Source organism: Leeia sp. (assembly GCF_041909055.1).
Lineage (GTDB): Bacteria > Pseudomonadota > Gammaproteobacteria > Burkholderiales > Leeiaceae > Leeia > Leeia aquatica.
On sequence record NZ_JAYREC010000005.1, the window covers coordinates 227228 to 283125 of the forward strand.

Below are 55898 nucleotides of genomic sequence, written 5' to 3' on the forward strand. Positions count from 1 at the left end.
CGCCAGCTCAGCCGCCATGCCAGCATGGCTGTCCAGCGAGCCGTAGACATACCCCCCGCCGTGCAGGAACAGCATGACCCGTGACGGATCATGCGAAGGCGGGTACAACCAGCGCGCAGGCACCCCGGCCAGAACGCCATCCTCAGCCCGGATATCATTTGGCACCGGCGGCCCCATCTGGTCATACAGCACGCGGGCGGGCGCAATGTCATCCGGCCAGGGATGGGCATCCAGATCGTCAAACACATCCTGCAGTTCGCGCGCGCGCTGGGCAGCAGGAATCGCTGCGTCCATCCAGGCTGCCGGGTCGGTCATCACCAAAGGCGGGCGCATCATGCCGCCTTGCTGACGGTGGCGCGCAAATCCGCTTCGTCCAGCGGGAATTTCTGGTCTGCCATGCGCTTGAAGCGCAAAAATGCTTCATCCAGCTCCCGGTCTGAGCTGAACTCGAAACCAAGCTGACGCATATACTCCCGATAACCATTGCGTCCCGAGTGCTTGCTCAGCACCAGCATGTGCGGGGCATTGGTCCAGCCCACATCGGCTGCGGTCATGATCTGGTAGGTATTCGGGTTCTTCAGCATGCCATCCTGATGAATGCCGGACTGATGCGAGAAGGCGTTACGTCCGACAATGGCCTTGTTCGGCTGCACCTGGAAGCCAGTAATACCCGACACCAGCTGCGAAGCCGGTACCAGATACTGCGGCTGGATACGGGTTTGCAAGCCGAAATGGTTTTGCCGAGTCCGCAAGGCCATGACGATTTCTTCCAGCGCCGCATTGCCCGCCCGCTCACCAATGCCATTGATGGTGCATTCCACCTGACGCGCACCGGCCTTGATGGCAGACAGTGAATTGGCCACCGCCATGCCGAGGTCGTTGTGGCAGTGCGCCGACAGCACCACCTTGTCGGCACCCGGCACATGATTGAGCAGGTGGCTGATCAGGTTGCCGTATTCCTGTGGCAACGCATAGCCGACCGTATCCGGCAGGCTGACGGTGCTGGCCCCTGCTGCAATCACCGCTTCGACAAAGCGGCAAAGGAAATCCAAGTCTGAGCGACTGGCATCTTCGCAGGAGAATTCCACGTTATCCGAGTAACGGCGGGCGCGCTTGACCGCCAGCACCCCTTGCTCGAGCACCTGCTCTGGCGCCATGCGCAATTTGTGCTGCATGTGGATCGGTGAGGTGGAGAGCACGATATGGATACGACTCATCGCGGCTACCCCTACCGCCTCGGCGGTCAGGTCGATATCCCGTTCCACCGCACGGCTCAGGCTGCAGATGGTGCTGTCCTTCACCGCGCGCCCCACGGCCTGGATGGCGGCAAAATCGCCCTCACTGGCTGCAGCAAACCCGGCCTCGATCACGTCCACCCCCAGCTTTTCCAGCATGAGGGCAATTTCGACTTTTTCGTTCAGACTCATGCTGACGCCGGGGCTTTGCTCGCCGTCCCGCATGGTGGTATCCAGAATGATGACTTGATTGCTGCTCACGGGTGTCTCCTCTTGATGGAACACCGGCCACCCTCCTCCCGGCAAGGAGGAGCATGCCGTTTGCAAACGCGCCGGCCGATCGGGCTCAGCGCTGATAGAGGCTCAGCATGCGCTTGGCCTTGGCAATAAAGGGCGGTGCAATCACTTCACCGTCCTTGATCACAAAACCAGTGGTGGAGCTCATGTAGGCCTCGATGCAGGACTGATACTTGCTGACCATCTCCGGTGAGACGGCAAATACCCGGTTGATCCCGGCCAGCTGGTCCGGATGGATGGCGGCTTTTCCGGTAAAGCCATAGCCTTTGGCGGTCACACACTCGGCCTCGAACTTCTCCATGTCCTTGATCTCAAATGAATTGGTATCAATGGCTTGCAGGTTATGGCGGGCGGCGGCTACGCAGAGGCGAGCACGGGCGTAGTCAATAAAGGCGGCATTCGGGCTGTACATTTCCGACACCAGGTCGGCCTGACCAAAGCACAGTGCATCGCTGACACTAGCAATGCCATCAGCGTTATCCACCGCCTCCACCGTCTCGATGAACGTGCACAGCCTGGGCGCGCAGGAGAGGCCGGAGAGCAAGGCACGGTAAATCTTCACCTCGTTCGGGTGGTTCACCTTTGGCAGAAAAATGGTCTGCAGGTCGTGCTTGCCTGCCGCGTACAGGGTCTTCAGCAGCTGCAGATCGGCCAGACCATCATGGCTGGCGATGGTGTTGATACGCAGCCCCAGCTTGATGCCGCGGGAGCGGATCGGTGAAAAATCAAAGTTCTGGATCTTGTGCCGGGCATCTTGCTTGGCTTGAACATGGGTGGAGTCTTCCAGGTCGACCACCACCATGTCGGTCGAGAGACTGTCCAGGTGCGCCACAACGGAATCCACCCGCAGCGCTGGGGTATACAGGTAGCTGACATCCATCTGAAACCTCCTTCAACAACACCACCAAATTGCCGGGGGTACCGGCCTCCAGTCACATCTGCCGCCGGGGTCAGGCAGCCATGTTCTCGCGCCCGAACAGGGCATCCATCTGTTTGTTGCCGCTTTGCACCAGCTCGTCTTCATTGGTCAGCTTGAAGAACACAATGGATTGGCGCTCCTGGCTACCAAGCACCACCCGGTGCTCGGTCGAGACGTATTCATGATTGGACCAGTGCGCCATCAGGTCACCGATGTTGACGATGATGTGGTCTACATCCGCCGTCACCGGCGCCACCCATTCGCCTTCATTGATGCGGACCTGGATGCCGGGAGCAGTCTGCGTCAGCAGGGTCAGCACCGTGCCATCGGTATGGGCGCCCATGCCCTGATCATTGAGCAACTCCGCACTTAACCCGGGGTAGAGCTGGGAGCGCATGGAGTCATTGGCGCGGTCCATCCGTTCGGAAAAATAGGTGCGATGCACGCCGAGAGGAATGGTGAACAGCTCAGTGAGGTTCAAGGCAATGGCGTCACAAGCCTGGTAATAGCGCTTGAGCTTTTGCCGCAGGTCCCGGCCCAGATCGGAGTCCGGGAACGGCAAGGACTCGTTGTCATTCAGGATCAACCGACCGGCACTGATCTTTTCCACATAGTCGCTGGGCTTGCCCTGCTGCCCCATATAGGCAAAAGCGTTTTCCTCCAGCAAGCCGCTATAGCCATACGGGGTGTACGGGTCTTGCGGCAAGGTCGCTCCGGTGGAGAGCCTGCACTGGTTCTTGGTGGTCAGCGGCAGCTGGAAAAAGGCCTTGGAGGCCGCATGCGCCTCAGCAAAGATCTCGCGGGCATAGCCGTGCCCCTTGACCACAAAGAAGCCGGACTCGCGGCAAGCCCGGTCAATGTCGGCCGCCACACGCTGCATGCCTGCTTCGCCCTCCAGTCGGGCCGGGGTCAGGTCGATTACCGGAATGGTGGTCATATGTCTCTCCAGTCACAACAATCAGAGGTCAGCCGGTTCAAGCTGCCATGTTGCCAAACGGGTCATCAATTGACAGCGCCGGCTGGGTAAACCAGCGCGGGCCCTGCTCTGTCATGTAAATGTGATCTTCATGGCGAATGCCGAACTCGCCCGGCACACAGATCATCGGCTCGACGCTGAAGCACATGCCCGGCGCCAGCGGGGTCGGGTCATTGCCCACCAGATTGGGGGACTCATGGATATCGAGGCCAATGCCGTGCCCGGTGCGGTGCGGTACGCCAGGCAGCGCATACGCCGGGCCATAGCCTGCTGCAGTGACCCAGGCCCGCATGGCGTCATCCACCGCACCACAAGGCGTGCCCAGCTGTGCAGCCTCATACGCCACCCGCTGAGCCGTTTGCTCATGCCCCCAGACCTCTCGTTGCCGGGCGTTCGCTTCGCCAAACACATAGGTGCGGGTGATGTCTGAGCGGTAGCCATACAGGTTGCAGCCGGTGTCGATCAGCACCATCTCGCCTACCTCCAGCTTTTTCGGGTATTTCACGCCGTGTGGGAAGGCGGTATCGGCCCCAAACAGCACAATGCAGAAGTCCGAACCGGAAGCCCCTACCGCCTGATGGGCCTGGTCGATAAAGGTCTTGACCTCCTGGGTGGAAATCCCTTCACGCAGGATGCTGGCCGCTGCGCGCTGCACGTGTAGCGTCATGTCGTTGGCGCGCTGCATCAACGCCAGTTCCGTGGCGGACTTGCGGCTGCGGCAAGCGTTGCTGACCGACTTGCCATTGACCAGTTGCATGCCATGCAGCGCCTGGCTCATGCCATCAAGGCGGAAGAACGGCGTGGCTTCATCCACCGCCAGTCGGCTGCGGACCACGCCCATGCCTTCCAGCACGTGATGCAGCAGCCGGTAGGGATCTTCATGTTCATGCCAGCAATGCACCGGACCATCGACCAGCATCATGCCGCGGAAAGTTCCTTCCTCGAAGGCCGGCACGATGTAGTGCAGGTCGCCCACAGCAGGCAGGATGGCTCCGACCATGCGCTCGCTGGGATACCAGACCACCCCGGTGAAATAGTTCAGGTTGCTGCCAGCGTCGATATAGAGGGCGGCAATGCCTTGCTGCTGCATCAGTGCTTGCGCCTTGCTCAGCCGCTCCCGGTATTCTGACGTCGGTACCGGGCTCAGCCCTTCCGTCATGTTCCGCAGGGTTGCCAGCGCCTCTGCTGCCGTTTTGCCACCGATACCTTTGCTCATGTCTTGTTCCCGTGTTGTCATTAACCAGATGCTTTGCTACGCCACAGCGCTGCGCATGGGCACCAGAAACGTCCGTTTGTAGGTGATCACCGTCTTGCCATCCTGATTGCTTCCCGTGGTGCGCGCCGTGACAATGCCTTGCTGCGGGCGGGATTTGGAGGGGCGCCTTTCCAGAATCTCGGACTCGGCAAACAGGGTGTCACCGACAAAAACCGGATGGGTCAGTCGCACTTCGTCCCAGCCCAGGTTGGCGATCGCTTTCTGACTGAGGCTATGCACGGTCATGCCGTTGATGACGTTGAACGTTACCAAGCTCGACATCAGCAGTTCCTTGAATTCAGTCTGCCGGGCAAACTCAGCCTCGATGTGCAGCGGATGCTGGTTCATGGCAATCAGCGATTGCCAGATGTTGTCGGTGGTGGTCAGCGTCCGCCCCGGGCGATGCTCGATCACCATGCCCACTTCGAAGTCGTCGTAGTAAAACCCCTTGTCCTCACGGTAGCGGCCATCGGCCAGCTTGATGTAGCCAAAACGGTCAGTCATCTGCGTCTACACTCCGGGTCGTTGAACATTGTCAGGGGGCTACAGTCGCCGTGAGTACGACAGACTCGTTCCGGCGCTGCGCACGCAGCAAGCCCATCTGGAACAGCGCCGCATTGGCGGCCAGGGTAACGATCAGCCCCACCCAATACCCCTGCGGCACCCAATCACTGCCACCCTGCCCCAGCCCACGCGCCAGCACGTAGCCCAGCGGCAGTCCAATCAACCAGTTGGTCACCAGCACCGCCTTGAACAACACACCGGTCGCCTTGTAGGCGCGCAGGCTGCCGCCGATGACATCGCGCAGGGAGTCCGGAATCTGGTAGAGCGCGCACAGCGCCAGTAGCTGCGCGGCCAGGGCCAGTGTGGCAGGCTCGGTGACAAACAGCCCGGCCAACTGATCACGGAACAGCCAGGTAGCAGCCGCCGTCACACTGGCGATACCCAGACCAAACCAGGCTCCCATGCGGCAGACCAGTCGTGCGGCCTCCTGATCCCCCTCCCCCAGCTTGCGGCTGGCACGAATGGCCACCGCACAGCCAATGCTGAAGGGCAACAGGTAAAACACCCCGACCAGGGAATACGCCACCTGATGCGCCGACATCACGCGCGCACCTTCGGTGACGATCAAGGCCGCAATCACGGTGAACACCAGCATTTCGGAGAGCAGGCCAAACGCCACGGGCAAGCCATTCACCACAAACTGCTTTTGCAGTGCGGCTTGCGGTCGCAGGCTCTCACGGTCCAGTTGGACATGCTGCAGGCGCACCACCCGCCATGCAGAAAGCAAGGCCACAGCAGCCATGGCCCAGTAGACAAACACCGCAGCCAGCCCGCAGCCTGCACCGCCCATGGCGGGGATAGCCCCATAACCAAATACACACAGGTAGTTGAGCGGAACCTTGACCAACAGCCCTGTGGCGCCATACCAGATAGAAGGAAACGTGCTGTGCAGGGCTTCCACCAGATTGCGGCTGATCTGGAACACGATGTGCGCCGGAATGGCCCAGACAAAGTAGACCAGATACTGATGCGCTACCCGGTACACCTCGTTACTGATCCCCAGCTGCCGCATGATCCAGGGGGCCAGCAGCAAGTGATACGAGACCGACAGCAACAGCCAGCCCGCGCCCAGCCAGATGGCTTGACCCAGCCACTGCGGGATGCGTGCCATCTGGCCACTGCCGAGATCATGGGACAGCAAGGGCGTCAGCGCCGAGAAAAAGCCCGACTGCATGGACAAGGCAATCATCGACATGCTCAGCGCCATCGCTACACCGGCCAGATCATTGGCCCCGGCCCGCCCAGCCATCACGGTATCGCTGGCAAACATCAGTGCCATGAAAATCTGGGTGACGAACACCGGCATGGCAAGCCGGAACAGCTGCCCGGCTTCAGCACGCCAGCTCATTGGCAGGGCTCCGCCGCTGCCTCGCTGGGCAAACCAGCCAGCATGGCCAGCTGACGATCCCGCTCCTCGACGGTCATCGGTACCGCCCAGCCCACCCTGGCCGAACCCTGCGAGACGTTGACAATCTGGCTGTGGCGGCTGGCACGGACCCACAAGCCACCCGGCTGGGTATCCATCATGAACAGCCCCAGTACCAGCTGGTGCGGCACGGACTCGAAAGCCTCATCTGCCGGCATGGTCAGGCTGCTCACCTGCACCCGCTGCTGCACCGTCCATTGCGCCAACGGCACAGCCTGCAGCCGTGTTAATAAATCCTCTGCAGAATGTTCATCGCCCATCAGCACGCCAGCCCCACCGTAGGACTGGTTCAGCTTGAACACATAATGCGCACGCTCCTCCACCACCGCATGCAGCTTGCTTTCCGTCAGGGCGAAGGTATAGGGTACAAAGCGGCGGATGGCGGACTGTTCTGCCGGGCTCAACAAGGTGTGCCATCTGGGTTGGTGGAACAGGGAAAACCACGATTTATCCATGCGGATTTCGGATTCCATCGCATTGATGATGGTGGCACCGCTGGCCAGCATGCGTGCAAACTGCTGGCGGCAAAATGGGGTCATGTCTTCATACACCCCGATCCGGTAGATCAGCACATGCTTGCCCGCGCCCGGCTGCAACAGCTCGTCCGGAAACGTGTATTCATCGACCACATCTACCTGCACGCCCGGCAGCAGGGCTGAAAACTGTTCCTGTTCCAGGTCAAAGGACGGGAAATCATCACCGTCGTACATCTGCAGGCCGAACACCACCACCCGTGTCAGCTGCCGCTGCTGCACCCAGTGCTGCACTAGCCTGGCGCGAGACAGACAAGGCGAGACCTGACTGTTCATCGCATCCAGCCCCAGCGCTTCCAGCGCCATCTGCCCACACTCGAACAACTCGGCGCCGCCCACCGAAGGGTCCACATTCATTTCACAGAACACATAGCCATCCGCATGCGGCAGGATGTCGAAACGGGACACCAGATGCTCGCCTTTGACCAGCTCGTCCCAATTCATCAGTGCGGCCATCTCTTCACTAATCTGGAAACGATGCATGATGCCGCTCCGACCTTCGGTCGCCATCATGTGTCGCAGCAAACGGGTCTGCGCAGACAGCAAGGCTTTGGCGGCCTCACTCAGCACCTGATAGTCCGACTCCGGCATCACAAGCTGCAAAGGCAGCAGTTGCCAGGCATCACCCTGATAGCGGTCCAGAAACGCGCGGGCCTTTGCAACCCCACCCGAAGCCAGCACTTGTGACTTGTTCGCTGTCAGCGTCTGGATCCAGGGCTGGTTGAAAGTGGAAAAATTCATGGTCTGTGCCCTTCGGCGCTCAGGGGGTGAGTGGAGGGATAAAGCCGGATGTCTTCCAGCAATTCCGCGAGTACCGACGTCCTGCCGGCTGGAGCCGAGAACATCCCGCCCCGATGCTGGTTGGCCGCACGGTATGCCGGGTCTGCCAGCAGGATGCGATGCACCTTGCCCAGGTTCCAGTACGGCACACCGGCAAACAGATGATGCGTCAGGTGGTAGTTCTCACCATGCAGGCCATAAAACAGGTGCTCCCACCAGCTGGGAAAACGGTTGCGAGTCACCTCCAGCACGGTCTGGCCACGCTCGAACAGACGGTAGTGTTCGGACAGCAGGTTGAACCAGCCCAGTAATTGCGAAATCGTGATGAAGGGCAGCACCCAGAACAGGAGATAGCCCCAAGACCCGGCCAACCACCACATTCCGGCAAACAGTAACCCCTGGGTCACCAGCAAACCGACACAGAGGCGCGGCGTCTTCAGCATGGTGTAGATACGTGCCGTCACCAGATATTTCACATACTCCGGCACACCCAACAGCAAGCCTTGCTTGAGTACGAAGCGCAGCAGGAAATCCAGCCGGTCCTTGACCTGCAGCAGCCCGGTATCGACATACTCCTGCCGATCCGGGTCACGTGCCGGATCGCCCAGGAAGGCGTGGTGCTGCGGCACATGAATTTCGCGGTAATAGTCAAAATCAATAAAAATCGCAAAACCGGCCGGCCATGCCCCCAGGAACCGATTCCACCGCCGGTTTCGCGCAAGCGAGTAGTGCACTGCATCATGCAGCAGCGCACCCAGTGCCCGCTGTCGGGAGCCAATCAGCAATACCGAAAAGGGATAGCACCACGGTGACCACTGGCTCAGCAGCACCGCAGCCACGACCAGACTGTAATCGGTCAGCACGCCCAGCAGCCCCCGCCAGTTGCTGGACTGTTGCAAGGGCATCACCGCCGCCCGGAGCTCGGGTGAAAACTCGTGCTTCAGATAGGTCACACGCCCTCCTGAGAAATGCAGGCTCCCCTCCTTGCCGAGGCTTTCCCGGCAAGGCGTTGGATGACAACGGCAGGATCAGTTAGTTGGTGTATTCAACGACGTGGCGAACCTGACCACCGGTCTTGTAGTAGTCAATGCCGAGCGGCACCGAACCGTCATAGTCGGTCACATTGGACAAAGGCAGGCTGTAGTACGCCAGCCACTCGTCGTAATGGGATTCTTCGGAATACTGGTACTCGTAGTGACGGATGGGACGATAGGACTCCACACCTGGCACCCTGGGCATCGGGTCGGTCGCGCCATGCGCCACACCAAACTCGATCTCGTTGGAGAGCATGACCATGACCATGTCCCGCTCGAAATCCATCTTCAGGCAGAAGGAATAGTCATTGAGCAACTCGGCGTAGTGTTCCGGCTTGATGGCCATGTTGTAGTTTTGCGGGATGTTGGTGACGATCTCGCGGGCCGGAATGCCTTTGTCTGCACAGTATTGCTGAATCTCGGTGACCACCGGGTAGCCCCCTGCAATATTGCGGTTCGGGCCGTAGACGTTGGCCACAAACGGGGTAGCGGTATCAAAGTGGATGCACTTGGTGGTGACATACTCACGCCCCGCCACCTTGCCATCGTGCGAGAACTGCTTGTTCACCCCATAACCATCCACATCCATATAGTTCAGGTCGATCGGACGATGGGTGATGTTGTAGCGGTCGAGGTCAATACAGGACATGGCCTTGCGGAACAGGGTCTCATACAGGGCAAACACCGCGCCCTTGTTCTCCTCCAGGCTCATGCCATGACGCTCCAGCAGCGCGCGTGCACCGCATACCACCGCAAAGCCGCGACCTTTTTCCACCAACTGTGCCAGGCGCTGGGTCAGTGCTTCTGCCGGATAAAATGCGCCATTGTCCAAAACGATGTCTTCCTTGCTGACATCCACAATGGCCTTGCGTACATGCTCGTCATTCTGGTATTTCATAACGCCCCCAATCCAGGATATTGATTTTCAGGACACTGCAAAATTACTCAGTTCAAGCCAAAATCCAGCAACAGCTGGCTCAAGCGCAAAATTTCCGATTCTTCCACCCCCGCCCGCAGCATCACCCGCAGGCCCGCCTGGTCACGCGGCACGATGGGGAAAAACACCGGAGAGACGTAGAAACCGTTCTCATACAGGTGCTGGCCCGCTGCCATCACCTTGTCGTTGCTGGCGCTGACCAGCTTGATCGGGAAGCCATTACCCTGCTGCTCCGACGCCACGCGCGCGTCAAACAGATCAATGTGCCGCTTCAGCTTGTCTTGCCGGCGTTTCAGCTCCGGGCTGTCGTGAATGTCGGCTGCCGCCAGCGACGCCCCGATGGCCGCCACATTCATCGGTTGCGACCAAGCCAATGGCCCGCCAAAACGCTCCAGCAGCAAAGCCACATCCCGCCCTTTGGGGCCAAACATGATGCAGCCACCGCTGCTGCCATAGGCCTTGTTCAGCGTCGCCACGATGATGGTCAATTCATTGAGGTCACCCGGGATGCTGGAGCGGATATAGCCTTCGCCCTTTTCGCCCATGATGGACAGCGAATGCGAATCATCGAAGTAGATGAACATGCCGTACTTGTCCTGCAGCATCAGCAGGTCTTCCACCGGCGCATGTCCACCCATGCTGTAGGTGCCATCGCACACGTAGGCTACGTGCTCATACTTGCGGCAAACATCTTCCAGATAGTTCATGTCGTTATGCGGCGAGGTCAGCACCTCGGTTTCGTCACCGCACACCGGCTTGTACAGGTTCATGGAGAAGTGGGCGTTCTTGTCGAACACCATCACGGGCTTGCGGTTACCCGAGAAGTGACCGGAGGCCAGCAGCGGCAATACCCCAGCGGTCGCGGCACTGGCCGAGATGGCGGTAATGACATTCGCGCGGAACAGGCTGGAGAGCCGGTTCTCCAGCTCCAGCAGCGCGGGAATCTGGATGCGGATGCGTGAAATGCAATGGTCCATCACCCCATACTTTTCCAGCGCACGGATCGCGCCCTGAATGATGCCTGGGTGGGTGTCAAAGTCGAGATAGGAACAGCAACTGAAATTCAGAAAGCGGTGGCCTTCCTGCGTTTGCAGGTAGCCTCCTTCGGCCAGGTTGGCCACGATGCCGGACAAACCGTTGCGAGCGGTTTCTTCCCAGAAGGTATTGCCGATGGCAATCGCCTTGTCGTTATTACGGAACCGGTGCAAACCGGCAGGACGCTCCAGCTGACCCATGTTGCCACTCCTCTGACAGCGCGCGGGCAGGTGTTACCGCGCACTGTGGAATTAATGACACTTACATTCCAACGGACTGGCAGCAATTTACGGCAAACTTAAATTTTAGTCAAACGGATATTTTTGTCACACTAAAAGTTAAAGAAAACCTTAAGTAATATCAATGGCTACTTGCCATAATCTGCTAAAATGTGTACACAATATTCAGGCAATATCTAGGTTTGCAGGGCATATGCTTCACCAGAATAAAATCGGTGTAACCTGTCCTTTTGAACACCTTGCCCGAGCCACACTGAACATCGCCAGGACCCGCCCATGAACCTTGCCCAAATAGGTCTACGCATTCGCCGCCGTCGGCGCGAGATCAAAAAAACCCTGCAAACCGTTGCTGATGAGTCGGGGCTCTCCGTAGGCTTCCTGTCGCAGGTAGAGCGCAATCTGACCGGCATCTCGCTGTCCTCGCTGGTCAACGTTGCAAAGAGTCTGGGCATGCCGCTGCGCAGTCTGCTGGACCAGCCCGCACAGACCGAGCCCGACTCGCATGAAGGTCAACGCCAGGTCTACTCGGTCGGCAATTCGGCCCAGCGCTATGAGCGCCTGTCGTCCACCTTTCCCGGCAGCGCGCTGAATGCCACCCGGCTGCACTACCCGGCGGGCTACCGCTCGGAAACGGTGTCACATGATGGGGATGAGTTTGTGTATGTGCTGTCTGGCAGCCTGCAGTATTCGGTCGCCGGTCAAACCTACCTGCTGCAGGCGGGGGACTCCTTGCATTTCGACGCCCACAAGCCGCATGACATCGCCAATGTGGGCAGCGTAGAGGCTGAAGCCATCATCATCGGCACCCTGGCCCTGTTTGACGATGCACAAGCGGATTAAAGCCCTACTCACCAAACCGCAAGGCATTGAGGATGACCAGCCAGAGTAGTGCGGCGGCCATCAGACGCAGGGCGGTCTGAACATCAAAGGTCAGTGGCACATGCTGCAGCAGACGCCGTACCGGAAGGTCGCCCCGGCCGACATGCGCATCAGCGCTGCGTGCTGACTCGGTCATCACGCACAGCACCCCGCCCAGTACAAATAGTCCGAACGCCATGTTGCGCGCCATGAGCCAGGCTTCGCCGGGGTCGGGCAGACCAGCCAGCAAGAGCACGGTCACCGCACCCTGTGCCAACAATAAAGCCAGCAGCCCACTCATCCAGGTTCGCATGTCATGCCCCCGTTACAGATGGGGTGATTATGACAAAAGAATGGTCCACCGCAAGATGCGGGCTTCAGATTCGCCCCCTGCCACACATGGGCTGTTGCAGGAATACGACCCGCGTCCTGCTTGCAGGTGTCCACCGCCTGTAGCACCATACCTGACATCCGCTAACTGGCCCCTGCCATGCCCTATACCCGACTGCACCAATTGCTGACCGAGCGCCAGGCTCATCCCGAGCTGCAGCCAGCCATCGAGCAACAAATCTGGGCGGAGTTTGGTTGCATACAGGCCATCCTGTATACCGACCTGGCGGGTTTTTCGCGGGGCGTGGCTGATTTTGGCATCGTGCATTTCCTGCAGCTGATTCTCGAATCCCGCCAACTATTCCTGCCACTGGTCCATGCCCATCAGGGCCGCTTCCTCAAGGAAGAAGGCGACAGCCTGCTGCTGTTGTTCGATGACCCTATCCAGGCGGTCTGCTGCGCTCAGGCCATGCAGCATGCCAGTCGCCGCCACAATGTGGATCGCCCACCGGAGCAACGCATCGACCTGTGCCTGGGGCTGGGCTATGGTCAGGTCTTGCGCATCGGCCAGCACGATGTCTTTGGGGAGGAAGTGAACGCAGCCTGCAAGCTGGGCGAGGATGTCGCAGGGTCGGGAGAGATCTTGCTGACGGCCGCAACGCGCACCGCACTGCTTGCCAGCATGCCCGCTGACGCGCTCCCTCCCTTGCCCGAACGAGCGGGCTGGCCATCCGTCTACCGCCTCCGTTGGCAATAAGCTAGGGCGTGCTGCACACCACCTGCTGTTGCCGCCTCTGGGCGTGGTCAATGATCAGGCAGCGCCACGGCTGATATCGAGATTGTTGATATCGCCACTCCGTGCGAAACACCTCAGCCCCCGCGGCCGAGAAGTTCTCCTGCTGCAGTACCCGCCATCCCTCTACCGCCGGCAACAGTCGCAGGCTGTCCATCCGGTCCTGATACACCAGCCGGGGGGATTTGCCGCCCAGCACCGCCCAGGCGGCAGCAATATGCGCGCCATATAGCTCGCCACAGTAGGGCTTGGTGGAGGGCAGTACGATATAGTCAGGTGCCGCATCCGCATTCAGTCGCACCGGAAAGAACCGGAAATAGCGCATCCACGCTCGGCTGGGCTGCTGGTCAGCTTGCAAGCAGTGCTGGACCCCTTGCCGGTCATCAGCTGCCAGCCCTTGCCACAAAGCCAGCATGACGGCCCGTGGTGGGGGGCTGCCCCGCCCCGGCATCTCGGCACTGAAGTCGCGTACCTCGGCCTGTGCCGAGTGCAGCAGCAGGCTGGCGAACAGCCCACAAACAAGTTGCGTGTTTTTCATGACAACAGGGTAGCAAAGGCCAGAGCGTTACCACAAGCTCATCTGCAGCGGCGCATCCGGCTCATCGTGAAAGCGCACGCCAACACCCAACAGGCGCACTGCCTGCTGCCCACGCGGAAAGGCCTCGTGCAACAGACGGGAAAAGGTATCCAGCGTGGGCGCAAAGCTGAGGCACTCCATGGTGGTCTGGCTGAAATCGGCGTATTTGATCTTGACGAAGGCCTTGTGTGGCACATAGCCCTCTGCGCGCGACATGCGTCGCTGCCAGTCCTCATACAGCTCCGGCAACTCCGCCAGACAGGCCGCCAGATCTGGCAGATCCTGCGCATAGGTGTTTTCCACCGACAGTGACTTGCGCCGCTCATCCGGTGCCACCGCCCGATGGTCCAGCCCCCGGCACTGTTCGTACAATTGCTCACCAAAGCGGCCAAACTCCTGCACCAGCCGCGAGAGCGGCCAGCGCTGCAAATCGGCACAGCTTTCTACCCCCAACCGCTTGAGTTTCTCCGCCGTCACCTTACCCACCCCCCACAAGCGGGCAGCGGGCAGGGTCAGCATGAAAGCCTCCACATCCTCGGGGCGGATCAGGAATTGGCCATTGGGCTTGTTCCAGTCGCTGGCAATCTTGGCCAGCAGCTTGTTGGGTGCAATACCCGCCGATGCCGTAATGCCAACCTCGGCTTCGATCCGCGCCCGGATCGCTTCAGCCATGCGGGTGGCACTACCCTGGCAGTGCGGCAAACCGGTGACATCCAGATAGGCTTCATCCAGCGACAAGGGCTCAATCATGCTGGTAAAGTCGGCAAAAATGCGGCGAATGTGCTGGGAAGCCTCGCGGTAGCGGGCAAAATCAGCAGGTAGCAAAACCAGCGTCGGGCACAGTTGCTGCGCCCGGAAGGTGGACATGGCCGAGCGCACCCCATATTTGCGCGCCACGTAGTTGCACGTGGCGATCACGCCACGCCGGTCTGCCGCGCCACCGATCGCGAGCGGCACCTCACGCAAAGCCGGGTTATCCCGCATCTCTACGGAGGCGTAGAAGCAGTCGCAGTCGATGTGAATGATCTTGCGGGTCACGGCAATACACAGCGTTGTAGCACTTGCCGTTATTGTACGTTTGTTCTACATGAATGCAAAGGGCTGTGGGTTAACCCCCTTCCGTAGTCAGCCGGATGGCTTGCAACAAGGCAGAGGTATCGACCAGTGTGCTGCTGTCAAAATCACGCTTCAGACGCTTGTTCTGCAGCAGGAACTGCCGCACCTCATCCAGATAGCCCTGCATGCCGCCACCTTCTTCATTGCGGCGCTGCATTTCGCTCCGACTATGGAACCGCACCGCATTGAGCATGCCCAATAGATCAAACGAGGCATAAGGCTTCTCACCGGCGAAGGTGCGCTGGTTGAGGATGGCCTGAAACTCCTGCCAGCTGGACCCGCCCTTGATCCACTGCACCGCGCGTATCCAGCCGACAAAGAATTTAACCAGCTCGCCTTCCGGCAAGGCCCGCAAACTCTCCGGGTGGATCACCACCCCTTCCGGGATGATGCCGGGGAACTGGCTGCTGTCTGCCACCACCCGACCATCCCCCTTGCGCCGGGCATCCAGCGCGGGAGGATCGTAATGCAGGATCATCGGAAACTTGTTGTGGATGAATGCCTGGGTCAAGGGCTCAGCTTCCAGCTCCACTACTTTGACGTCGCCCAACTGCAGCCGATACTGCCGCAGATAGCGGTCCAGCAACAGCAATACCGGCGTACGGTTGAGGTAGACACCGATGGTCTGACCCTTCAGCTTCTGCATGTCGGTGAGGCTGTTCTTGGCGATCAGCTTGTCGCCACCATTGGACCAGTCCATCTCACCCAGGATGATCAGCGGTACGCCCTGTTGGTAGAGGTCTACCCAGGTGCCGGTCATGTCATACATCAAATCGATCTTGCGCGCCTGATAGGCTGCAAACAACGCTTTGTACTCCTCAAACTTCACAATCCGGACATCCAGCCCCTGCTCACGCCAGTAGCCTTTGGCATCGGCCACATTGATCGGCGCAGTCCCCACCCATGAGGTTACCCCGATCACCAATGGGCGCGCCTGCACCATCAGCGCATACGGTAGCAACAGCAGCAGGCACAGCAAACGTTGACAGCGCATCACACACACCTCGCAGCAAGCGGGTTGACCGGGGAAGAGACGGCAAAGACTGGCCGCGAGAATACGCTTTATGATCAGTGCTTTACAGCTAAAACCCCGCAATACGTCATTGCACTTCCCGCAACACTGCACGCCAGAATGAGAGATGCCCGAAGCCACCTCAGACGCAGTGGTCGTGCTAAAATGCCCCGCTCTCGATGACACACGCTCTTTTGCCATGACCGCCGCCCAGACCGACCTGCGCGCCTTGCGCGCCCAACTTGCCGAATGCCTGGCCAAGGACCGCGACAGTCTGGGCAAAAAGCTGCACCAGCTGACGGAACGCCAGCGCAAAAACCAGCCGCATGACAAGCTGCTCAGCGACGTGCAGCAGGCCATCGAACGCTCTGTCCGGCAGCGTCAGGCCCGTCTGGCCAGCACGCCCACGGTTCACTTCGCCAACGACCTGCCCTTTCATGACAAGCTGGACGACATTGCCGCCGCGCTGCAGCAGCATCAGGTGGTGATCGTCTGCGGTGAAACCGGCTCCGGCAAAACCACCCAGCTCCCCAAATTGTGTCTGGCGCTGGGGCGGGGGGTGGATGGCCTGATCGGCCACACCCAGCCACGTCGGCTGGCCGCCCGCTCGGTGGCCTCGCGCATCGCGCAGGAGCTGAAATCCCCGCTCGGCCAGCTGGTGGGCTATCAGGTCCGCTTTGCCGACCACGTCTCGCCTGATAGCCGTATCAAACTGATGACCGATGGCATTTTGCTGGCGGAAACCCAGGGCGATCGCCAGCTGCTGGGCTACGACACGCTGATCATTGATGAGGCGCACGAGCGCAGCCTGAACATCGACTTCCTGCTCGGTTACCTGAAGCAGCTGTTGCCACGCCGCCCCGACCTCAAGATCATCATCACCTCAGCCACCATCGACGCCGATCGCTTCTCCAGGCACTTTGGCGGCGCCCCGGTGATCGAAGTCTCCGGGCGCACCTACCCGGTCGAGATGCGCTACCGTCCGCTACTCAGCGAAGATGAGGACGACCGTGAAACCGATATGGAGCAATCCATCGTCGAGGCCTGTGATGAGCTGTCCCGCCTGGGACCGGGCGACATTCTGGTGTTCCTGCCTGGTGAACGGGAAATTCGCGACACCGCCGAAGCGCTGCGCAAGCATCATCGTGCCGGTACAGAAATCCTGCCGCTGTTCGCCCGCCTGTCGCACGAGGACCAGCAAAAGGTGTTTGCCCCGCATGGCGGGCGCCGCATCGTGCTGGCCACCAATGTGGCGGAGACCTCGCTCACCGTACCGGGTATCCGCTATGTGGTGGATACCGGGCTGGCCCGCATCAACCGCTACAGCACGCGCGCCAAGGTCACCCAACTGCTGATCGAGCCGATCAGCCAGGCCGCAGCACGACAACGTGCCGGTCGCTGCGGTCGGGTCAGTGCCGGGGTGTGTATCCGTCTGTACAGTGAGACCGACTTTCAGCAGCGTCCGGCATTTACCGACCCGGAAATCCTGCGCTCCAGCCTCGCCAGCGTCATCCTGCGCATGACCGCCTTGCGACTGGGCGCGGTGGAAGACTTCCCCTTTCTGGAAGCCCCCACCTCGCGCGCCATCCATGATGGTTACCAGTTGCTGCACGAGCTAGGTGCGGTGGACGAGCAACGCCAGCTGACCCGGCTGGGTGAACGGCTGGCCAAACTGCCACTGGACCCGAAGATTGGCCGACTACTGCTGGCCGGGGAGGCCCAGCATTGCCTGCAGGAAATGCTGATCATCGCCACCGGTCTGTCGATGCAGGACCCGCGCGAGCGCCCGGTAGAGGCTCGCGAGGCAGCCACGCAAAAGCATGCGGTGTTTGCCGATGACAAATCCGATTTTCTCAGCTACCTGAAGCTGTGGGACTGGTTTGCCGATGCGCTGAAACACAAAGAATCCAACCGCAAGCTGGTGCAGCGTTGCCACGATCATTTCCTCTCCCACTTGCGTCTGCGCGAGTGGCGTGAGCTGCATGGACAACTCGCCTCGATTGCCGCCGAGATTGGCCTGCGCAGCAATGATACGCCAGCCACCTTTGAGCAAATCCATAAAGCACTGCTGTGTGGCCTGCTGGGCAATACCGGCTTCCTCACCGAACAGGGCGACTATCTGGGCGCACGCGGTAGCCGCTTTTGGGTGTCGCCGGGTTCCGGGCTGAAGAAAAGCCGCCCGAAATGGCTACTGGCAGCGGAGCTGACCGATACCGGCAAACTGTATGCCCGCTGCGTAGCGCGGATTGAGCCGGAATGGGTGGAGCAGGTAGCGCGCCATCTGGTGAAGTCCCACTATTTCGACCCACGTTGGGATCGTAGCAGCAAGCAGGTGATTGCCTTCGAGAAAGTCACGCTATTTGGTTTGACGCTGGTACCGCGTCGCCGGGTGAGCTACAGCCAGATCAACCCCAGCGAAGCCCGCGAGTTGTTCATTCGCGAAGCGCTGGTGCATTTTGATTACGACAGCAAAGCCCCCTTCTTCCGCCATAATCAGCAGTTGATTGCGGAAGTGGAGGAGCTGGAGCACCGCAGCCGCCGGCAAGACGTGCTGGTCAACGCTGACCGCATGGTGACCTTCTTTGATGCCTTGCTGCCGCCCGACATTTGCAGTGGCGCCAGTTTTGAGCACTGGCGCAAGGAAGCCGAGCAGAAGCAGCCTCGCCTGCTGTTCCTTAGCAAGGAACAGCTGATGCAACGGGATGCCACCCATGTTACCGAAGCCCTGTTTCCGGACCAGATGACAGTCAAAGGCCATACCTTGCCGCTCAGCTACCGCTTTGAGCCGGGGCACCCGCTGGATGGGGTCAGCGTGACAGTGCCATTGGCGCTGCTCAATACCCTGCAGCCGCTGGATTTTGATGCGCTGGTCCCCGGCATGTTGCGGGAAAAAGTGGGCTGGCTGGTCAAAGCCCTGCCCAAGCCGGTCCGCCGCCTGTGCGTGCCGGTGCCGGATACCGTCACCGAACTGCTGGAAAAACTGCGCCCGGGCCAGCCCTTGCTGCCGGAGCTGGTCCGCCTGTTGCAATTGAAAACCCAGCAGCCGCTGCGGGTTGAAGACTGGCCGCTTGCAGAGCTGCCACCGCACTTGCAGATGAATTACCGGGTGGTGGATGAAGCCTTGCAAGAACTGGCCAGTGGGCGGGACCTGCTGGCGCTGCAGCGCGAGCTGGGCGGAGCCGCCCAGCTGACCTTCCGCCAGTCAGCCGCCGCGCCACTGGAGCAGAGCGGACTGACCGAATGGACCTGCGGCGACCTGCCCGAGTCGCTGCACTTCACCCGCAATGGCGCCAGCCTTACTGGCTACCCGGCGCTGGTCGACATGGATGACTCGGTCGCGGTGATGCTGCTGGACACCGCCGAGGAAGCCGGAGCAGCTCACCGCGCCGGGGTACGCCGCCTGCTGCGATTGGTGCTGAAGGACCATCTCAAGCAATGGCAGAAAAGCCTGCCCAACTGGACACAGCTTGCCATGCAGCTGCGCACCTTGGGTAATAGTGATGTGCTGCTGGAAGACTTCATGACGGCGGTAGCCGACCGCGCCTTTATTGGTGAGGATGCACTGCCACGCAGCAGCAAGGCCTTTGACGAGCAGCGCGCCCGCGCCCGTACCCGCTTGCCCGCCGTGACTCAGGGGCTGCTGAAGACCCTGGGCGAAATCGCTGCTCTGTGGCAACCGCTGCTGCACAAGCTGGAGAAGCCTGATGCACAAACCCGGCCACTCGCAGCCACGCTCAAAGCCCAGTTGCAACAGCTGGTCTTCCCGGGCTTCCTGCAGCAGACGCCGTGGGCGCAGCTGGCACACCTGCCACGCTATCTGAAGGGCATACAGCTGCGGCTGGAGAAATACCCGACCGCACGCGACCGTGACCAGCGGCATGCGCAAGCGCTTCATGTTCTGTGGCAGCGCTACCAGGCGCGCGCCAGCCTTAATCAGCAGTTGAAGCGGCACGAGCCCAAGCTGGACGACTTTCGCTGGATGCTGGAGGAGCTGCACATTTCGCTGTTTGCCCAGGAGCTGCGCACCCCTTACCCGGTCTCGGTCAAGCGGCTGGAGAAATACTGGCAGGACGCAGGCTTTTGACCGCGGGTCGGAGTCGAGCTGGCAGGAAAAGCGCTGAGGCCACAGTGGGGCCATGGCTCGCTATGGGGTATTTTACCCAGCACACTGATTTGTTGCCTGCAGCGACCTGATCTGGCGGCTGCCATTCTGGTGGATACGCTGTTACGGCTGTAACACTGCGCCACGGCTAGGGCAGACAGACAAGCCCATGAAAAAAGGCAGCCTGATGGCTGCCTTTTTTGACATCGATAAACGCTTAGAGCTTGAAGGTCTGCACCGAAGCGGCCATCTGCAAAGCGGCTTGCTCCATTTGCTGGGCCTTCTCTGCTGCCGCATCCACCGTGGCAGAGCTTTGGTCCGCCATCTGCGTCACCTGCTCCATATTGCGGGCAATTTCGCTAGACGCCACTTTTTGCTCGCGAACCGAGTTGGCGATATCATCTACCCCACGGTTGGCTTGTTCCACAGCAGAGCGGGACTCTTCCAAGGCCTCGGAGACACTGGTCACGGCCTGCTCGCTGGCCGCCAGCGATACCTTGCCGCGTTCGATCACCTGCACCACCGCCGCCGACTGGGAGGAGAGGCTTTGCGTGATCTCGTCAATCTTGACCGCAGATTGAGAGGATTTCTCCGCCAGCTTGCGCACCTCATCGGCCACCACGGCAAAACCACGCCCTTGTTCCCCCGCACGGGCAGCCTCAATGGCAGCATTCAGTGCCAGCAGGTTGGTCTGGTCCGCAATGTCCCGCACTTGCTTGGTCATACTGGTAATGCTCTGGGTGCTGCCTACAAAAGCCTGCACCGACGAAGCAATTTCACGCACTGCATTCTGCACGCTGTTCATCTGATTCACCAAGTGCGCCAGCTTGTCGCTCCCCCGGTGGGTCGCCTCCAGACTCTGACCCGACAAATTACGCAGCTCATTGGCGGCGTCGGCCACGCTGGAGATGCTGACCGTCACTTGTTCGATGGCACTGGCCGTTGCAGTGGCCGCTTCCGACTGACGATGCACACTACCCAGCAGGTCCCGTGCTGACAGAGACAAGTCTTCCGCCGCCGATTTCACCTGCTCGGTCCCTCCCCGTACGGAACCGACCGCACCAGACAGGCGTTCCACCATATGCTGCAAGGCTTTCAGCAGTTGGCCGGTCTCATCATTGCCGACCTGACCGATGCGCACTGTCAGATCACCATCAGCCACTCGGCGGGTGGTATTGACCGCCAGTTGCAGCGGACCGGTCACGCTGCGCGTCACCCAGAATCCGAGCCCCACACTCACAGCAATCGCCAGCACGCTTACCAGTAGCAAACCGGTCAAGGCTGCGTTGTAGGTGCTGGAAGCATGCTCATCTGCGGTGGCAATCTGCTTGTTCTGCAAAGCCGTCAGTTTGGCCAGGGAAGCCTGTGCATTTTTGGAGAGGGGGGAGATTTCCTTCTCATAGGTTTCTGCCGCCACCCCGTGAAGATAACTCTTCACCAGATCCCCTACCTTGAGGATCAAGGGGGACATCGCCGCCTTGTCCTTGCGAATATCTGCAAAGAGTTTTTTCTCTTCATCAGATTGCAGGGCGGCATCCAGCTTCAGGTACTCGGCTTCAGCCTTGTCCAGTTCGGTACGCGCCTCTTGCAGGCGAGCCAGATTCCCGACAATCGCCGTCTCACTCATGTCCCCTACAGCAGTCCGGGTAGCCACCGCCACGCGTAGCAAGGACGAATTCAAATCACTGGCCAGTTTGGCACGCTTGCTGGCCTGACTGGCCTCCGCCAGCCCTCCCTTGAGGTTGGACAGGCTACCTACCCCCATTGCCAGCACGATCAGCAACATCAAAGACACCACGCCAAAACCCAGCATCAACCGGGTGGCGATCCGCATATTCTTGAGCATGCGACCCCTCACTTTTGCTATGTTTTGTTTTTTTCAGCCTGCTTGGCAGGATCACCCATCAGACCCTTGCTTTATTGAAGTTACCACAGCATGAAGTAAGTGCAAATGAAAAACGCGTCATTCCTGACGCGTTTTTCATTTCGCCCGTCCAGCATACCCAAAGGGCATGCTGAACGAGCACTTCAGGGTGAGCAAAGCGTGATTACAGCGTCACGCCACCCGTCACTTCCAGTACTGCACCATTCATATAGCTGGCTTCGTCAGAGGCCAGGAAGGCGTATACATTGGCAATCTCTTCCGGCTTGCCCAAACGCCCCATCGGCACCTTCTCTTCCATGGCGGAAATCACCTTCTCCGGCATGTCTTTCAGGATGGTGGTATCGATGAACCCCGGGCAGACCGCATTCACGCGGATTCCCTTGCGACCCAGCTCACGCATCCAGGTTTTGGTAAAGCCGATCACGCCAAACTTGGCTGCGGCATAGTTGGTCTGGCCGAAATTGCCAGTCAGGCCGACAATGGAAGACGCATTCAGAATAACGCCAGAACCTTGCTCCACCATCAGGTCCACCACGGCCTTGGTGCAGTTGTAGACGCCTTTCAGGTTGATGTCGATCACCTTGTCAAACTGCTCTTCGGTCATCTTCTGCAGGCGTGCATCCATCACGATGCCGGCGTTGTTCACCAGGGTATCGATACGGCCATAGGCGGACACCGTGCCAGACACCATGGCAGCGATTTGCTCCTTGTTGGTCACATCAACCTGGAAACTGATGGCCTCGCCACCGGCAGCCTTGATTTCATCCACCAGGGTAGCCAGTGCCGCCGTATTCAGATCGCAAGCCACCACTTTGGCGCCTTCAGCAGCAAACTTCACGGCAGTTGCCCGACCAATGCCGTTGGCTGCGCCCGTAATGATGGATACCTTGCCCTGCAGTCTCATGACGATCCCTTCCTCAATATTCAAATTGCGTCGATGGTGTGTAACAACGAGATCAGTACTTGGCTGACCTCTGTTCATTGGTACAGTTGCTGCGCGAACTGTAGCTCAATATTTTGCGTCGCACAAATTTTTGCAGTTTGCGTAAACGTAAACCGCATGCTACTTCACTCCTGCCACCTTCAGCAACGCCACTCATCATTACCTTTTAAAATCAACAATATATTCAAAAAATTCACAGCGCACACTGTGCGTACCCCCAAAAGCAAAAGAGGGCCTTAGGCCCTCTCTGCAGGATGATTCTGATTGCACTGCCACAATCAGGGCATGGCGACTTACTCCAGCCCGCGACTGCTCAGGTAGTCGTCGTAGCCGCCCAGATAGTGCAGGAAGCCACCGCTGCCATCCAGCTCCAGAATCTGGGTCGCCAGCGAGCTGACGAACTGACGGTCGTGCGAAACGAAAATCAGCGTGCCCTTGTACATTTCCAGCGCCATGTTCAGCGCTTCGATGGATTCCATGTCGAGGTGGTTGGTCGGCTCATCCATGATCAGTACATTGGTGCGCAACAGCAGCAGCTTGCCGAACAGCATGCGGCACTTCTCGCCCCCGGACAGTACCCGCACCGATTTTTTGATGTCCTCGCCCGAGAACAGCAGCCGCCCCAGCGTGCCACGGATCACCTGATCATCATCACCCTGCTGTCCCCATTGCTGCATCCAGTCAAACAGGTTGTCATCCGAATCAAAGTCTGCGGCATGGTCCTGGGCAAAATAGCCGAGCGTTGCCTTTTCAGCCCATTTGACCTGCCCGCCATCCGGCGTCATTTCACCCACCAGGGTACGCAGCAGCGTGGTTTTACCGGCACCGTTCGGGCCAATCACCGCAATCTTCTGCCCCGCCTCAATGATCAGGTCCAGCGAACGGAACAGGGGCTTGTCAAACGCCTTGCTCACCCCGGCCAGCTCGACAGCCTGACGATGCAGCTTGTTCTTCTCGTCCAGCTCAAAGCGCACATAGGGGCTGACCCGTGATGAAGGCTTCACCTGCACCATAGTCTCTTTCAGCTTGTCGACTTGCTTCAGCCGTGAAGTGGCTTGCCGGGCCTTGGACTTGTTGGCCTTGAAGCGGGCCACAAATTCCTGCAGGTCGGCAATCTGGTCTTTCTTGCGGGCGTTGTCTGCCACCAGCCGAGCACGTGCTTCGGCGCTGGCGATCATGTAATCGTCGTAGTTGCCCGGATAAATACGGATCTCGCCGTAATCCAGGTCAGCCATATGGGTGCAGACCGAATTCAGAAAGTGGCGATCGTGCGAGATGATCACCATGGTACTGGCGCGCTCATTCAGCACGCTTTCCAGCCAGCGAATGGTGTTGATGTCCAGGTTGTTGGTCGGCTCGTCCAGCAGCAGCACGTCCGGGTCCGAAAACAGCGCCTGTGCCAGCAACACCCGCAGCTTGAAGCCAGGGGCCACTTCACTCATCGGGCCGTTATGCAGGCTACCGTCAATACCCGCACCGATCAGCAGCGCACCGGCGCGGGCTTCCGCATCGTAACCACCCAGCTCGCCAAAGCGGGTTTCCAGCTCGGCGGCCCGCATGTAGTCGTCTTCTGTCGCATCCAGATTGGCGTAGATGGCGTTCTTTTCCTCCTGCACCGCCCACAGCTCGACATTGCCCATCATCACCACGTCCAGCACCCGGCAGTCTTCATAGGCAAACTGGTCCTGCCGCAGCTTGCCGAGGCGCTCACCCGGATCCAGCATCACATGACCCGAAGTGGGCTCCAGGTCACCACCCAGAATCTTCATGAAGGTGGATTTACCGGAGCCATTGGCCCCGATCAGGCCATAGCGGTTACCCTCGCCAAACTTGACCGTCACTTTCTCGAACAAGGGCTTGGCGCCGAACTGCATGGTGATGTTATTGGTACTGAGCAATCTCGTGATCCTCGCAAAACCACCCGGCGCTCGCCAAGTGGTTGAATGGTCATGTCAAATTGGCTGATTTTAGCACAGCTTTGACCTTCTCCCTCAGCCGGGCAGCACAGCCTATTTTCCGGAACAAAGTGAATCGGTTACACTAGGGGCTTTGTGGCCGCGATCCGCTGCCAGCTGAACCCTTGTGGAAAGAACCTGCGCCATGCTTACCGGCAGTCTAGTTGCCATTGTCACCCCGATGACCGCGGACGGTGCCATTGATTTCACCGCCTTCCGCCGCCTCATTGACTATCATGTGACCGAAGGCACCGATGGTCTGGTGGTGGCCGGTACCACCGGCGAATCCTGCACCATCACGGTCGACGAGCACCTTGAGCTGATCCGCTTTGCGGTGGAATACGCGGCAGGCCGCATTCCCATCATCGCCGGTACTGGTGCCAACTCTACCCACGAGGCCATCAACCTGACCCGTGGCGCCAAAGAGGCCGGTGCCAGCGCCTGCCTGTCGGTGGTGCCCTACTACAACAAGCCGACACAGGAAGGCCTGTACCAGCACTTCAAGGCCATTGTCGAAGCCGTACCGCTGCCGCTGATTCTGTACAACGTACCCGGCCGCACCGTGGCCGACCTCAGCAACGATACGGTGGTGCGCCTGGCGCAACTGCCAAACATCATTGGCCTGAAAGATGCGACCGGCGATATTGGTCGTGCCGTTGACCTGATCATGCGGGTCCCGCAAGGCTTTGCCCTGTACTCCGGTGAAGACGCGACATCGCTGGCCTTCCTGCTGCTGGGCGGCCACGGCGTGATCTCGGTCACCGCCAATGTGGCGCCGCGTGCCATGCATGCGCTGTGCGAGGCGGCGGCAGAAGGCCGCATTGCTGACGCACGCCGTATCAACGATGCGCTGTTTGGTTTGCACACCAAACTGTTTATTGAAGCCAACCCGATTCCGGTCAAATGGGCCGTAGCCCAGCTGGGCCTGATGGCAGACGGCATCCGCCTGCCGCTGGTTCCGCTGTCCGAATCGGCCCGTCCGGTCTTGCTGGCAGCCTTGCAACAAGCCGGTGAACTGATCCGTCGTCCTTGACCCAACCAGGAAAGAACTGCATGCGCACCACCCGTTTGCTCCCCAGCTGCCTCCTGCTCAGCCTGCTGCTGGCCGGTTGCAGCAGCAACCTGTTCCAGGGCAAGAAAATCGATTACCGCAGTGCCGGTGAGGCGCCAGGTCTGGATGTTCCGCCCGACCTGACCCGCCCGACCTATGACGACCGCTACAACATGCCGGACGTTAACCGCGGCAGCACCTACTCCGGTTATGCCCAAGGTACTGCAGCGCAGCCACAGACGGCTTCGCCGACCGTGCTGCCCAAGGTCAACAAGGTCACGGTGGAGCGTGCCGGCAATGACCGCTGGCTGGTGGTCGATGCCACGCCGGAGCAATTGTGGCTGCCGGTGAAGGATTTCTGGCAAGAGCTGGGCTTCATCATCAAGATTGACGAGCCGGAAACCGGCATCATCGAAACCGACTGGGCCGAGAACCGCGCACTGATTCCGGACGATTTCATCCGCAATACCTTCGGCAAGCTGCTCGACAGCCTGTACTCCACCGATGAGCGCGACAAGTTCCGCACCCGGATGGAGCGTCGTGCGGACGGCAAGACCGAAATCTACATCAGCCACCGTGGCATGTACGAAGCGTATGCCAACGAGGCCAAGGACAAGACCGTCTGGCAGCCCCGTCCGGTTGAGCCCGAGCTGGAAACCGAAATGCTCACCCGCATGATGTTGCGTCTGGGCATTGAAGAGAACACGGCGCGACGCGCACTGGCGGACAAGACCAATACGGTGGAACGCGCCAAGCTGCTCAAGGGCAATACTGGTGGCCTGGTTCAGGTGAACGAGCCCTTTGACCGCGCCTGGCGTCGTGTCGGGCTGGCCTTGGACCGCAACGGCTTTACCGTGGTGGACCGCAACCGCAATGAAGGCACCTACTTCATCAGCTACAGCGACGAGCGCAAACCGGAAAGCAGTGGCGGCGGCTGGTTCTCTTGGCTGTTTGGCAGCAACACGCCAGAGAAGAAGAACGAGATCATCCAGTATCGCGTGATGGTCAAGGGTAGTGGTGACAATACGCTGGTGAGCGTGCTGGACAAGAATGGCCAGCCGGAAAGCACCGCCATCGGCGCCAAGATCACCACCCTGCTGTATGAGCAACTGAAGTAAGCTCGTCTTTTCCGCAACACCGGCAACGGCGAACCTGCGGGTTCGCCGTTGTTGTTTGGCAACCGGAGTTTTCATGCGCTTTGCCGCATTAGCCAGTGGCAGCGAGGGCAATGCCTTGCTGGTCCAGCACGGTAGCACCCTGCTGATGATGGATTGCGGCTTGCCCCTGCGCGAAGTCAAGCGCGGCCTGCACCGCCTGGGGCTGGAGCCCGCGCAATTAAGCGCCATTCTGGTCACCCATGAACATGGCGACCATATCGGCGGTGTGCCCGCGCTGGCGAGCGCCTTCAATCTACCCGTGTTTGCCAGCCACGGCACCCTCAGTTCAGCACAAGCCCCTTTCACCCGCCTGCCACGACTGATGCCCTTCGACAGTCACGACCCGACTCCGCTGGTGATCGGTGACCTGGAGATCTGCCCGATCCGGGTACCGCACGATACGCGCGAACCGGTGCAATACCGTTTTGATAACGGCCAGCACCGGCTAGGCGTGCTAACCGACCTCGGCAGCCTCACCCCGCATGTTGTGCACTGCCTGACCGGCGTGGATGCCCTGGTACTGGAGTGCAACTACGAGCCAGACCTGCTGGCGCGGGGCCGCTATCCGGCCCGGCTACAGCAGCGCATCCGCGGTCCGCTCGGCCACCTCGCCAACCAGCAGGCCGCCGAGTTGCTGACACAGTTGGACTGCAGCCGCCTGCAGCACCTGCTGGCGGCGCACCTCAGCAATGAAAACAACCGCCCCGAACTGGCCCAGCAGGCACTGGCCACCGCGCTGGGCTGCACACCTGACTGGATCGGTGTTGCCCGGCAGCGAACCGGCTTCGATTGGCGCGAACTGCATTGACCTTCAAGGATTCATGATGCGTTATCAGGATTTACGTGACTTCATGCAGCAACTGGAGCAGATGGGCGAGCTGCGTCGGATTCAGACGCCGGTCTCTCCGCATCTGGAAATGACCGAGATTGCCGACCGGGTGCTACGAGCAGAAGGCCCGGCGCTGCTGTTCGAGCAGCCCGACTATCAGCCCGGGGCAAACCGCCCTCGCCTGCCGGTACTGGCCAATCTGTTTGGCACGCCGCGCCGGGTGGCGCTGGGCATGGGCGCAGATGAGGTCAGCGCTTTGCGGGATATTGGCAAGCTGCTGGCGTATCTGAAAGAGCCGGAACCGCCCAAAGGGTTGAAGGACGCCTGGGACAAGTGGCCCATCCTGAAGCAGATCCTCAATATGCAGCCGAAAACGGTACGCAAGGCACCTTGTCAGGAGGTAGTCTGGGAAGGTGCTGAAGTTGATCTGGCGCGGCTGCCCATTCAGCATTGCTGGCCTGGCGATGTCGCACCGCTGATCACCTGGGGGCTGGTGGTGACCCGTGGCCCACACAAACAGCGGCAAAATCTGGGCATTTACCGGCAGCAAGTACTCAACCGCAATCAGGTGATCATGCGCTGGCTGGCGCACCGTGGCGGCGCACTGGATTTCCGAGAGCACGCACTGGCCCACCCCGGCCAGCCGTTTCCGATCGCGGTGGTACTGGGCTGCGACCCGGCCACCATCCTGGGTGCAGTCACCCCGGTACCCGACAGCCTGTCTGAATACCAGTTTGCCGGACTGCTACGCGGCAGCAAAACCGAGTTGACGTCATGCTTGGGCAACACCCTGCAGGTACCCGCACGTGCCGAAATCGTACTGGAAGGCCATATTTATCCGGATGCCAACGACCCCAGCGGCTATCAGACCGCCATCGAAGGCCCGTATGGTGACCATACCGGCTATTATAATGAGCAAGACCGGTTCCCGGTCTTCACCATCGACCGCATCACCAGCCGGCCTGACCCAATCTACCACAGCACTTATACCGGCAAACCGCCGGATGAGCCTGCGGTGCTGGGTGTGGCACTCAATGAAGTGTTTGTGCCCATCCTGCAAAAGCAGTTTCCGGAGATTGTGGATTTCTACCTGCCACCGGAAGGCTGCTCATACCGAATGGCGGTGGTCTCCATCCGCAAACAGTACCCGGGTCATGCCAAGCGGGTGATGTTTGGCATCTGGAGCTTTCTGCGCCAGTTCATGTACACCAAGTTCATCGTGGTGGTGGATGAGGACGTGGATACACGAGACTGGAAAGAAGTGATCTGGGCCATCACCACCCGCATGGATCCCAGCCGCGATACCACGCTGGTGGAGCAAACACCGATTGATTATCTGGATTTTGCCAGCCCGGTATCCGGTCTGGGCAGCAAGATGGGACTGGATGCCACCAACAAGTGGCCAGGCGAAACCAACCGCGAGTGGGGACGGACCATTGTGATGGACGCTGCCGTCAAGGCGCGCGTCGATAGTCTGTGGACCGAGCTGGGTCTGTAGACTCACCCAGGCGCACCGGCGGGTGCGTCAGGAAAAACAGCAATAAAAAAGCCGACCTGTACAGGTCGGCTTTTTTGCCAGCTGGAAGCTTAGCTGGAAGCGCCGGAAGCCGGAGCAGCGGAAGCCGGAGCTTCGGAAGCAGCCGGGGCTTCGGAAGCAGCCGGGGCTTCGGAAGCAACCGGAGCAGCTTCGGAGGCCACCGGAGTGGAAGCTTCGGAAGCGGTAGAACCGGTGTCTTTGTTGCAAGCAGCCAAAGTCAGTGCCAACAGAGCGGCCAGCAGAGCGGATACTTTCATTTGAGTTCCCTTAGTCTAAGTTACGAGCAAAACGGATTGGACGAAGCGACCGCACCTAGTTAGCAATAGCGGTAAACCAGCAACAGTGCCGATCGACCGGCGAATTCTAGCATGATGACCAAAAAACGCTACAGGTTTTTTTAAAAACTTCGCTACAGGCCCAACACTGTTGCTGTTATCGCCACAACAGATTGCGCCCATATCTCTTCAAAGCGGTCCTGCCAAGGACGAATGGCAGACAGATCCTGCGCCACCACCACGCCTCTGGGCTGCGCGCTTACCGCGCGCCGCGCACAGTATAACTGATCTGCCAAAAAAAGCGTATCTTGTTGACGCGCCGCATCATCAATCGCCAGATGAATCTGCACCTGGCTGCTGTATTGCCGCTGCAAATGCTTCAAACGCTCACCCCGGCGGCTGGCTGCGTCCACATCCCGCAGTACGACGCGCAACTGCCGCTTGCGGTCGGATCGAAGCCTGCATTCCAGGGCAGCATGCCATTGCTGTGATTCATAAAACGGGTATTGCCAGTCCGCATCAAATAAGCAAATTGATTGCTGCACTGCAGCAGTGAATTGCAATAGCGCTTCCTCGAATTGACAGCGCGAATCAATCAACTGTCGCAAGGGCTCAGTCGAGATGAATGAATCCGGCACAATAGCCCTCATATAGCCAGTCCAGCACGGCGGCCGGCATCGGCTGCGCCGCGAGCGCGCGATGATCCGCCAGCGCACGCAGCAGCGGGTGCTGCTGCAAGGCTTCCGGCACCGGCTCCCCGTTCAACCACACTGAGCCAGCGTGGTAGAGGCATAGGCTGCGCCGGTCCAGCTGCAGCCCTTGCGCCTGCGCCCGCTTGGCGAATGTGGTTTCTGACAATGGCCGGGCGGGCTCATCAAACCAGACATGCTGCTTGGGGGCGGACAAATAACTGCACAGAAAATCGGCCACCTCAGCCTCGCCCCAGCGCACTTGCTGCAGCAGGGCCGTACATTGCTGCAACATCAGCGGGTCCAGCTGGCCAGGTTGTGCCTGCGCGGCCAAAGTCGGGTCGGCATACATGCCGGGAAAATCCACTTTTTCTGCCAGAAACATCAGGAACTGGCTGGCCAGCTCCTGATGGCTAGGCGTGCGGAAACCAATCGAGTAGGTGGTTCCAGCACCACGCTGGATACCATAATGAGCGCAGTGTGGTGGCAAGTACAACATGTCGCCCGGCTGCAACAGCCAGCGCTGCTCCGCCTGAAAGTTCGACAGGATGCGCAGCGGAATATCCGGAATCAGGCTGCGGTCACCATCCACGCTGATCTGCCACTCCTTGCTGCCACTGCCTTGCAGCAGGAACACATCATAAGAATCGTAGTGCGGCCCTACCCCGCCACCATCCGGGGCGTAGCTGATCATCAGGTCATCCAGCCGGGCATAGGGCACAAAGGAGAAGTGTTGCAACAGTGCATCAGCGGTCGGCAATAAATGATTCAGGTTCTGCACCAGCAAGGCCCAGCCCTCAGCAGGCAGGCGGTTCAGCTGCTTCGCGGTAAACGGGCCGTGCTCCAGTTGCCAGTCATCGCCTTCGCCACACTGCACCAGCCGGGAGATCACGTCCTCCTGCCGGGCATACGCCAGCAATTGCTCGCGCGTGAGCAGGTCCGAGAACCCCGGGAAGGCGTTGGGAATATACAACGGACGCTTCTGCCAGTAATCCCGCAGGAATTCGCGTGCGGTCAGCCCCCCCAGCCAGGTCAGCGGGGTATCGGTTGCAATGGGTAAATTTGGTGCGTGCATGGCCGACATTATACGCCGTCGGCACAGACCCGCCTTGCAAAATCCGGTAGAATGATCAACTGGACTGTTCCGCACTGCAGGTCCACCTGTTCTGCTTGTGGTAGCTAGGTGTGCTACCCGCCAGCCTTTGCGGCACTGGCTTTTTACACTTCACCGCGCCAGCTTGATGCCTGGCTGGAAGGACGACGATGCAAATCAAAAAAGACAGCGTGGTTTCGCTGAACTATCAGATGTTTGACGACAGCGGCGAGCTGATTGACGAAAGCCAGGAGCCGATGGTTTACCTGCACGGTGGCTATGACGGCATTTTCCCGCAAGTGGAAGAAGCCCTGCATGGCAAGACCGTGGGCGACAAGGTGGATGTCACCATGGAGCCGGAATATGCCTTCGGTGAATACGACGACAGCCTGATCCGCCACGAAGACATCGAGCTGTTCCCGGAGGACATCGAAGAAGGCATGATGTTCGAGGCCGACGACGACGAAAGCGGCGAATCCATGGTGTTCACCGTGACCGAAATCGCCAATGGCAAGGTTACGCTGGACGGCAACCACCCGCTGGCAGGCAAGACCCTGCGTTTTGCGGCCACCGTGGGCGCCGTACGTGACGCCAGCAAGGAAGAGCTGGAGCACGGCCACGCGCACGACCCGGAAGGCCATCACCACCATCACTGAAAGTGATGTCACTGACGCAGGGCTTACCAGTCCTGCGTCAGTACCTGGTTTTCGTGACGCTCTTGCTCCAGCTCAAACCAGGTCACACCCACCGCCTGAAACTGTTCTCGCTGATAAAATCGGATGGCATCCGGATTACCCTGCCAGACGGTCAACCAGCATCCCTGCCAGCCCTCTGCCTGCAACACCTCCCGCGCCGCCCCTAACAAGGCAGGCCCCAGCCCTTGCCGGGTCTGACACGCCTGCACATACAGGCGATCCACCTCCACCTGCTGCGGCAATTGCCGGATCGGGTCCGGTCGCCCCAATCCTAATTGAATGAAACCCGCGACATGGCCCTGCTGCTCCGCCAACCAGAAACGCTGATGCGGATCACGCAAGGCGTGCTGTAGCTGCGCCTCGGTAAACGTTTGCAACACATACTCCGCAATGACCGGGCGAATACCTTCCTGCGCATAGCGCTCCAGCCACACTTGCATGCCCAGCGCGGCCAGCACCGGTGCGTCGGCCAGTGTCGCCGGCCGAATGTGCCAGCCCGTGCTCACTGGAAACGCATCGACAGGTCGATGGCACGCACATGCTTGGTCAGCGCACCGATCGAGATCCGGTTGACCCCGGTTTCCGCCAACGCCCGCAGGCTATCCAGCGTCGCATTACCGGATGCCTCCAGCTGGGCACGCCCCGTCGTCAGCTGCACGGCCTCACGCATCTGCGCCAGCGACATATTGTCCAGCAGCACCAGCGTCACCCCGGCCTCCAACGCTTGGCGCAGCTCATCCAGTGTTTCCACTTCCACCTGAATCGGCACCCCGGACTGCAATTGCCGCGCCGCCGCCACCGCGGCAGTAATCGACCCGGCAGCGAGGATGTGGTTCTCCTTGATCAGGATGCCATCGTACAGTCCCACCCGCTGATTCTGCCCGCCGCCGACTCGCACGGCGTACTTCTGCGCCAGCCGCAAGCCCGGCACGGTCTTGCGGGTATCCATCACCGCCACCGGCAGGTCCGCCACCACCTCGGCATACTGGCGTACTACGGTTGCCACGCCAGACAAGGTCTGCAGGAAATTCAGCGCGCTACGCTCGGCGGTCAGCAAGGCCCGTGCAGGCCCGCTGATCTCGCACAGCAGCTGATCTGCCACCACCTGCGCGCCCTCCGCCACCTGCCAGGCGATCTGGCAGCGCGCATCCAGCTGCGCAAAGCAGGCCTCAAACCAGGGCTGCCCGCACACCACCGCTGCTTCGCGTGCGATGACCCGTGCCGTACCCATCCGCTCGGCGGGGATCAGCCGGGCGGTCCAGTCGCAATGGCCAATATCCTCGCTCAAGGCACGGCTGACATCCGCGGCAATCTGGTATAGCGGTGGCAATGCCACCGGATAAAGACTATTCATCGTGTTCCGTTGCTTGTGAAACATGCCAGGCTTGGGCTGCCGCCACAATGTCGGGCAGCTGCGCCATGGTGACCTGATGAAAAAAGCGCCCCCCCGGCGCCAGCTTGATATTGGGCCCGTGCTCGCACTCGCCCAGACAGGGAAAGGGGATGACTTCGATGTCCGCCGCCGCAGCCAGCGGCTTGAGTGCATCCAGCAAGGCCTTGCTGCCGCGCCCGCCACAACTGGGCTGTTGCCCGAGGAAGCGGTGCTTGGTGCAGACAATCAGGGTGGTTGGCTGAGGGGTATCGTCCATGCCGCCATTGTACGTGGCGCCGCCCGCTTGCGCACCTTTGACCTGGCGCAAAAACCAGCCGCTTGAAAATCCGCCCGCACACCCCGACCTCCTGTTCATGAGAATAAACCCGGAGATCGCAGCATGCGTTTCGACAAATTGACCACCAAATTCCAGCAGGCCTTTGCCGATGCGCAAAGCCTGGCGCTGGCGAACGACAACGGCTTCATCGAAGCCCCCCACCTGCTGCTGGCCCTGCTGCAACAGCAAGATGGCGGCATCAGCGGCGTGCTGGCCAAGGCAGGCGTCAACCTGTCCGGCCTCAGCCAAGGGTTGCAGCAAGCCATCAAACACCTGCCACAGGTAGAAGGCAATGGCGGTGAAATCACCGTTTCGCGTGAGCTGGGCAATCTGCTGAACTTGACCGACAAGGCGGCCAGCAAGCGGGGCGACCAGTTCATCGCCAGCGAGATGTTCCTGCTCGCCCTGCTGGAAGACAAAGGCGACACCGGCAAACTGCTGAAAGAATGCGGCGGCAGCAAGGCTGCCATTGAAGCTGCGATTGACGCGATCCGGGGTGACGCCGCCGTCAACAGCCAGGATGCAGAAGCCCAGCGCGGCGCGCTGGACAAGTACACGCTGGACCTGACCGAGCGCGCCCGCCAAGGCAAGCTGGACCCGGTGATTGGCCGTGATGATGAAATCCGCCGCGCCATTCAGGTCCTGCAGCGCCGCACCAAGAACAACCCGGTGCTGATTGGTGAGCCCGGCGTGGGCAAGACTGCCATCGTGGAAGGGCTGGCGCAGCGCATTGTCAATGAAGAAGTGCCGGAGTCGCTGAAATCCAAGCGGGTTCTGGTGCTGGATCTGGCCGCCCTGCTGGCCGGTGCCAAGTACCGCGGCGAATTTGAAGAGCGCCTCAAGGCCGTCCTCAACGACCTGGCCAAAGACGAAGGCAACAGCATTGTCTTTATCGACGAGTTGCACACCCTGGTCGGGGCCGGCAAGGCTGAAGGTGCGATGGATGCGGGCAATATGCTGAAACCGGCACTGGCGCGCGGCGAGCTGCACTGCATTGGCGCCACCACGCTGGACGAATACCGCAAGTACATCGAAAAGGATGCCGCGCTGGCGCGCCGCTTCCAGCAGGTACTGGTCGACGAGCCTTCGGTGGAGAGCACCATTGCCATCCTGCGCGGCCTGCAGGAGAAGTATGAAATCCACCATGGCGTGGAAATCACCGACCCGGCGATTGTGGCCGCCGCTGAGCTGTCGCACCGCTACATCACCAACCGCTTCCTGCCGGACAAGGCCATCGACCTGATCGACGAAGCCGCTGCCCGCATCAAGATGGAGATCGACTCCAAGCCGGAGGCGATGGACAAGCTGGACCGTCGTCTGATCCAGTTGAAGATTGAGCGCGAAGCGGTCAACCGCGAGAAGGACGAGGCCTCGCAGAAACGGCTGGGCCTGCTGGAAGAAGAAATCGCCCGCCTGCAGCGCGAGTACAACGATCTGGAAGAGGTATGGAAAGCCGAAAAAGCCCAGGTGGTTGGCTCCCAGGCGGTGAAGGAAGAGATCGAAAAAGTACGCGCTGAGATGGACGCGGCTCGCCGCAAGGGGGACTGGCAGAAGATGAGCGAGCTGCAATATGGCCGCTTGCCACAGCTGGAAGCCCAGCTGAAGCAGGCCGAAGCGCAGGAAGACCAGCCGCGCCAGGCCAAGTTGTTGCGCACGCAAGTTGGCGCGGAGGAGATTGCCGAAGTGGTGAGTCGCGCCACCGGCATCCCGGTCAGCAAGATGATGCAGGGCGAACGTGACAAGCTGCTGGCGATGGAAGACCGCCTGCACCACCGCGTGGTGGGTCAGGATGAAGCGGTGCGGCTGGTATCCGATGCGATCCGTCGTTCCCGTTCCGGGCTGTCTGACCCGAACCGCCCTTATGGCTCCTTCCTGTTTCTGGGCCCCACCGGCGTCGGCAAGACCGAGCTGTGCAAGGCGCTGGCCGAGTTTCTGTTTGATTCGCAAGACCAGCTGGTACGCATCGACATGAGTGAATTCATGGAGAAGCACAGCGTGTCACGGCTGGTGGGGGCGCCACCCGGCTATGTGGGCTACGAGGAAGGCGGTTACCTGACGGAAGCCGTGCGCCGCAAACCCTACAGTGTGATCCTGCTCGATGAAGTGGAGAAGGCGCACCCTGACGTGTTCAACATCCTGCTGCAGGTGCTGGATGATGGTCGGCTGACCGACGGCCAAGGCCGTACGGTGGACTTCAAGAATACGGTAGTGGTGATGACTTCCAACCTGGGCTCCGGGCAGATTCAGGCGCTGACCGGACAGCCCTATCCGGAGGTCAAGGCGGCAGTGCTGGATGAAGTGAAAAACCACTTCCGCCCCGAGTTCATCAACCGGATCGACGAGATAGTGGTATTCCATGCGCTGGGGGCTGAACATATCCAGAACATCGCCCGCATTCAGCTGGCGGGGCTGGAGAAGCGCCTGGCCAGCATGGAAATGGGGCTGGCGGTGACCCCGGAAGCCTTGGCGCAAATTGCCGAAGGTGGCTTCGACCCAGTATATGGGGCACGCCCGCTCAAGCGGGCGATCCAGCAGCATATCGAGAACCCGCTGGCCAAGCTCATCCTCAGCGGGCAGTTTGCCGCCAAGGATACCATCATCGTCGACCTCGCCCACGATGGCAGCATCCAGTTCAGGAAACCGTCCTAAATACGCTCCGGGCCGACCTCTCAGGCCCGGAGTCGTGTGCAAGGCTGCACGGCTGCGCTATGCTGGGGGCTCCTCAAACCTGACAGGAGCCCCTTATGCTACTGCACAAACTGAAAACCCTGCTGACCGCATCCGCCTTGCTGCTGGCAGGGGTAGCCAGCGCACGCGCCCCACTCGTCCTGATGACCGATTTCGGCCTGAAAGATGGTGCCGTTTCCGCCATGCGTGGCGTGGCCTATGGGGTGGACCCGCAGCTGAACGTGTCCGATCTGACCCATGAGGTCCCGGAGTACGACATCTGGGTGGGCGCATACCGCCTGTACCAGACCGCTAACTACTGGCCGCAGGGTACGGTGTTTGTTTCGGTGGTCGACCCCGGCGTGGGCACCGAACGCAAATCGGTGGTGATGAAGACCAAGGATGGCCGCTACTTCGTCAACCCGAACAATGGCCTGCTGACCCTGATTGCCGAGCGTGATGGCGTGGCCGAGCTGCGGCAGATTGACGAAAAAACAAACCGCCTGTCCGGCTCCGGTGAGTCCTATACTTTCCACGGTCGTGATGTGTACGCTTATACCGGCGCTCGCCTTGCTTCCGGCAAGATCCGCTTTGAAGAAGTCGGCCCTGCCCTGCCACTGGACAGCGTGGTCCGCATTTCATATCAGAAAGCCGAGCGTAGCGGTGCCACCCTCAAGGGCATGATCCCGGTGCTGGACGTACAGTACGGCAATGTCTGGACCAATATTCCCAAGGCCATGGTGGAACAACTGGGGGTGAAGCAGCACGACAAGCTGCGCATTCGAGTCTTCAAGCAGGGCAAGCTGGTGCATGAATCGACTGCCCCGTATGAGAACACCTTCGGCGACGTGCCGGAAGGCCAGCCGCTGTTCTATATCAACAGCCTGCTCAACCTGTCGATTGCCATCAACATGGGCAACTACGCCAGCACCTACAAGCTGGAATCCGGCCCAGACTGGTCGGTAGAGATCAGCAAGCCCTGAGCTCATGGAGCAGACGCTGCTCGCCCGGCCAGCAGGTCGGGCGGGATGGCATAGTCCGGGTAGGCTTTGCGGAAACGCTGTAGCGCCTGCTCGGCTTCCGTCAGCTTGCCCTGCTGGCGCAACTGGCGGATTTGCTGCAGCCAGACCGCAGGTGGCAGGCTTTCTTCTTTCGGGGCGGCATAGCCCGAAGGCGCAGCTGCTTTTTGCTTTTTCTCCAGCTCAACGGCCTTGGGTGGCTCGGGTTTGTTCGCGGCGACACGGGCATCCAGCCCTCCCTTGGCCTCTACCTTGGGAGCAGGGGCCGCGCTGGCACGAGGCGCCATCTCCGGTGCAGTCTGGCTCAATGACTCGCTGTCTGCCGTCACCGTCTCCGCCAAGGGTTCCGGCTGGGCAGCTCCCACCTTGTCTTTCATGCGTGACTCGGCATTGACTGCGGGTTTGGCCGCAGGCACGGTGCGGGCACGTGCGGCCACCACGGGTGCGGCGACCTGGGCGTCCGCTTGCGCGGAGGGCGCTGGCATCGGCGCGGCCGGTGCCAGCTCGGCCTCTGCGGGGGACGAACCCGACAACAATTCAGGGGCTACGGCTGAGGCCATCGCAACATCCGGCGTGCTTTCATCTTGCAAGGCGGGGTGCGCGGCCTGTTGGCGCTGCACCTGCCAGCCCACGCCGATGGCCAGCATCAGGCTGGCGGCTAGCGACAGCGGCACCAGCCAGCGGGGGCGGCGCAGTGGCACCACGGTTGGCTGCGCTACGGCTTCACGTGCAGCAGCCAGAATCAGGGCGTCCAGCTCTGCGGAGGGGCCTTCATCCGGCAGGGCCTGATAGGCGGCAGAGACCTGCGGATCATCCAGTTGTGTCGGTGACACGGCGCGTTGCTCAGCCATGCGCCCCTCCTTTCCAGCCAGCCAGCGACTGCTTTAACCGCTGTACGGCATAACGCAAACGACTCTTCGCCGTTTCCGGCAAGACCCCGGTCAAGCGGGCAATTTCCTCCAGCGACAACTCGCCATGCTCCCGCAGCAGGAAGGCTTCGCGCTGAGCGGCGGGCAGCTCGGCCAGTGCCTGCCGAATGGCCTCTGCCTGCTGCTTGCGGTCCATCACCTGCTCAGGCAGTGGTGCGCGGCTATCCACCAGCTGCGTCAACGGGTCCTCATCCTCGTCACCTTGCAGCTGCTGCAACAACAGCGGCTCATGGCGGCGCAGGTAGTCGAGCAGGCGGTTACGGCCGATCTGGTACAGCCAAGTGCGGAAGGCCGCCTGCGGCTGGTAGCTGCTGCGAGCCCGGGTGACATTCATCCACACATCCTGATACACATCGTCCAGCCAGGGGGCATGGGCACACTGGCGGGCGAGAAAGTGGTACAGCCCACGCTTGTGCCGCTCATACAGAATGGCGAAAGCATCGGCATCACCACCGGCATAGCGCAGCATCAGGCTTTCGTCAGGCAGCTCGGTCAGGGCTTGGGTCATGGTGCGGCAAGTGTAGCGATGCCGCCCTCATGACGCCAGCCCTGTGGCGTAGATCAGCCCTCCTGCGGCACCGGATACAGCGGGGGCAGGCCGCGCCCCTGCGGCTTGCTGCTACTCAGGCTCTTGGCGAGGCGTGCCAGTTTGAGCCATTCGGCGCGGTAGCCAAAGCGGTCTGCCCCACGTGCGCCCTCTCCCAGCCGAATAATGTCGTCCCAGCCAAACTGGCCCAGGTATTTGCCATCTTCCGACAACTGCTGGCCAAAGGCGGCCACCGCAGCGGCAAAGCGGAAGTCATCACTGGTTTGTGCCAGCGGCTTGATCTGCTGCTTCCAGACCGGCGAGGTGAGCAATTGGCTGCTGTTGCTGCCCGGTGCCTTGTAGCGGACCTTGAGGAAAGCCAATTCATTGCTGTTGGTCGCCGGGCTTGCTGCGGGTTTGCCTGCCGCCGGCGCGTAGCGCGGCGTGGGCAGCCGCCCTGCTTGCCCCACCAGCGTCACTTCATACAGGGCCGTCACGGTGTGCCCGGCACCAATCTCGCCGGCATCGACCCTGTCATTGTCGAAGTCCTCGGTTTTCAGTGCACGGTTCTCAAAGCCGATCAGGCGGTATTCCGATACCTGGGCCGGGTTGAATTCCAGCTGCAGCTTCACGTCCTTGGCCACGGTGGCCATGCTGGCGCTAAACTCGTCGACCAGGACCTTCTGCGCTTCATTGAGGTTGTCGATATAGGCGTACTGACCATCACCGGCGTCGGCCAGCTGCTCCATCAACCGGTCGTTGAGGTTGCCCTCACCGAAGCCCAACGTGGAGAGGGAGACGCCACTCTTGCGGCGCTCTTCCACCATCTGCTTCAGCTGGTTGAAGTCACTGATGCCCACATTGAAATCACCATCAGTGCACAGCAAGATACGGTTGATGCCCTGATCCAGATAGCCTTGACGCGCCATGCGGTAAGCGAGCTCAATACCAGCAGCGCCTGCCGTGCCGCCGCCGGGCTGCAGCCGCTCGATGGCGTTGCGGAGCTTTTCGCGGTCTGTGGTTGGCTCCAGCACGGCTCGGCTACCTTGTGCATAGGTCACCAGCGACACCTTGTCCTGTGGACGCAGCTGGTTGATCAATAGCCGCAGGGCGTTCTTCAGCAGGGGCAGCTTGTTCGGCTCATCCATCGAGCCGGACACATCCACCAGAAACACCAGATTGGCCGGTGGCAGGCTGGTGGTGGCCGCGTCGGTGGCCTTGATGCCGATCTTCAGCAGATGGCTGTTCGGATTCCACGGCGCCGGTGCCATTTCGGTACTGAACGTGAACGGCTGTACCTTGCCGCCGGTGGCCACCACCGGCTGTGGATACTGGTAAGGAAAATAATTGACCAGCTCCTCTACCCGTACTGCATCCGCCGGCGGCAGGGTACCCTGGTTCAGCATGCGCCGCACATTGCTGTAGGAGCCGGTATCCACGTCAATCGAAAAGGTCGAGATCGGGTCTTGCGCCACGCTGACCACACTGTTGCGTTTCAAATGGTCATAGACCTCGGTGTTGGCGGGCGGGGTTACCCACGCTGGCTCAGGTTCCACAGCCATTGGCGCAGCACTCTCTGCAACACGGACGTCCTTGTCCCTCAGCGCTCCCGCTGGGGCCGCCCGCTCCTGCTTTTTCACTTCCAGCTGCGCTGAAGGCAGCGGGGCTTGGGGTGGCACATCATCCAGCGCCTCTGGCGGCACCGTGGAAACCTGAGGCGGCAGCGGTTTGTGCCCCCCCGTGCTACTGGAGGCGGATGACGTCGTCTGTTGTGGCTGCTGGCAAGCGCTGAGCAGCAGCACCAGCGGCAAGAGGGGCAAGGCGGGGGTGATGCGCATGATGGACTCCAGGTTGAGGGATCATGCAGACTGAAACGATGACGCGCCGAAAATGGGGTTAACCACGTTTAAAAAATTTTCCAGCCCGCTGGCTTGAACTTGCCCCGGGCTTTGCGGATGATGGGGCTTTTGCCGCAGGAGCGACCGCGTGAAGCCCGTTGCCATCGTCCAGCAGATTGGACACGACACCCCGGATTATTTTGCCGACTTCCTCACCGCTGCCGGCATTCCGTGGCAACTGTTCCGCATGGATCTGGGCGAGCCGCTGCCCGCCAGCATTCGGGCTTTTTCCGGTTACTGCATGCTGGGTGGGCCGATGAGCGTGAATGATGAGGACACACTGCCCTGGCTGCGACAGGAGATGTCGCTGGTGCAGGAGGCGTTGGCGGCAGACATCCCGGTGATTGGCCACTGTCTGGGCGGGCAGTTGATCGCCAAAGCGATGGGCGGTACCGTAGGGCCCGTCCCCATGCCAGAGATTGGCTGGAGCCGGATCCACCTGCCCGAGCCACAGGATGCCGAACGCTGGCTGGGGGGTGAGCAAACGGTATCGCTATTCCAGTGGCACGGCGAGGGTTTCACCGTGCCTGAAGGTGCGCGCCTGATTGCCAGCAGCCCCTATTGGGCCAACCAAGCTTTTGTGGTGGGCCACAAGCATCTGGCCATGCAGTTTCATTGTGAGGTCAATGCGCCCAAGGTACGCTACTGGACCATCGAGGAGCGTGCTGAGATTGAATCCGTACAGCACCACCCCAGTGTGAGTCCGGCGGATGACATCCTGGCCGGGCTGGAGCGCACCATCCCGCAGAGCAACCAGTGGGCAGATCGTATCTATCGTGAGTGGATCAAAGGCTTGGTACACGGAGCATGAACATGAACTGGCAAACCGCAGACCTGTGTGATGTCTGGTCGGAGCAACTGCAGATTGCATGCCCCGGCTTGCGTCATTTTGGGGGTGTGCAACAGTTTCAGGGACCGATTGCCACCCTCAAGCTGTTTGAGGACAACAGTCTGGTACGCAGCACGCTGGAAACACCGGGCGAAGGCCGGGTGCTGGTGGTGGATGGTGGCAGCTCGCTGCGTTGCGCCCTGCTAGGTGACCAGCTGGGCGAGCTGGCCGTGCGCAATGGCTGGGCCGGGCTGGTGATCCACGGCTGTGTACGCGATAGTGTAGCCCTCAGCCGCTTGCCGCTGGGGGTCTATGCGCTGGCCAGCCACCCTCTGAAAAGTCACAAGCGGGGCGAAGGGCAAAGCGGCCTGACCGTGCAGTTTGCAGGCGTGCGCTTTACGCCCGGTGAACAGGTGTATGTCGACCCGGACGGCCTGCTGGTGGCCCGCCACGCCCTACACCTGTCCACCGCTCCTCAGGATTGAGCGGCCAGCTCCTGTGAAAATGGCGCAGAAGACAGCACGATCTTCTGGATCATCGCCAGTTGCAGCGGGATCATGGCGTCCGGCTCAAACAGGATGTAGGGCATGATGCGCGAGTGCATGGTGAGCAGCAGGCCGTGTACACTGTTGAAAAAGTACACGAAACGCGCCACCAGCTCCCGCTCGTCCACCTGCACTCCTTTTTGCCGCAAGGCACCGGCTACGGCGCGCTTGCCAAGATCCATGGTGCGCAGGGTTTCCTTGCGCATGTCTTCGGCCATGGGCTGTAGCGGGGTATCGACAAAATCCTTGTACAGGATGGGGGGGTGCATCACCAGCTCGTAGAGGTGAAACTGGCTGTTGGCATAGTGGAAGTAGATGTCGATCAGCTTGCCGAGGTGGGGTTCATCCAGCGATTCTTCGTGCAAGTGATCTTGCAGCTGCTGGTTCAAGCCGGCATGGAAATCGGTGAAGATGGCAAGAAATAGTTCGTCCTTGCTGTCAAAAAACTTGTACAGATTGCCCACCGACATATTGAGTCGCTTGGCCAATGTCACCATGGTCAGCGATTCCCAGCCCAGCTCCAGGATGGTGGCTTTCGCCTCCTCCAGAATCTTTTGACGCACCAGCTCGATGTTACGGCGTGGCCTTGCCATGCTTTTCCCCTCTCCACCTGATCTGTTTTCGTCTGAGCCTGCTGTACGGTGCTATCCCTTCACCATGGCACAGCCTGCGCATGCTTGTAAACCTTGATTCACTCATTCAGTGGGTCGGCCTGAACGCCATTTCATGTCCTTATTACCGCATGGCTTTGGCCGAACGCAAAAATCCATTACAATCAAAAGCTTCTGATTGTAAGGGATTTATGATGTTGACGATAGGCTTTGTCCTGCTGGCGTATCTGATTGGTTCGATCTCGTTCGCAATCGTCAGCAGCAAGCTGTTTGGCCTGCCCGACCCGCGCACTTTCGGTTCCAAAAATCCCGGTGCCACCAATATGCTGCGCACCGGCAACAAACTGGCCGCCCTCACGACCCTGCTGGGCGATGGCATCAAGGGCTGGGTCGCGGTGGCCCTGGCCATTCACTTTGGCGTGCCACACGGTCTGGACGTCTACGGACTAGCACTGGTGGTGATCGCCGTCACACTGGGGCATATGTGGCCGGTGTTCTTCAGCTTCTATGGCGGCAAGGGGGTCGCCACGGCCTTGGGCATTCTGTTGGCGCTGGACTGGCGTCTGGGCGCTGCCGCACTGGCGACCTGGCTACTGATGCTGGCGGCCTTCCGTATTTCATCGCTTTCCGCGCTGACGGCCGCACTGGTTGCCCCACTGGCCGCCTGGTGGTGGCTGGGCAACAGCCCGCTGACCGGGTCGATTGTGGTGCTGTCTGCCTTGCTGATCTATCGCCACAAACGCAATATTGCTGACCTGCTGCGTGGCAAGGAAAGCAATGTCGGACAGAAGGCAGGAGATCTGGAGCAGCCCTGAGTACGGACGCCAGCCGCTCATACTGGGCGGTTGGTACAGCAGACGCACGATCAGAGACCCACCGCCCCAAGAAGGCATTCGCTCAATGCCTGTCTATAGACTGACGAACATGGGTTGCAGTGAAGTCAAAGCGGCTGAGGAGACGTGTGGTCTGGCTACCCACGCCCCTCATCCCGCAGCGTGGCATTGAACACTGCAGTACCATCACACAGCAGACCATAAACAGGTTCTTAACGGCGGGACGGCTTTTCGGCAGGAGGTGGGGTATCCACCTCAAAATCCAGCAGGTCAAAATCCGGTGAGGGTTCGGCTTTGGCATGTCCGGCCGAGTGCGTCAGCGCGGGCGGCAGCTCGCCTTCCTTGGGCGGATCAAAGGTCAGCTCCAGATCAAAGTCCAGCGTGTCACTGCTTGTCTGGGGCGTCGCGACCACCTTGCTGACCCGGGCACTCGGGGCGGGTGCAGCGGCCTCATCCAGTTCAAATGACAAGGGGGGCACATCCAGCGTCATCATCTCAGCGGGGGCGGCTTCTGGCGCGGCATCAGCAGCCGGCAATGAGTCAGCACCTTCTCCCGTTGCGCCAGTCGCTTCCGCGGCCGTGGTATCGCCGCCATGCATTTCATCGCGCATGGCCTGCACCTTGTCCCAGATCGGCAAACCGTAGGCGATCTCACGGAAACGGTCGGCCAAGGTATCAAACGCATCCGTCATGCCGTGCTGTTTGTGAATCTCAAACAACATCAGCCACAAATCAAGATGGTACGGGTTCTTGTCGACCTCCTCGGTCAACAGCGATACCGCATGCTCCACCCAGCCATGAGACAGGAAGACCTGCGCCTCTTCCACCGCCCAGCGATCACCGTCCTCCACCACAATTTGCTCGTTGCGCAACGGTACGCTGTCCAGCTCGTTGCTGGCGGCGGGTTCGCGCAAACCGGCAGGCGCAGGCTGATCCAGCGGGTGAACCATGGTGAGCTGCGTCGGGGTGTCGACCTCGGCCTGAGCAGGCGCGGGACCATCTTCAAAGTACCAGCTGTTATCCGACTCCTGCCGCTGACGATAGCGCCATGCCGCCCACGCCATCACCAGCAGGATCAGGCCCGCTGCGGCATACCACCATCCATAGCGCAGCCAATGGCCCTCCTCTTCACGAGCGGGTGTGGCAGCAGGCTGTGCAGCTGTGACAGGCACCGTGGCCGATACACTGGCAGGGGCTGCAGCAGGCAAACCACGTTGCTGCTTCAGCTGTTGCAACTCGCCCTGCATTTGCTGCATCTGGGTCTGCAGGTTCAACAGGTAAGCCAGTTGGTCATCGGAATTGATCAACTGCATTTTCTGCCGTAGCTGAGCCCGTTGCGCCTCCGTCATGGGCGTGGTGGGCTCCGTCAGGTCGTAGCTCAGCTTCAGGCCAAACGTTCCGGTCGCTGGCGTCAGCGGTGGCTCCGGCAAGACCCCGCCGACGGTCACGGATACCGAACCGCCCGCCGGTTTAGGGGCTGCCGGTTTAGGGGCTGCCGGTTTGGGCTGCGGTGCCGGTTTGCTGACGACCGGCTTGGGTTTGACTTCAGCTGGCGGCGTGGTTGCAACGTCCGTCGCGGGTCGTGACACCGGCTCCAGCCGCACAGCACGTACCTGTGCCGGGCTCGGCAAGGCCAGCACCACGCCCGCCGGGATGTTTTGTGAAGACGAGCTGACTTGTGGGTTGGCTTGCAACGCAGCCTGTACAAAACGCTGCTGGTTACGGCCCTGTCCCGGATACCATTGTCGCGCCAGCTTGATCAGGCTGTCGCCCTCACGCGCCACCCACTGCAAGGGGTAGGCGGAGGCAACGGCAGGCTGCTCAGCGGGCGGCTCACCATGGGGCGCAGGGTCCAGCAGCAAGCTGTAATCCCGTGCCAGCTGCCCTTTGGGTGAACAACTGACTTGCACATAAAGACGAACCACCGGCTCTTGCATGGCAGCACGGGTCTGGATCACGATACTGCCGCCGGAGCGCTGTGTCTCGACCCGGATGGACGCACCCCGGATATACCCCTCGCCACTGCCGCCCAGCTGAATGCATTCCGGCAGGATCTCTTCGCCTGCATCTGCGGTAAACGGCACCGTAATGGATAAAGGAAAACCGAGATGGGAACGGACGCGCGCCTCCCCCAACACCAAGGCCACGCCAGGGGTTGCGACCAGACAGCTCAGGGCCGCCAGTATCAGCTGGCGTATCCGGGAGGGCCGGATCAACACAGGGGTCTCAGGCAAAAGTATCACTATCCGTTAATCAAGACGGGCCGCAACATGACAGCCCTAGTTCTGTTTTAGCCGTTTCGGCATAAAAAAGCAATATTCTTTTAAAATCACAAACCTATGAAGCAAAGTTCAAGCAAACACACAGCAGTGCTGTCGGCATCCTGCTTTTTAACACGTCGGCATGAAATAAACTGTTAAACATGTTTTCTGCATGGCACGCTTAAGCGCGCCATGCAGAGCCTCATTCAGCAGTCCCGGCCAGGCCGGTTTGCTGACTCAATAGTCGAGCGCCTCACGGATCTTGTCCCGCAGAGCATCTCCTTGCTGGGCGACACGTTTGACCAGATCTTGCTGCGCGGTATCCAGCGCCTTCTTCTTCCAGTCTGCCTCACTCCAGAACTGCAGCTTTTCAGGCTTGGCCGTGTCCAGGTCCATGTTCACACCATAGTGCAGATTGATCGCATCCATATAGCGGGACATGAAGCTCGCTCGTTCAATGATGACGGCTGGCAATGCCACCCCTTTTTGCACCAGGAAAGCAGCCTCCGCCACCTCCAGCTTGTCCTTGCCATCTTCCGCGCGAGGACGTACGACACTAAGGTAAGTAGCGGCACAGTCCTGCCGGTGTTCATTCCGGCTGCGCACATCCTGCTGGTAGACATAGTCATTGTTCAATGGCTCACAAAAACCACTCAAGTTATACCAGCCCCGGCTTTTGGCCGCACTCAGCTGGCCGGTGACAATCAACCTTGCCTGCAGCTGACGGCCGGCATCATCCAGTTTGACCAAGGACAAGGCGCCGTAAGCACCCGTGTCATAGTCCACGCCACCACCCTCAATCTGGGTGTGAGTCACTTCTGCATGCGCGTAGCTGACCGTCCACTTGCCTGCAGGCAGCGGCAGTTTTTTCTCACCAAATTGCAAGCTGTCGGTGACGGTGGCACCGGATGTGTAACGTGCATCAAATTCCTTCACCAGCTCTCGCGGTGTTTTGAAGGAGAGTGCCCAGGCACCTTGCGCCAGTAATACGCAGCTCAGGCCCAAAGCGGCCAGATGAATTCGTTTCAATTTTTCCCCAATCTCGTCATATTGATGCAGGCTGTGACTGACCCAAAGGCTCAGTCACAGCCTGCCATTCTACTGCGACGCACGTCAGCACGTCTGCACGTCTGCTGTAAACCGGTTAAAATAGAGGCATCCCCCGGCGAGTGGACAGTTGGTCCACCTCCAGACACCCGTATTGAGGAATGCCCGCCATGTTGCCGCACCAAATTGACACCCTGATCTCTGCCCGCTGGGTGGTGACCATCGACCATGCCAGCCGCGTACTGGAACACCATTCGGTGGCTGTTGCCGGTGGCAAGATTGTTGCCATCCTGCCCAGCAGCGAAGCCGAACAGCGCTTTGTCGCCAAGGAACATATTACGCTGACTGACCATGCCCTGATGCCGGGCCTGATCAACCTGCATACCCACTCGGCGATGAGCCTGCTGCGTGGCTTTGCCGACGACCTGCCGCTGATGACCTGGCTGCAGGACCATATCTGGCCTGCCGAAAAACAACATGTGGGTGAGCAATTTGTGTACGACGGCACCTTGCTGGCCGCTGCCGAGGCGATCAAGAGCGGGGTGACCTGTCTGAACGACATGTACTTCTTCCCGCAACCCACCGCTCGTGCACTGCTGGATGCCCAGCTGCGTGGCGCAGTCAGCGTCAACGTGATCGAATTCCCCACCCAGTACGCATCGGATGCTGAAGATTACCTGAGCAAGGGTCTGGAAGCGCACAACTGCTATGGTGGCGAAGCCCTGCTGCAGTTCACCATGGCCCCGCATGCGCCCTACACCATTTCTGACCGCACCTTCGAGCGCATGGTGACGCTGGCTGACCAGCTGGACATGCAGATTCATTGCCATATCCATGAAACCCGTGCCGAAATCGAAGGCAGCATCAAGGAATTCGGCGTGCGTCCGCTGGAGCGGCTGGCTCGCCTCGGCATGCTGTCTCCGCGTCTGATTGCGGTGCACATGGTGCATCTGCTGGAAGACGAAATGGCACAGCTGGCGGAGCATGGCGTACACATTGCGCACAACCCCTCGTCCAACATGAAGCTGGCGTCCGGCATCTGCCCGGTCAGTACCCTGCACGACTTCAACATCAATGTCGGCCTCGGTACCGATGGCGCCGCTTCCAACAACCGGCTGGACATGTTCACCGAGATTCGTGCCGCGGCCCTGCTGGCCAAGGTCGCCACCGAGAACCCGGAAGTGGTCCCCGCCCATCGTGCACTGGAAATGGCTACCATCTGCGGCGCACGCGCCTTGGGGCGTGAGGATGACCTGGGTTCGATTGAAGTCGGCAAGCTGGCTGACCTGACTGCGGTCGATCTGTCCGACATCGTCTGCCAGCCCTGCTTCGATCCAACCTCACAACTGGCCTATGTGGCTGGCCGTGAAAATGTCACCCATGTCTGGGTGCAAGGCCAGTGCCTGCTGGACAACCGCCAGCTCACCACGCTGGATGAAGCCGAGCTGAAGCAGAAAGCCCGCATCTGGCACGACCGCATCGCCGCCCGCTGATCAGGAACCACACCATGAGCACCGCCACCCTCAACGTCGACCCGCAAGAAATCGACAAATTCAGCCAGCTGGCCCACAAATGGTGGGACCCGAACAGCGAATTCAAACCGCTGCACGACATCAACCCGCTGCGACTGGATTTCATCGACCGCATCGCGGGTCTTGCAGACCAGCATGTGATCGACGTGGGGTGTGGCGGTGGCATCCTTAGCGAAGGCATGGCGCGGCGTGGCGCGACAGTCACCGGCATCGACCTGGCCGAGAAGTCGCTCAAAGTCGCCCGCCTGCACCTGCTGGAGAGCGGGCAGAAAGTGGATTACCACTGCATTGCCGTGGAGCAGATGGCCGAAGAGGCCGCAGGCCAGTTCGATAGTGTGGTGTGCATGGAAATGCTGGAGCATGTACCCGACCCGGCCAGTGTCGTGCGTAGCTGCGCCGCGCTGGCCAAGCCGGATGGTTACGTGTTCTTCTCTACGCTGAACCGCAATCCGGTGTCCTACCTGAAAGCCGTACTCGCAGCCGAATATGTGCTAGGCCTGCTGCCGCGAGGCACCCATGACTATGGGCGTTTTCTCAAGCCCTCCGAGCTCTCCCGCATGGCACGGGATGCTGGCCTGCAGATCGTGCAGCTGCAAGGCATGGACTACCAGCCCTTCGGTCAGCGCTACCAGTTGACTGACGATGTTTCCGTCAACTATCTGCTCGCCTGCCGCAAAGCCTGAACCCATGCAAGCCATCCTGTTTGACCTCGACGGCACCCTCGCCGACACCGCACTCGACCTCGGCGGCGCACTGAACCGCCTGCTGGCTGAAGAAGGCCGCCCGACCGTACCCATGCAGCAGATTCGCCCGATCGCCTCCCATGGCGCACGCGGACTGCTACGGCTGGGCTTTGGTATCGAAAAAACCGACCCCGGCTTTGATAGCCTGCGGCAGCGCTTTCTCGACCATTATGAAGCGCTGTTCTGCGACCAGACCCGCCTGTTCGACGGCATTAACGACATGTTGCAAGCCTTGACGGCTCGCGGCCTGCGCTGGGGCATTGTCACCAACAAACCCATGCGCTTTACCGACCGGCTGGTCCCCACCCTCGGCTTTACCACCACGCCAGGCGCCATTGTCAGTGGGGACACCGTCGGCGTGCCCAAACCGGACCCCAAGCCGATGTACCATGCCGCCAGCCTGCTGCGTGTTGACCCGGCGGCCTGCTGGTATGTGGGCGACGCCGAGCGCGACATCGAAGCAGGCCGCGCCGCCGGGATGACCACCGTCCTCGCCAATTACGGCTATATCGCCGACGATGACCAACCCGAAGCCTGGGGCGCAGACTGGCGCATCGCCCAGCCTAAAGACCTGCTCACCCTGCTCCCCTCCCCCACCGCTTGACCCTATTTCACATTCCATGACAGCAAACCGGCTTGCGCCAGCAGGCCGGTTTGCGCATAGTCATGCCTGCAGCATTTCCCGATCACACACGGAGGGTATGTCATGGCAGGCAAGTTTGAACTCAAATCCACCAGCAACGGCGGCTTCATGTTTAATCTGAAAGCCGGTAATGGTCAGATCATCCTGACCAGCGAGATCTACACCACCCGCGCCGCCGCAGAGAACGGTATCGAGTCCGTCAAAAAGAATGCGGCAGATGTCAGCCGCTTTGAGCGACGGGAAGCCAAAAACGGTGAGCCCTACTTCGTGCTGAAAGCCGGAAATGGCCAGGAAATCGGCCGCAGCGAAATGTACTCCAGCACAGCTGCCATGGAGAACGGCATCCTGTCGGTGCAGAACAACGCACCGGATGCCGGCACTGTCGAAGCATAGGCGTATCCACCACGTCTGTCCGGAACTTGGGCAGGCGTGGTATACTCCAAGCTGTACCAAATCTGGGGGCGACCTGGTTTCGACGTGGGTTGCAAAGCAGACGAGGGCATGCCGGGATCTCAGTCACCCCGTAAAACACTGAAACGCTATAGTCGCAAACGACGAAACTTACGCCCTCGCAGCCTAAAAAACTGCCGGCCGCTGTACCGGTTCTCTGATGGGCCGGGCGGGCAACCGCAACAGCGTCATTTACATCAGATCGTCCAGGATCGGGCTGCTTGATCCCGGGTTAAACTCAAGGCAGCTCGCTGCTAACAAGCCTGTCGGTTGGCGTGTTAACGGTTAAAACCAGTTAATCAGACTAAGCATGTAGAACTTGCTGTAGAGGGCTTGCGGACGCGGGTTCAATTCCCGCCGCCTCCACCAAAACCCAAAATCCCAACCCTTATCGGTTGGGATTTTTTTTGCCCGAAACGCCAGTGTTGGCGCGGTTTCGGGCATTTGCCTCTTGAGCGCCGCCCTCCCTGCAACTCCTGTTTTCAGGTGCTTTCGGCCTCTCTGTCTCTGTTTTTCTCTGCGACCCTCTTGAACATTCAAGGCTCGAAGTCCTGCATTGGCGCGGGTTTGCGGGCGATTGGTTTGCATTTTCGCTTGCTCTGGCGGGCGCGACCGAGACAGAGAAAGGCACAAAAAAACCGCCCGGAGGCGGCGTGTCGGCGCGGTGCTGATGTCAGAGCGATCCCGCCACCAGTGCCTCACGCTGCGCCAGCCAAGACGCAGGCAACTTGCCGCGCAGCAACTGACTGACGCCCACCTCGAGGCACCCCAGGGCGATGGCTTCGATCAGGTCGGGGGCGAGTTGGGCCAGTCGGCTCATCTTGCTGGCTTGGCCGAGGTCGATGCCTTCTGCCGCCGCGATCTCGGTCATGGAGCTGAACCGTCCTTCGTCCAGCAACCGCTGCCAGTGATGCGCGAGGCCCAGCGCCCGCATCAAAGGGCTGTCTTGTTCCACCTCCTGCAACCGTCGCTGGCGCTGCGCTTCTTCCAGAAATTCCTGCGGCGCATCCAATGGTGTGATGACCTGTTTCTTCAGACCACGGCGCACCAGCGTCCACGGCAGGAAGGTTTCCATCTGTACGCCACCTGCGGGCAGCGGTGTCTGGTAGGTGACCGGGTCGCCCTTGGCGCGGCCACGATGCTTTTTGTTCATGCGTCCTCCTCGAAGCTGGCGATCAGCTCGCGCTGGGCCTGCCAGTCGACCATCAGCCGGTTGCGTTGGAACCACATCAGCGTCAGCCGCCGTGGCTGCCTGCCCGCCATGAACTGCTCGATGATGTCGGGGGCCAGCAGGGTCAGGCGCAGCAGTTCGTTGACCACCGAGTGGTGCAGCTTTTCGGTGCGGGCGATGGCGGCACCGCTTTGCATCGCGCCGGTGTCCAGCAGGTGTTGCCAGTAGAAGGCGCGGGCCATGCCTTCCACCAAGGTCGCGTCGTGCGCCTGCCGGTGGTCGGATGCTTTTTTCTGGACACCGCGCCGCTGGAACTTCAGGGGCAAGAATACGTCATCCATGACCGACATCAGGCTTCGATCTCCAGCAGCTCCGCGCCGATGCTGTCGGGCGCAAATTCCTCGATCAGAGCGTTCCAGCCGATTTCGCGCCAGCGCACCTTGATGCCCTGCATTTCACCCGCGTGGACGAGGTCGATGCGTTCGATCATCAGGTTGGCGATGCGGTGGCGCTCGACCGGGAAAAGTTGATCCCAGACGTCGTTGAGCCGCGCCATCGCCATCACCACGCTGTCCTCATTGATGGGCGCGCCGGTCTTGTTGTGGTGGTTCTTGATGTGGCGCACCACCGAGGCGATGGATTCGGGGCTGGTCAGCACAGTGCGGATCTGGGCCTCCACCGCGCCCTCGATCTCCAGCGCAGGCAGTCGCTCGTAGCGTTTGCCCGGCGCACCGAAGCGCGCTTCGGACTTGGACACGTAGTAGTGATACTTGCGCCCGTTCTTGCGCGAGTAGGTCGGGTACATCCGCTCGCCGGTGGGCGCGTAAAGCAGGCCGCGCAGCAAGGCATCGGTGCGCGAGCGCTGCTTGGTTTCCACCGACCGCGCGTGGCCATTTTTGGCCAGCACCTCATGCACTTGTCCCCATAGGCCCGGGTCGATGATGGCCGGATGCACGCCGGGGAACCAGTTGCCCTTGTGCGACAACTCGCCAAGGTAGATGCGGTTGCGCAGCAGCTTGTGCAGGTATTTCTTGTCGATCTGTGCGCCGGGCCGGGCCTGGCCGTCCTGCGTCGTCCACGCCTTGGTGGTGATGCCCTCCAGCGTCAGGTTGGCGGCGATCTGGGTCGGCGAGCCGATGGTGAGCATCTCCGCGAAGATGCGTCGCACCACCGCCGCTTCTGTTTCGTTGATCACCAGCAAACGTTTGTCGACGTCGTAGCCCAGTGGCGGCACGCCGCCCATCCAGATGCCTTTGCGCTTGCTGGCGGCGATCTTGTCGCGGATGCGCTCGCCAGTGACCTCGCGCTCGAATTGGGCGAAGGACAGCAGCACGTTGAGCATCAGCCGCCCCATCGAGGTGGTCGTGTTGAATTGCTGGGTGACCGACACGAAGGACACGTTGTGGCGCTCGAACACCTCGACCATCTTGGAGAAGTCGGCCAGGCTGCGCGTCAGGCGGTCGATCTTGTAGACCACCACGATGTCGACCAGCCCCTTGTCGATGTCGGCCATCAGACGCTTAAGCGCGGGCCGCTCCATATTGCCGCCGGAGAAGCCGCCATCGTCGTAGTCGTCGGCCACCGGAATCCAGCCTTCGGCACGCTGGCTGGCGATGTAGGCGTGACCGGCTTCCTTCTGCGCGTCGATGGAGTTGAATTCCTGGTCGAGGCGTTCGTCCGAGGACACCCGGCAGTAGACGGCGCAACGTTTGCGCGCCTTGGCGCTGGCGATCTGGCTGGCATCGCTCATCGTGCGCCTCCTTTGCCGGTCAGGCCGAAAAACAGCGGCCCCGACCAGTGCGCGCCGGTGATGTGACGGGCCACGGCAGTCAGGCTCTTGAAGGTATGGCCGTCGTAGGCAAACAGGCCTTCGGCGGTCACCGTGACCTGATGCTCACGCTCGCCCCATTCGCGCAGCAGGATAGTGCCGGGGGCGAAATCGAATTCGCGCGGCTTGGCGCGCAGCTTGATCTGCGAATGCTTGGCTCCGATGGCCTCGAGGCGCTGGCGCGTGGCAGGAGCAAGCCCGCCGAAGGCTTCCTCCTGCAGCTTGTAAGCGATGCGCGACTCGATGAAGGCACGATTGGGGTTGAGCGGGCGGCTGCTGAAATACCGATCCCAGATCAGCCACAGCTCGGCGATGGGCAGGCTGGCCAGCTCCGCGATCCGCGCAGCGACGGAAGCTTGTTTCTCGTTCATCACAACTTCTCCTGTGGATAGGGAGTTGCATGAACGCGCTGGTCGGGCAGGAAGCCAAGGCCAACTGCTCTCTGTTTCGGCTCATCGGCATCGAGCGTGCGGACGATGGCCGCTGCGAGGATGGCGGCGATTTCACCAGCACGCGCGCTGGCGGGCATCTCCGAGGGAGATGCAAGTTCGAGGTTTTTCATGACGGCTCCGGGGAATAGCAACCGTCATGGATAGTGAGCCTGATCGTCCGAAGCGGATGGCAATTCCGGGCAATCAACTTGCAAATGTGCTTTCGCAAGATATTCTTGCGAACTATGATATGCAATAGTAGAATGCCGTTTTGGAGGTACCTACCCATGCTCGACAAGCTCTCGCACAAGCTGATCGGCTTTCGCGTAAAGGCGGCGCGCGAGGCCAAGGGCTGGACCCAAGATCAGCTCACCCAAGGCCTCCGCCTGAACGACCGCCAGTCGGTTTCCGACATTGAGAACGGCAAGCGCACGCTGCGGCCGGAGGAAATGCTCGCCCTGTCCGATCTACTGGATCGGGACATCGAGTTCTTCATCGACCCCTTCGCCGTCGCGGGTGAGGCGCAGTTCAACTGGCGTGCCGACCCGGGTGTGCCGGAAGACAGCCTGGATGGCTTCGAGCTGAAAGCGGGTCAATGGATTGGGATGCTGCGCTGGCTGCGCGAGCAGCGAGACAGCCGAGCCAGCGTGCTCAAGCGCGCACTGCGCCTATCCTCCCAGTCGTCTTACGAGGATGCTCAGGAGCGTGCGGAAAGCCTAGCCGTCGAACTCGACTTGGGCGTCATCCCTGCCGAAACCCTGATCGACAAGGTCGAGCGCGAGCTGGATATCCCAGTGTTGTTCGTCGACACGGTCGAGACTGCCGATGGCAAGTCGATCTCAGGCGCGACCTGCCATTTGGAGGAGATGGGCGTCATCCTCATCAACCGCAATGAAAACGAGGCTCGGCGCTTCTTTGATCTCGCCCACGAACTCTTCCATGCCCTGACCTGGGATGCGATGAAGCCGGAGCACCGGGAGTCGAACTCCTTCGAGGAACGCAACAAGGGCAAGCGCATCGAACAGTTGGCGAACAGTTTCGCTGCGGCGCTGCTGATGCCCCGCGCCTCGCTCGACAAGCTCATCGACCAGGAGCGTGCGGGCGACATCGCGCATCTGTGCGAGGTCGCCGCGCTGCTACGCGTCGCGCCCGTGGCGCTGGCGTGGCGGCTGTTCAACCTCAAGCTCATCGGCGACGACATCCGGCAAAGCCTCTCGCAGGAGAAGCAGCGCCCCTCCGTGTCCGGGTCACCCAAGCGCTTCTCTCCGTCCTTCGTGAAGATGCTGCACGAGGCGCTGGACAACGGACGTCTGTCGGCGCGCAAAGCGGCAAAAACTATCGGCCTTGGCCTTGGCGGATTGACCGAGTTGTTCGGCCAATACGACCTTCCCGCTCCGTTTGACCTTTGAGGTGAATACGCGATGCCTGAAATCCGCGTATTTGCTGACACCAATGTCATCCTCGAAGCCTTCCGCACACGCTGCTGGACAGCTATCTCCACGCACTTCTCGGTAGAAACAGTCGAGAAGTGCGTCGAAGAAACATTGACCGGCGACCCATCTGATCCGCGCCACATCGCGGTTCCACCCACCGACCTCCAGACCGGGCTCGCAGCACAGCATCCTGTCACCCGCAAGGAACTGGCCGCACTGGTTGCCACTCAGCCCGGATGTATGACCTTGGATGACGGCGAAAAGCACCTTTTCGCATGGCTGCACGCCAGCAAGCTGTTGCCGTCGAACGTCATCGTAGTCACGACTGCCGACAAGGCCGCGCTCGTGGCATCGCACGGACTGGGCTGGCTCAACTACATGACCTCGCTGGAAGACCTCGCCCGAAAGGCGGGCGTCGGGCGCGGAAATTTGGACGCCTTGGCCTTGCAGCATCGAGAAGACTGGTTGTCCAGCATCAAGACCAAGATCATGTTGGGAATCATCCCGTGACTGTCGAACCGCGCTGACGGTGCCGACACTAGGGAGGCCACTCAGCACTATTTCAAGGAACATCGAGTGGCCAAGAAGTCTCACAAGAACAGCAAGCATCTCGCCGACCTGATCGAGTCGGCAACCGTCACCGCCATCCGACTGCTGGCGCAGGTC

At 60.4% G+C, this 55898-nt stretch carries 55 protein-coding genes and 1 other RNA gene (2 of these 56 running past the window's edge); 21 read left to right on the forward strand and 35 right to left on the reverse strand.

Annotated features, from left to right (window positions below; all coding sequences use genetic code 11):
- The 11 genes from ACE3O2_RS13875 to ACE3O2_RS13925 form a co-directional block, all read right to left on the reverse strand.
- Window positions 1-336, reverse strand: partial view of an alpha/beta hydrolase gene (locus ACE3O2_RS13875; protein ID WP_374338433.1) — the start only. It extends 648 nt beyond the left edge of the window; only the first 336 of its 984 coding nucleotides appear in the window; the start codon lies at window positions 334-336; its stop codon lies off the left edge, out of view.
- Window positions 333-1496 carry a 2-isopropylmalate synthase gene (locus ACE3O2_RS13880; RefSeq protein ID WP_374338435.1) on the reverse strand — a complete coding sequence of 388 codons (1164 nt, stop codon included), beginning with the start codon at window positions 1494-1496 and terminating at the stop codon, window positions 333-335. Before ACE3O2_RS13880 ends, ACE3O2_RS13875 begins: the two co-directional genes overlap by 4 nt.
- Before the next feature lie 85 nt (window positions 1497-1581).
- A complete protein-coding gene (locus ACE3O2_RS13885) occupies window positions 1582-2412 on the reverse strand; it encodes a CoA ester lyase (RefSeq protein ID WP_374338437.1) in 831 nt (276 codons plus the stop codon).
- A gap of 70 nt (window positions 2413-2482) precedes the next feature.
- Window positions 2483-3388 (reverse strand): isopenicillin N synthase family dioxygenase, encoded by a 906-nt coding sequence (locus ACE3O2_RS13890; protein ID WP_374338439.1) that lies wholly within the window; start codon window positions 3386-3388, stop codon window positions 2483-2485.
- 37 nt (window positions 3389-3425) lie between these two features.
- The gene (locus tag ACE3O2_RS13895) at window positions 3426-4643 is read right to left on the reverse strand and encodes a M24 family metallopeptidase (protein ID WP_374338441.1); all 1218 of its coding nucleotides are present in this window, start codon (window positions 4641-4643) and stop codon (window positions 3426-3428) included.
- 36 nt (window positions 4644-4679) lie between these two features.
- On the reverse strand, window positions 4680-5186 hold the full coding sequence (locus tag ACE3O2_RS13900) for a MaoC family dehydratase (RefSeq protein ID WP_374338443.1): 507 nt from the start codon (window positions 5184-5186) through the stop codon (window positions 4680-4682).
- Window positions 5187-5217: 31 nt separating this feature from the next.
- Window positions 5218-6594, reverse strand: coding sequence for an MATE family efflux transporter (locus tag ACE3O2_RS13905; protein WP_374338445.1), 1377 nt, complete (start codon window positions 6592-6594; stop codon window positions 5218-5220).
- Entirely contained in the window at window positions 6591-7946 is a 1356-nt protein-coding gene (locus tag ACE3O2_RS13910) for a hypothetical protein (protein ID WP_374338447.1), read from the reverse strand. The genes ACE3O2_RS13905 and ACE3O2_RS13910 overlap by 4 nt, the downstream gene beginning before the upstream one ends.
- On the reverse strand, window positions 7943-8938 hold the full coding sequence (locus ACE3O2_RS13915; protein WP_374338449.1) for a fatty acid desaturase: 996 nt from the start codon (window positions 8936-8938) through the stop codon (window positions 7943-7945). Before ACE3O2_RS13915 ends, ACE3O2_RS13910 begins: the two co-directional genes overlap by 4 nt.
- A 79-nt stretch (window positions 8939-9017) precedes the next feature.
- A complete protein-coding gene (locus ACE3O2_RS13920) occupies window positions 9018-9917 on the reverse strand; it encodes a hypothetical protein (protein WP_374338451.1) in 900 nt (299 codons plus the stop codon).
- Between the two features lie 47 nt (window positions 9918-9964).
- Complete coding sequence (locus ACE3O2_RS13925) at window positions 9965-11191, reverse strand: aminotransferase class I/II-fold pyridoxal phosphate-dependent enzyme (RefSeq protein WP_168877590.1); 1227 nt, start codon at window positions 11189-11191, stop codon at window positions 9965-9967.
- Between the two features lie 315 nt (window positions 11192-11506).
- On the opposite strand from ACE3O2_RS13925, the gene ACE3O2_RS13930 reads away from it, so the two are divergent.
- Window positions 11507-12070, forward strand: coding sequence for a helix-turn-helix domain-containing protein (locus tag ACE3O2_RS13930; protein ID WP_374338454.1), 564 nt, complete (start codon window positions 11507-11509; stop codon window positions 12068-12070).
- Between the two features lie 4 nt (window positions 12071-12074).
- Here the strand turns inward: ACE3O2_RS13930 and ACE3O2_RS13935 are convergent, their stop codons facing one another.
- Complete coding sequence (locus tag ACE3O2_RS13935; RefSeq protein ID WP_374338456.1) at window positions 12075-12401, reverse strand: hypothetical protein; 327 nt, start codon at window positions 12399-12401, stop codon at window positions 12075-12077.
- Window positions 12402-12578: 177 nt separating this feature from the next.
- On the opposite strand from ACE3O2_RS13935, the gene ACE3O2_RS13940 reads away from it, so the two are divergent.
- Complete coding sequence (locus ACE3O2_RS13940; protein WP_374338458.1) at window positions 12579-13175, forward strand: adenylate/guanylate cyclase domain-containing protein; 597 nt, start codon at window positions 12579-12581, stop codon at window positions 13173-13175.
- Between the two features lies 1 nt (window position 13176).
- On the opposite strand, the gene ACE3O2_RS13945 is transcribed toward ACE3O2_RS13940, so the two are convergent.
- The 3 genes from ACE3O2_RS13945 to ACE3O2_RS13955 form a co-directional block, all read right to left on the reverse strand.
- Window positions 13177-13749 (reverse strand): hypothetical protein, encoded by a 573-nt coding sequence (locus tag ACE3O2_RS13945; protein ID WP_374338460.1) that lies wholly within the window; start codon window positions 13747-13749, stop codon window positions 13177-13179.
- A 27-nt stretch (window positions 13750-13776) separates the two neighbouring features.
- Complete coding sequence (dinB, locus tag ACE3O2_RS13950) at window positions 13777-14826, reverse strand: DNA polymerase IV (protein ID WP_374338462.1); 1050 nt, start codon at window positions 14824-14826, stop codon at window positions 13777-13779.
- 70 nt (window positions 14827-14896) lie between these two features.
- Window positions 14897-15898: an ABC transporter substrate-binding protein gene (locus tag ACE3O2_RS13955; RefSeq protein ID WP_374338464.1), complete on the reverse strand. Its 1002-nt coding sequence runs from the start codon at window positions 15896-15898 to the stop codon at window positions 14897-14899.
- 217 nt (window positions 15899-16115) lie between these two features.
- Between ACE3O2_RS13955 and hrpA the strand changes: the two genes are divergently transcribed.
- Window positions 16116-20000: an ATP-dependent RNA helicase HrpA gene (hrpA, locus tag ACE3O2_RS13960; RefSeq protein ID WP_374338467.1), complete on the forward strand. Its 3885-nt coding sequence runs from the start codon at window positions 16116-16118 to the stop codon at window positions 19998-20000.
- A 235-nt stretch (window positions 20001-20235) separates the two neighbouring features.
- On the opposite strand, the gene ACE3O2_RS13965 is transcribed toward hrpA, so the two are convergent.
- From ACE3O2_RS13965 to ACE3O2_RS13975, 3 genes are all read right to left on the reverse strand, one after another.
- Window positions 20236-21864, reverse strand: coding sequence for a methyl-accepting chemotaxis protein (locus tag ACE3O2_RS13965; protein ID WP_168877597.1), 1629 nt, complete (start codon window positions 21862-21864; stop codon window positions 20236-20238).
- A gap of 202 nt (window positions 21865-22066) precedes the next feature.
- Window positions 22067-22807, reverse strand: a complete 741-nt coding sequence (gene fabG, locus ACE3O2_RS13970) for a 3-oxoacyl-ACP reductase FabG (RefSeq protein ID WP_374338469.1) — start codon at window positions 22805-22807, stop codon at window positions 22067-22069.
- A gap of 332 nt (window positions 22808-23139) precedes the next feature.
- On the reverse strand, window positions 23140-24744 hold the full coding sequence (locus ACE3O2_RS13975) for an ABC-F family ATPase (protein WP_374338471.1): 1605 nt from the start codon (window positions 24742-24744) through the stop codon (window positions 23140-23142).
- A gap of 202 nt (window positions 24745-24946) precedes the next feature.
- On the opposite strand from ACE3O2_RS13975, the gene dapA reads away from it, so the two are divergent.
- The 4 genes from dapA to ubiD all read left to right on the forward strand — a co-directional run bounded on the left by dapA (window position 24947) and on the right by ubiD (window position 29336).
- Window positions 24947-25834: a 4-hydroxy-tetrahydrodipicolinate synthase gene (gene dapA, locus ACE3O2_RS13980; RefSeq protein WP_374338473.1), complete on the forward strand. Its 888-nt coding sequence runs from the start codon at window positions 24947-24949 to the stop codon at window positions 25832-25834.
- Window positions 25835-25854: 20 nt separating this feature from the next.
- Window positions 25855-26970, forward strand: coding sequence for an outer membrane protein assembly factor BamC (gene bamC / locus ACE3O2_RS13985; protein ID WP_374338475.1), 1116 nt, complete (start codon window positions 25855-25857; stop codon window positions 26968-26970).
- A 73-nt stretch (window positions 26971-27043) separates the two neighbouring features.
- Window positions 27044-27817 (forward strand): MBL fold metallo-hydrolase, encoded by a 774-nt coding sequence (locus tag ACE3O2_RS13990; protein ID WP_374338477.1) that lies wholly within the window; start codon window positions 27044-27046, stop codon window positions 27815-27817.
- Window positions 27818-27833: 16 nt separating this feature from the next.
- A complete protein-coding gene (gene ubiD, locus ACE3O2_RS13995; RefSeq protein ID WP_374338698.1) occupies window positions 27834-29336 on the forward strand; it encodes a 4-hydroxy-3-polyprenylbenzoate decarboxylase in 1503 nt (500 codons plus the stop codon).
- An 89-nt stretch (window positions 29337-29425) separates the two neighbouring features.
- On the opposite strand, the gene ACE3O2_RS14000 is transcribed toward ubiD, so the two are convergent.
- The 3 genes from ACE3O2_RS14000 to ACE3O2_RS14010 all read right to left on the reverse strand — a co-directional run bounded on the left by ACE3O2_RS14000 (window position 29426) and on the right by ACE3O2_RS14010 (window position 31414).
- Window positions 29426-29632 carry a hypothetical protein gene (locus tag ACE3O2_RS14000; protein WP_374338479.1) on the reverse strand — a complete coding sequence of 69 codons (207 nt, stop codon included), beginning with the start codon at window positions 29630-29632 and terminating at the stop codon, window positions 29426-29428.
- A 152-nt stretch (window positions 29633-29784) separates the two neighbouring features.
- Window positions 29785-30300, reverse strand: a complete 516-nt coding sequence (locus ACE3O2_RS14005; protein ID WP_374338481.1) for a hypothetical protein — start codon at window positions 30298-30300, stop codon at window positions 29785-29787.
- Window positions 30263-31414 (reverse strand): JmjC domain-containing protein, encoded by a 1152-nt coding sequence (locus ACE3O2_RS14010; RefSeq protein ID WP_374338482.1) that lies wholly within the window; start codon window positions 31412-31414, stop codon window positions 30263-30265. Before ACE3O2_RS14010 ends, ACE3O2_RS14005 begins: the two co-directional genes overlap by 38 nt.
- A gap of 188 nt (window positions 31415-31602) precedes the next feature.
- On the opposite strand from ACE3O2_RS14010, the gene ACE3O2_RS14015 reads away from it, so the two are divergent.
- Window positions 31603-32088, forward strand: coding sequence for a peptidylprolyl isomerase (locus ACE3O2_RS14015; RefSeq protein ID WP_374338484.1), 486 nt, complete (start codon window positions 31603-31605; stop codon window positions 32086-32088).
- 23 nt (window positions 32089-32111) lie between these two features.
- Here ACE3O2_RS14015 and ACE3O2_RS14020 read toward each other — a convergent pair whose 3' ends face one another.
- The 3 genes from ACE3O2_RS14020 to ACE3O2_RS14030 are packed head-to-tail and all read right to left on the reverse strand — an operon-like array spanning window position 32112 to window position 33776.
- Window positions 32112-32633 (reverse strand): N-acetyltransferase family protein, encoded by a 522-nt coding sequence (locus ACE3O2_RS14020; protein ID WP_374338486.1) that lies wholly within the window; start codon window positions 32631-32633, stop codon window positions 32112-32114.
- Window positions 32630-33481 carry a carboxylating nicotinate-nucleotide diphosphorylase gene (gene nadC / locus ACE3O2_RS14025; RefSeq protein WP_374338488.1) on the reverse strand — a complete coding sequence of 284 codons (852 nt, stop codon included), beginning with the start codon at window positions 33479-33481 and terminating at the stop codon, window positions 32630-32632. The genes ACE3O2_RS14020 and nadC overlap by 4 nt, the downstream gene beginning before the upstream one ends.
- The gene (locus tag ACE3O2_RS14030; RefSeq protein WP_374338490.1) at window positions 33474-33776 is read right to left on the reverse strand and encodes a hypothetical protein; all 303 of its coding nucleotides are present in this window, start codon (window positions 33774-33776) and stop codon (window positions 33474-33476) included. The genes nadC and ACE3O2_RS14030 overlap by 8 nt, the downstream gene beginning before the upstream one ends.
- 123 nt (window positions 33777-33899) lie before the next feature.
- Here ACE3O2_RS14030 and clpB point away from each other — a divergent pair, with 123 nt between their 5' ends.
- Both clpB and ACE3O2_RS14040 read left to right on the forward strand, forming a co-directional pair.
- Window positions 33900-36485, forward strand: a complete 2586-nt coding sequence (gene clpB / locus ACE3O2_RS14035) for an ATP-dependent chaperone ClpB (RefSeq protein ID WP_374338492.1) — start codon at window positions 33900-33902, stop codon at window positions 36483-36485.
- 95 nt (window positions 36486-36580) lie between these two features.
- Complete coding sequence (locus ACE3O2_RS14040) at window positions 36581-37486, forward strand: S-adenosyl-l-methionine hydroxide adenosyltransferase family protein (RefSeq protein WP_374338494.1); 906 nt, start codon at window positions 36581-36583, stop codon at window positions 37484-37486.
- 2 nt (window positions 37487-37488) lie between these two features.
- Here ACE3O2_RS14040 and ACE3O2_RS14045 read toward each other — a convergent pair whose 3' ends face one another.
- Genes ACE3O2_RS14045 through ACE3O2_RS14055 form a run of 3 tightly spaced genes read right to left on the reverse strand, consistent with a single transcriptional unit; the run spans window position 37489 to window position 40815 of the window.
- Entirely contained in the window at window positions 37489-38373 is an 885-nt protein-coding gene (locus ACE3O2_RS14045; RefSeq protein WP_374338496.1) for a hypothetical protein, read from the reverse strand.
- Complete coding sequence (locus ACE3O2_RS14050) at window positions 38366-38959, reverse strand: RNA polymerase sigma factor (protein WP_374338498.1); 594 nt, start codon at window positions 38957-38959, stop codon at window positions 38366-38368. The genes ACE3O2_RS14045 and ACE3O2_RS14050 overlap by 8 nt, the downstream gene beginning before the upstream one ends.
- Window positions 38960-39012: 53 nt before the next feature.
- The gene (locus ACE3O2_RS14055; protein WP_374338500.1) at window positions 39013-40815 is read right to left on the reverse strand and encodes a von Willebrand factor type A domain-containing protein; all 1803 of its coding nucleotides are present in this window, start codon (window positions 40813-40815) and stop codon (window positions 39013-39015) included.
- 148 nt (window positions 40816-40963) lie between these two features.
- On the opposite strand from ACE3O2_RS14055, the gene ACE3O2_RS14060 reads away from it, so the two are divergent.
- Both ACE3O2_RS14060 and rraA read left to right on the forward strand, forming a co-directional pair.
- A complete protein-coding gene (locus ACE3O2_RS14060) occupies window positions 40964-41686 on the forward strand; it encodes a type 1 glutamine amidotransferase (protein ID WP_374338502.1) in 723 nt (240 codons plus the stop codon).
- A gap of 2 nt (window positions 41687-41688) precedes the next feature.
- Window positions 41689-42189: a ribonuclease E activity regulator RraA gene (gene rraA / locus ACE3O2_RS14065; RefSeq protein WP_374338504.1), complete on the forward strand. Its 501-nt coding sequence runs from the start codon at window positions 41689-41691 to the stop codon at window positions 42187-42189.
- On the opposite strand, the gene ACE3O2_RS14070 is transcribed toward rraA, so the two are convergent.
- Complete coding sequence (locus tag ACE3O2_RS14070) at window positions 42180-42842, reverse strand: TetR/AcrR family transcriptional regulator (RefSeq protein ID WP_168877616.1); 663 nt, start codon at window positions 42840-42842, stop codon at window positions 42180-42182. The genes rraA and ACE3O2_RS14070 overlap by 10 nt on opposite strands.
- 212 nt (window positions 42843-43054) lie before the next feature.
- On the opposite strand from ACE3O2_RS14070, the gene plsY reads away from it, so the two are divergent.
- Entirely contained in the window at window positions 43055-43675 is a 621-nt protein-coding gene (plsY, locus tag ACE3O2_RS14075; protein WP_374338700.1) for a glycerol-3-phosphate 1-O-acyltransferase PlsY, read from the forward strand.
- A gap of 230 nt (window positions 43676-43905) precedes the next feature.
- On the opposite strand, the gene ACE3O2_RS14080 is transcribed toward plsY, so the two are convergent.
- Together ACE3O2_RS14080 and ACE3O2_RS14085 are read right to left on the reverse strand one after the other, a co-directional pair.
- Complete coding sequence (locus tag ACE3O2_RS14080) at window positions 43906-45927, reverse strand: FimV family protein (RefSeq protein WP_374338507.1); 2022 nt, start codon at window positions 45925-45927, stop codon at window positions 43906-43908.
- Window positions 45928-46191: 264 nt separating this feature from the next.
- Window positions 46192-46983: a hypothetical protein gene (locus tag ACE3O2_RS14085; RefSeq protein ID WP_374338509.1), complete on the reverse strand. Its 792-nt coding sequence runs from the start codon at window positions 46981-46983 to the stop codon at window positions 46192-46194.
- A gap of 188 nt (window positions 46984-47171) precedes the next feature.
- On the opposite strand from ACE3O2_RS14085, the gene ACE3O2_RS14090 reads away from it, so the two are divergent.
- The 5 genes from ACE3O2_RS14090 to ssrA all read left to right on the forward strand — a co-directional run bounded on the left by ACE3O2_RS14090 (window position 47172) and on the right by ssrA (window position 50738).
- The gene (locus ACE3O2_RS14090) at window positions 47172-48494 is read left to right on the forward strand and encodes a TRZ/ATZ family hydrolase (RefSeq protein WP_374338511.1); all 1323 of its coding nucleotides are present in this window, start codon (window positions 47172-47174) and stop codon (window positions 48492-48494) included.
- A 14-nt stretch (window positions 48495-48508) separates the two neighbouring features.
- Window positions 48509-49216 (forward strand): bifunctional 2-polyprenyl-6-hydroxyphenol methylase/3-demethylubiquinol 3-O-methyltransferase UbiG, encoded by a 708-nt coding sequence (ubiG, locus tag ACE3O2_RS14095; RefSeq protein ID WP_374338513.1) that lies wholly within the window; start codon window positions 48509-48511, stop codon window positions 49214-49216.
- Between the two features lie 4 nt (window positions 49217-49220).
- A complete protein-coding gene (locus ACE3O2_RS14100) occupies window positions 49221-49880 on the forward strand; it encodes an HAD family hydrolase (protein WP_374338515.1) in 660 nt (219 codons plus the stop codon).
- A gap of 102 nt (window positions 49881-49982) precedes the next feature.
- The gene (locus ACE3O2_RS14105) at window positions 49983-50312 is read left to right on the forward strand and encodes a YegP family protein (protein ID WP_374338517.1); all 330 of its coding nucleotides are present in this window, start codon (window positions 49983-49985) and stop codon (window positions 50310-50312) included.
- A gap of 64 nt (window positions 50313-50376) precedes the next feature.
- Window positions 50377-50738, forward strand: a transfer-messenger RNA (tmRNA) gene (ssrA, locus tag ACE3O2_RS14110).
- 304 nt (window positions 50739-51042) lie between these two features.
- Here the strand turns inward: ssrA and ACE3O2_RS14115 are convergent.
- The 5 genes from ACE3O2_RS14115 to ACE3O2_RS14135 are packed head-to-tail and all read right to left on the reverse strand — an operon-like array spanning window position 51043 to window position 53930.
- Window positions 51043-51522, reverse strand: coding sequence for a hypothetical protein (locus ACE3O2_RS14115; RefSeq protein ID WP_374338519.1), 480 nt, complete (start codon window positions 51520-51522; stop codon window positions 51043-51045).
- Window positions 51519-51881 (reverse strand): site-specific recombinase resolvase, encoded by a 363-nt coding sequence (locus ACE3O2_RS14120; protein WP_374338521.1) that lies wholly within the window; start codon window positions 51879-51881, stop codon window positions 51519-51521. The genes ACE3O2_RS14115 and ACE3O2_RS14120 overlap by 4 nt, the downstream gene beginning before the upstream one ends.
- A gap of 8 nt (window positions 51882-51889) precedes the next feature.
- On the reverse strand, window positions 51890-53290 hold the full coding sequence (locus ACE3O2_RS14125) for a recombinase family protein (RefSeq protein ID WP_374338523.1): 1401 nt from the start codon (window positions 53288-53290) through the stop codon (window positions 51890-51892).
- Window positions 53287-53739 (reverse strand): DUF2924 domain-containing protein, encoded by a 453-nt coding sequence (locus tag ACE3O2_RS14130; RefSeq protein WP_374338525.1) that lies wholly within the window; start codon window positions 53737-53739, stop codon window positions 53287-53289. The genes ACE3O2_RS14125 and ACE3O2_RS14130 overlap by 4 nt, the downstream gene beginning before the upstream one ends.
- Window positions 53739-53930, reverse strand: a complete 192-nt coding sequence (locus ACE3O2_RS14135; RefSeq protein WP_374338527.1) for a hypothetical protein — start codon at window positions 53928-53930, stop codon at window positions 53739-53741. Before ACE3O2_RS14135 ends, ACE3O2_RS14130 begins: the two co-directional genes overlap by 1 nt.
- A 156-nt stretch (window positions 53931-54086) precedes the next feature.
- On the opposite strand from ACE3O2_RS14135, the gene ACE3O2_RS14140 reads away from it, so the two are divergent.
- From ACE3O2_RS14140 to ACE3O2_RS14150, 3 genes are all read left to right on the forward strand, one after another.
- The gene (locus tag ACE3O2_RS14140) at window positions 54087-55208 is read left to right on the forward strand and encodes an ImmA/IrrE family metallo-endopeptidase (RefSeq protein ID WP_374338529.1); all 1122 of its coding nucleotides are present in this window, start codon (window positions 54087-54089) and stop codon (window positions 55206-55208) included.
- A gap of 12 nt (window positions 55209-55220) precedes the next feature.
- Window positions 55221-55742, forward strand: a complete 522-nt coding sequence (locus ACE3O2_RS14145; RefSeq protein ID WP_374338531.1) for a hypothetical protein — start codon at window positions 55221-55223, stop codon at window positions 55740-55742.
- A gap of 66 nt (window positions 55743-55808) precedes the next feature.
- Window positions 55809-55898: the 5' portion of a hypothetical protein gene (locus ACE3O2_RS14150; RefSeq protein ID WP_374338533.1), read on the forward strand. 2175 nt of this gene lie beyond the right edge of the window; only the first 90 of its 2265 coding nucleotides appear in the window; the start codon lies at window positions 55809-55811; its stop codon lies beyond the right edge, outside the window.

Bases quoted from the DNA above. Each gene is read 5' to 3' on its own strand.
- ACE3O2_RS14130 (WP_374338525.1), bottom strand. From the start codon at position 53,739: ATGAACGAGAAACAAGCTTCCGTCGCTGCGCGGATCGCGGAGCTGGCC.
- ACE3O2_RS14135 (WP_374338527.1), bottom strand. From the start codon at position 53,930: ATGAAAAACCTCGAACTTGCATCTCCCTCGGAGATGCCCGCCAGCGCG.
- ACE3O2_RS13940 (WP_374338458.1), top strand. From the start codon at position 12,579: ATGCCCTATACCCGACTGCACCAATTGCTGACCGAGCGCCAGGCTCAT.
- ACE3O2_RS14115 (WP_374338519.1), bottom strand. From the start codon at position 51,522: ATGAACAAAAAGCATCGTGGCCGCGCCAAGGGCGACCCGGTCACCTAC.
- ACE3O2_RS14145 (WP_374338531.1), top strand. From the start codon at position 55,221: ATGCCTGAAATCCGCGTATTTGCTGACACCAATGTCATCCTCGAAGCC.
- ACE3O2_RS14100 (WP_374338515.1), top strand. From the start codon at position 49,221: ATGCAAGCCATCCTGTTTGACCTCGACGGCACCCTCGCCGACACCGCA.
- ACE3O2_RS13955 (WP_374338464.1), bottom strand. From the start codon at position 15,898: ATGCGCTGTCAACGTTTGCTGTGCCTGCTGCTGTTGCTACCGTATGCG.
- ACE3O2_RS14040 (WP_374338494.1), top strand. From the start codon at position 36,581: ATGCTACTGCACAAACTGAAAACCCTGCTGACCGCATCCGCCTTGCTG.
- ACE3O2_RS13930 (WP_374338454.1), top strand. From the start codon at position 11,507: ATGAACCTTGCCCAAATAGGTCTACGCATTCGCCGCCGTCGGCGCGAG.
- ACE3O2_RS14050 (WP_374338498.1), bottom strand. From the start codon at position 38,959: ATGACCCAAGCCCTGACCGAGCTGCCTGACGAAAGCCTGATGCTGCGC.
- ACE3O2_RS14015 (WP_374338484.1), top strand. From the start codon at position 31,603: ATGCAAATCAAAAAAGACAGCGTGGTTTCGCTGAACTATCAGATGTTT.
- ACE3O2_RS14070 (WP_168877616.1), bottom strand. From the start codon at position 42,842: ATGGCAAGGCCACGCCGTAACATCGAGCTGGTGCGTCAAAAGATTCTG.
- clpB (WP_374338492.1), top strand. From the start codon at position 33,900: ATGCGTTTCGACAAATTGACCACCAAATTCCAGCAGGCCTTTGCCGAT.
- ACE3O2_RS14055 (WP_374338500.1), bottom strand. From the start codon at position 40,815: ATGCGCATCACCCCCGCCTTGCCCCTCTTGCCGCTGGTGCTGCTGCTC.
- plsY (WP_374338700.1), top strand. From the start codon at position 43,055: ATGTTGACGATAGGCTTTGTCCTGCTGGCGTATCTGATTGGTTCGATC.
- fabG (WP_374338469.1), bottom strand. From the start codon at position 22,807: ATGAGACTGCAGGGCAAGGTATCCATCATTACGGGCGCAGCCAACGGC.
- hrpA (WP_374338467.1), top strand. From the start codon at position 16,116: ATGACCGCCGCCCAGACCGACCTGCGCGCCTTGCGCGCCCAACTTGCC.
- ACE3O2_RS13885 (WP_374338437.1), bottom strand. From the start codon at position 2,412: ATGGATGTCAGCTACCTGTATACCCCAGCGCTGCGGGTGGATTCCGTT.
- bamC (WP_374338475.1), top strand. From the start codon at position 25,855: ATGCGCACCACCCGTTTGCTCCCCAGCTGCCTCCTGCTCAGCCTGCTG.
- ACE3O2_RS14120 (WP_374338521.1), bottom strand. From the start codon at position 51,881: ATGGATGACGTATTCTTGCCCCTGAAGTTCCAGCGGCGCGGTGTCCAG.
- ACE3O2_RS14030 (WP_374338490.1), bottom strand. From the start codon at position 33,776: ATGGACGATACCCCTCAGCCAACCACCCTGATTGTCTGCACCAAGCAC.
- ubiG (WP_374338513.1), top strand. From the start codon at position 48,509: ATGAGCACCGCCACCCTCAACGTCGACCCGCAAGAAATCGACAAATTC.
- ACE3O2_RS14140 (WP_374338529.1), top strand. From the start codon at position 54,087: ATGCTCGACAAGCTCTCGCACAAGCTGATCGGCTTTCGCGTAAAGGCG.
- ACE3O2_RS14010 (WP_374338482.1), bottom strand. From the start codon at position 31,414: ATGCACGCACCAAATTTACCCATTGCAACCGATACCCCGCTGACCTGG.
- dapA (WP_374338473.1), top strand. From the start codon at position 24,947: ATGCTTACCGGCAGTCTAGTTGCCATTGTCACCCCGATGACCGCGGAC.
- ACE3O2_RS13965 (WP_168877597.1), bottom strand. From the start codon at position 21,864: ATGCTCAAGAATATGCGGATCGCCACCCGGTTGATGCTGGGTTTTGGC.
- ACE3O2_RS13910 (WP_374338447.1), bottom strand. From the start codon at position 7,946: ATGAATTTTTCCACTTTCAACCAGCCCTGGATCCAGACGCTGACAGCG.
- ACE3O2_RS14005 (WP_374338481.1), bottom strand. From the start codon at position 30,300: ATGAGGGCTATTGTGCCGGATTCATTCATCTCGACTGAGCCCTTGCGA.
- rraA (WP_374338504.1), top strand. From the start codon at position 41,689: ATGAACTGGCAAACCGCAGACCTGTGTGATGTCTGGTCGGAGCAACTG.
- ACE3O2_RS14000 (WP_374338479.1), bottom strand. From the start codon at position 29,632: ATGAAAGTATCCGCTCTGCTGGCCGCTCTGTTGGCACTGACTTTGGCT.
- ACE3O2_RS13945 (WP_374338460.1), bottom strand. From the start codon at position 13,749: ATGAAAAACACGCAACTTGTTTGTGGGCTGTTCGCCAGCCTGCTGCTG.
- ACE3O2_RS13925 (WP_168877590.1), bottom strand. From the start codon at position 11,191: ATGGGTCAGCTGGAGCGTCCTGCCGGTTTGCACCGGTTCCGTAATAAC.
- ACE3O2_RS14125 (WP_374338523.1), bottom strand. From the start codon at position 53,290: ATGAGCGATGCCAGCCAGATCGCCAGCGCCAAGGCGCGCAAACGTTGC.
- ACE3O2_RS13920 (WP_374338451.1), bottom strand. From the start codon at position 9,917: ATGAAATACCAGAATGACGAGCATGTACGCAAGGCCATTGTGGATGTC.
- ubiD (WP_374338698.1), top strand. From the start codon at position 27,834: ATGCGTTATCAGGATTTACGTGACTTCATGCAGCAACTGGAGCAGATG.
- ACE3O2_RS13905 (WP_374338445.1), bottom strand. From the start codon at position 6,594: ATGAGCTGGCGTGCTGAAGCCGGGCAGCTGTTCCGGCTTGCCATGCCG.
- ACE3O2_RS14105 (WP_374338517.1), top strand. From the start codon at position 49,983: ATGGCAGGCAAGTTTGAACTCAAATCCACCAGCAACGGCGGCTTCATG.
- ACE3O2_RS14045 (WP_374338496.1), bottom strand. From the start codon at position 38,373: ATGGCTGAGCAACGCGCCGTGTCACCGACACAACTGGATGATCCGCAG.
- ACE3O2_RS13890 (WP_374338439.1), bottom strand. From the start codon at position 3,388: ATGACCACCATTCCGGTAATCGACCTGACCCCGGCCCGACTGGAGGGC.
- ACE3O2_RS13895 (WP_374338441.1), bottom strand. From the start codon at position 4,643: ATGAGCAAAGGTATCGGTGGCAAAACGGCAGCAGAGGCGCTGGCAACC.
- ACE3O2_RS13900 (WP_374338443.1), bottom strand. From the start codon at position 5,186: ATGACTGACCGTTTTGGCTACATCAAGCTGGCCGATGGCCGCTACCGT.
- ACE3O2_RS13935 (WP_374338456.1), bottom strand. From the start codon at position 12,401: ATGCGAACCTGGATGAGTGGGCTGCTGGCTTTATTGTTGGCACAGGGT.
- nadC (WP_374338488.1), bottom strand. From the start codon at position 33,481: ATGAATAGTCTTTATCCGGTGGCATTGCCACCGCTATACCAGATTGCC.
- ACE3O2_RS13990 (WP_374338477.1), top strand. From the start codon at position 27,044: ATGCGCTTTGCCGCATTAGCCAGTGGCAGCGAGGGCAATGCCTTGCTG.
- ACE3O2_RS14090 (WP_374338511.1), top strand. From the start codon at position 47,172: ATGTTGCCGCACCAAATTGACACCCTGATCTCTGCCCGCTGGGTGGTG.